The sequence below is a fragment of the Streptomyces sp. NPDC006261 genome (assembly GCF_040613515.1).
Taxonomy (GTDB): Bacteria; Actinomycetota; Actinomycetes; order Streptomycetales; family Streptomycetaceae; genus Streptomyces.
Genome location: NZ_JBEXSI010000023.1, coordinates 53,682 through 109,008 on the forward strand (window position 1 = coordinate 53,682; position 55,327 = coordinate 109,008).

The following is a 55,327-nucleotide window of genomic DNA, read 5'->3' on the forward strand; positions in this document are numbered from 1 at the left end:
CCGGCCGAGCAGATAGTCGTGGATCCGGGCCACCCCGGCGGCTCCCGCGACGCACCCGAGGCCGAAGACCGGCAGCCGTTTCACATCGGAGCGCAGGCCGAGGCGGGCGACCAGCCGGGCGTCGACGGAGGGGGCGGCGATGCCGGTGACGGAGGTGAACATCAGCAGGTCCACATCGGTGGGTCGCAGCCCCGCCGCGCGCAGGGCGCCGCGTACGGCCTGGCCGCCGAGGTCGACGGCCGAGCGGATGAACACGTCGTTGGCCGCGCCGAAGCCGTCCAGGTCCCGGTAGCCGTCGAGCGGCAGCGCGGTGTGCCGGGTGCGGACGCGGGCGTTCTCGTGGAGCCGGTCCAGGACGCGGCGGTCGGCGCCCGGCGGCAGACAGGTTTCGGCCACCATGTCGGTGACCTCTCGCTGGGTGTGGCGGTGGGGCGGCAGGGCGCCGTGGACCGCGGCGATGCGGGTCATTGCGGCTCCTGCGTCGGGGACGTCATCACCCCATCCTGCCCAGAAAGACGGGTGAATCCCGGTAAAGGAACCGCGCGGCCGCCGTGTTGACGCGCCCGGAGGTCTCTACGATCGCCGGATGGACGCCACGGACGGGGCACGCACGGCCACGGCGGCGGCCCGGTGGCCGGGCCGCGCGGCGGGGCTGGCGCTCGCCTGCCATCCGGGGCCGGTGGTCGCGGTGACCGCGCTCGCCTGCGCCCTGGCCGTCGGGGTCGGCCTCTCCCCGGCCCGGCTCGCCCTGGTCGGGGTCGCGGTGCTGACCGGGCAGCTCTCGGTGGGCTGGTGCAACGACGCCTACGACGCGGGGCGCGACGCCCGGGCCGGCCGGCGGGGGAAGCCGGCCGCCGACGGCGTGGCCTCCGTGCGCGTGGTGTGGCGTGCGGCGGCGGTCGCGCTCGCCCTGTGCGTACCGCTCTCCCTGGCCTGCGGCCTTCTCGCCGGAACGGTGCACCTGGCCGCGGTCGCCGCCGCCTGGCTCTACAACCTGAGGCTGAAGGCGACGGTGCTCTCCTGGGTGCCGTACGCGGCCGGGTTCGCCGCACTCCCCTCCCTCGTGACGCTCAGCCTGCCCGACACCCCCTGGCCCCGGTGGTGGACGGTCGCCGCGGGGGCGCTACTGGGGTGCGCGGCCCATCTGGGCGACACCCTCCCGGACATCGAGGCGGACCGGGCCGCCGGCATCCGGGGGCTGCCGCACCGGCTCGGCACCAGGGGGACCCGGCTGCTGCTGCCGGTGCCGCTCCTCGCGGCCACGGGTGTCCTGGTGCTCGGCCCGCCCGGTCCGGTGGACGCCGGGTCCATGGCCGTCCTCGTCCTCGCCGGCGCGGCGGCGCTGCTGGGGCCGGTACTCGGCCGGTGGTGGCACAAGGCCGCGCTGGCGGGGGCGGTGGCCGTGGCGGCGGCGGACCTGGCGCTGCTTCTGGCGCGCGGCACGGCGCTGTCCTGAAGCACACACCGCCCGAAGCCTCCTGGCTGAGCGTCTCTCCGCGCGCCTCATCGAGCACGCCAATGTGGGCGTCCGGGCGGGCCGCGACTCGACAGCATCCCCGCTCCGTGGGACCCGGGCGACGGCATCGAGTTCACCGGGGTGCGGATCCGCAACACGTACGCGGACGGCGTCAACTTCGCCAACGGCACCCGCAATTCGACGGTGTACAACTCCTAACGGCATCGCGGTCCACGGCGGTCACGGCAACAAGATCGAGAACAACATCATCGCCGACACCATGAACTACCCGGCCATCATGCTGGCGACCGACCACGACCCACTGCCCTTCTCCGGGCAGACGCTGATCGCCGACAACGGGCTGTAGGCGCGATCACCCTCTTCCCCCAGAACCTGCCCGTCCCCGGCGTCACGATCCGCGACACCGACATCATCGACTCCCCCTACGACGGCATCCAGTTCGAGACGGATGGCGGCCTGATGCCGGACGTGAAGAGCCGGAACGTCCGGACCGACACGTCCAGCAACGGCTCCGGCATCCTCGCTATGGGCGGCGCGCGCGGCAGCGCGACGCTGACCGATGTGACGATCACCGCCTCGAGCGACGGCCATGTGCTGGTCGAACCCGGCTCGCAGTTCACGATCACCGGCAGCCCGAACAGCACACGCACCAAGCAGTAGTCCTCCGTACGGTTCCCGGGCCGGCGGTCATCCGCCGGCCCGGGAACGTCCTTCCGTAAGGCCTGAATCCACCCCGTCACGGCTCTGGGAAGTACGCGGTCCGGCCGCTACCCTCCGCGCATGATTGCCACGGTTGTCTGGGGTACCGGCAACGTCGGCCGCGCGGCGATCCGCGCCGTCGAGGCCCATCCGCTACTGACACTCACCGCCGTCCTCGTGCACGATCCCGCGAAGGTCGGCCGCGACGCCGGCGAACTCGGCGGTCTCGAGCGCACGCTCGGGGTCGCGGCCACCGACGACATCGCCGCCGTCCTGGCCGGCCGCCCCCGGGCGGTGGTCTACGCGGCGTCCGGCGACATCCGCCCCGACGACGCGCTGACCGACATCGGCCGGGCGATCCGGGCCGGAGCGGTCGTCGTCACGCCCTCCCTCTATCCCCTCTACGATCAGCGCAACGCGCCGCCCGAGCTGCGGGATCCCGTCCTGGCCGCCGTCGCGGAGGGCGGCGGCTCCCTCTTCGTCTCCGGGGTCGACCCCGGCTGGGGCAACGACGTCCTGCCGCTGCTGGTCAGCGGTCTGGGCACCGAGGTGGACGTGATCCGCTGTCAGGAGATCTTCGACTACTCCACGTACGAGCAGGAGGAGTCGGTACGCCACCTGATCGGTATGGGCCACCCGCTGGACCACCAGCCGCTGATGCTGGCGGAGACCGTCCCGACGATGGTGTGGGGCGGTCAGATACGCCTGATGGCCCGTGCGCTGGGCGTCGGCCTGGAGGAGATCCGGGAGACGCTCGACCGCCGGGCGCTGGAGACGACCGTGCGCACCCGCACGATGGGCGAGTTCGCGGCGGGCACCCAGGGCGCGGTGCGGTTCGAGGTGCAGGGCATCGTGGGCGGGGAGCCTCGCATCGTGATCGAGCACATCACCCGTATCCATCCCTCGTGCGCCCCGGACTGGCCCTCCCCGCCCGACGGCGTGGGCGCGCACCGGGTGGTGATCGAGGGCCGCCCCCGTATCGAGGTGACCGTCGAGGCCTCCGACGAGGGCGAGAACCGGTCGGCGGGCGGGAACGCCACGGCGGTCGGCCGGCTCGTCTCGGCCATCGACTGGCTGGTGGACGCGAAACCGGGACTGTACGACGCGCTCGATGTCCCGCTGCGGCCTGCGGTCGGCAGGCTGGGAAGGAGAATGGCATGATCATCGACGTCCCGGAGGGCCAGGATCCCATCGGCTACGTGTGGGGGGAGATGGTCCCCGGCATCGGTATGGCCGCCGCCACGTTCTCGATGTCCGTGTACGAGCACACGACGCTGGGCCTGCGGGAGTTCGAGGCCGCGCGGCTGCGGATCGCGCAGATCAACGGGTGCCTGTTCTGCCTGGACTGGCGGACCGAGCGGGACGGGGTGAAGGTCGAGGAGGAGTTCGCCGGGGCGGTGGCCGAGTGGCGTACGACGGACGCCTTCGACGCGCGGACCCGGCTGGCGGCGGAGTACGCGGAGCGGTACGCGCTGGACCACCACGGTCTCGACGACGCCTTCTGGAAGCGGATGACCGCGTACTACAGCCAGGTGGAGATCGTGGAGCTGTCCATGGGCATCGGCTCATGGCTGGCGTTCGGGCGGCTCAACCATGTGCTGGGGATCGACGCGGTGTGTGTTCTGCCGGGTCACTGACGGAGTCCGGGGCCGCCGGGTTGGCACTCCCGGCCCCGGGCTCTCCGTACGCCCCTACAGATCGGTGGCGATGATGCGTTCGATGTTGCGCTCGGCGAGCGCGGTGATCGTCACGAACGGGTTGACGCTGGTGTTACCGGGGATCAGGGCCCCGTCGATGACGTACAGGCCCGGGTAGCCGTGCAGACGGCCGTAGTTGTCGGTGGCCTTGTTCAGGACCACGCCGCCCAGAGGGTGGTAGGTGAGGTGGTCGCCCCAGATCTTGTAGGTGCCGAAGAGGTCCGTGCGGTAGATCGTCCCCTCCTTCTGGTTGATCCTGTCGAAGATGGTCTTCGCGGCGTCGATGGACGGCTGCTTCCACGCCGTCTGCCAGTTCAGTTCGGCCCTGCCCGCCGCCGCGTTCCAGGTGAACCCGGCCCGGTTGGGGTTCTTGGTGATCGAGAGGTAGAACGAGGCCCAGGTCTCGATCCCGGTGGGCAGCGGAGCGACTTCGGCGAACGCTCCGCCGGCGTCCCAGTTGTCGATGCCGCCGGTGGGGATGGACGACTGGACCTTCCCCGTCGGGTCCCAGAGGTGGTTGGCCCGGCCGCACATGACGTTGCCGTTGTCGCCCCAGCCCTTGCCGATCTCGTCGTTGAGGCCGGGCAGCGCCCCGGTCGCCTTCAGGCCGACGAGCAGCTTGCTGGTGCCGATGCTGCCCGCGGCGAAGAAGACCTTGTCCGCCGTGACGGACTTGGTGGCGGTGGTCCGGCCGGTGGTGTCCAGCTGGTCGATGAGGACCGTGTAGCCGCCCCCGGCTGCCGGGGAGACACGGGTGACCTTGTGCAGGGGGGTGATGGCCACCCTGCCGGTGGCCTTGCTCCGGTCGATGTAGGTCTTCTGGAGCGACTTCTTGCCGTAGTTGTTGCCGTAGAGGATCTCGGCGTCCAGCGCGGACTTCGGGACGGTGCCGGCCGCCTCCTGCTTCATGTAGTCCCAGTCGTACACGGCGGGCACGAAGAGGAACGGAAAGCCCGAGCGCTGGGCGTGCTTCCGGCCGACCCGCGCGTACTGGTAGCAGTCGACGCTGTCGAACCACGCGGGGTCGATGGTGGTGACCCCGAGGTCCGCGTTGGCGCGCGGGTAGTAGGTGCTGTACATCTCCGCGGCGTTCACCGACGGGAGGATGGCGGCGAAGTTCTCCCGCTTGGGTGTGACGGCCATACCGCCGTTGACCAGCGAGCCGCCCCCGACGCCGCGCCCCTGGTAGACGGTGATGCCCGCGAACTCCTCGGCGTCCAGGATCCCGGTGTGGCGGTTGACGTGCCGGTCGATCGGGAAGCCGAGGAAGTTGCTGAGCGGCTGCTTCGTCCTGGTGCGCAGCCAGAAGGAGCGGTCGTCCGGCTTGGTGGTGTTGGCGAAGATCTTGCCGTCCGCGCCGGGGGTGTCCCAGGCCATGCCCATCTCGACCATGTGCACGTCCGTGCCGGCCTGGGCGAGCCGGAGAGCGGCCACCGAGCCGCCGTAGCCGGTCCCGACGATCAACACCGGCACATGGGCGCCGGATCCGATCGGGGCCGCTGCCGCCCGGGCCGTGGCCCAGACCGGTGTGGTGGATCCGGCGAGGGCCGCGACCCCGAGAAGAGAACCTGTTCCAGTGATGAATCTGCGGCGGGAGACGCCTCCGGGTGCGCCTTTGTGCGGGGTACTGCCGTTCATGTGACATCCCTCACTCTCGACAGAGTGCAACAGGTTCTACTGTCGATGGCGTGGTATGTCACTAGAAACTTGGGGGTAACTTCCCGGTACGCCGAGGGCCCCGGACCATGCGGTCCGGGGCCCTCGGGCGTGGGCGTGTACGGGATCAGTAGGCGCCGAAGACGTTGTCGATCGAGCCGTACCGGTCCGCGGCGTAGTTGCACGCCGCGGTGATGTTGGCGACCGGGTCGTAGCTGTCGGTCGAGGTGCCGGGCACGTGGTACGCCTGGAAGGTCGGGTCGATGACCTGGAGCAACCCCTTGGACGGGGTGCCCTTCACCGCGTTGGAGTCCCAGTTGTTGATGGCGTTCGGGTTGCCCGAGGACTCGCGGATGATGTTGCGGTGGATGCCCTCGTAGCTGCCGGGGATGCCGTTCTGGGCCATGACCGCCAGCGACTCCCTGATCCAGCCATCGAGGTCGTTCGTGTAGGTGGCGGGGGCGGCCGTGGTGCGCTCCGAGCGATCGGCGCGCTCCGCCGTCGCGGTGCGGTCGGCGGACGGGGCGGCGGCCTTGGAAGCCTTGGGCGCCTTGGCGTCTGACGGGGCGGCAGCCTTGGCGCCGATGGTCAGCGTGATACCCGGGTGAATAAGGTTCGGGTTCTCGCCGACGGCCTTGCGGTTTCCTTCGTACAGCTTCTTCCAGCCGCCGCTGACGGAATACTGACGGGCGATCTTGGAAAGCGTCTCGCCGGACACCACGGAATGCGTGGCGGGCGCAGCCTTCGTCACGGAATTCACCTGGGCGGTCACGGAGACGGGAACGACCGCCTTTTCCGCGGTGACGGAGGGCGCGGGGGCGGCGGATGCGGTGGTGGCACCGAGCACCGGGAGGGCCAGAACGGCTCCACCCGCGGTCACAGCGGCGATGCCGCGGCTCAGCGAGACGGACTTGGGACGGCGGTGCTTACCCTGTGAGGGCATGGGGGATTTCCTCTCCGGCGCCTACGAGGTGAGCTGTCGGGTTCAGACGGGAGATGTCTGGCCGCATGGACATGCGACTTCACCCCTAGCCGTTCCGGATACCGGATCGGCGGCTTACCTGGGTCCCCCGCTCCTGCCGTACGTGGGTGGGTTTCGGATTCCCGGACGGCGGCAGGATTCGGCGTTCCATCCGGATTGATCGTGACCGTAGGCGAAAAGCGCCGGACAGAACAAGCCCCGAATTCCGGATGACCTTTCTCCGCAAGATCGAATGCACGAATTGCCGGCCGCGCCCGTTCCGTCACGGTGTCAACTTTCCTGGCGCAGAAGGGAACCGAACCCTCCACTTCCGCGTCCGCACCTCCGGACGTGATGCTCACCACTTCGCACGGAGGCGGCCGAAACAGGCGCGTCCAAAACCATCTAAGAGCCCTAATAGGGCCTTTATGGAAGAGAGGGCTAAAAGGCCAAAATCACCCATACCGCCTCATAGGAACGGACTTATCGGGCGGTTCCGCAGGCCGGGTCGGAGGCTCCACGGGACCAGGGCTTACCGTGTGGGGTGGAGACTAGTAAGCCAACCCTTACCTTCGACGTACGCTGTACCTGCCCGCGTTCGCCCGCCTTAAGGATCACCACGCCATGACACGCCCCGTCCGCGTCGCCATTGTCGGAGCCGGCCCTGCCGGTATCTATGCTGCGGACGCGCTGCTCAAATCCGAGGTCTGCCAGGACCCGGGGGTCTCGATCGACCTGTTCGAGCGCATGCCCGCGCCCTTCGGCCTGATCCGTTACGGCGTGGCCCCCGACCACCCCCGGATCAAGGGCATCGTCAAGGCGCTGCACCAGGTGCTGGACAAGCCGCAGATCCGCCTCTTCGGCAACGTGAGCTACCCGAACGACATCGGCCTGGACGACCTGCGGTCCTTCTACGACGCGGTGATCTTCTCGACCGGCGCCGAGGCCGACCGGTCGCTCGACATCGCGGGCATCGAGCTGGACGGCTCCTACGGCGCGGCCGAGTTCGTCTCCTGGTACGACGGCCACCCCGAGGTCCCGCGCACCTGGCCGCTCACCGCGGAGAAGGTCGCCGTCCTCGGTGTCGGCAACGTGGCGCTGGACGTGGCCCGGGTGCTGGCCAAGACGGCGGACGAGCTGCTGCCGACCGAGATCCCGGACAACGTGTACCAGGGCCTCAAGGCGAACAAGGCGCTGGAGGTGCATGTATTCGGGCGGCGTGGCCCGGCGCAGGCCAAGTTCAGCCCCATGGAGCTGCGGGAGCTGGACCACTCCCCCAGCATCGAGGTCATCGTCAACCCCGAGGACATCGAGTACGACGAGGGCTCCATCGCCACCCGGCGGGAGAACAAGCAGGCCAACATGGTCGCGCAGACCCTGGAGAACTGGGCGATCCGCGATGTGGGCGACCGCCCGCACAAGCTCTTCCTGCACTTCTTCGAGTCCCCGGTCGAGATCCTCGGCGAGGACGGCAAGGTCGCCGCGCTGCGCACCGAGCGCACCGAGCTGGACGGTACCGGTAACGTCAGGGGCACCGGCAAGTTCACCGACTGGGACATGCAGAGCGTCTACCGAGCCGTCGGCTACTACTCGGAGGAGCTGCCCAAGCTTCCCTTCGACGTGGCCTCCGGCACGGTCCCGCACGAGGCGGGACGCGTCATCGCCGGTGACGAGCACATGGCCTCGGTCTACGTCACGGGCTGGATCAAGCGCGGCCCGATCGGCCTGATCGGGCACACCAAGGGCGACGCCAACGAGACGGTCGCCTGCCTGCTCGAGGACCGCGCCGCCGGTCGTCTGTCCGAGCCGGCGACGCCCGCCCCGGAGGCCGTCGAGGCCTTCCTGGAGAGCCGGAACGTCCGCTACACCACGTGGGAGGGCTGGCACAAGCTGGACGCCCACGAGCAGGCGCTCGGCGTCGCCCAGGGCCGTGAGCGGATCAAGGTCGTGGAGCGCGAGGGCATGCTGGACGCCTCCGGCGCCTGAGCGGCAGCGCCACCCCTCAGGCCGGGTCCGGGGCACTCTCCGGGCCACCCGGGCCCGGCCCGCGGAACGTCCGCCACAGGTCCGGCGGGGCGGCCTCCCGGGACAGCGTCGGCGCCTTCTCCGGGATGCGCGTCCAGCGGGCGGCCAGCAGGATCGCGATGTCGTCGGGCCGGTCCGTGGCCTGCCGCGCCTCCTCGATCACCCGGTCCGCCGTCCCGGACAGCGGGAGGGAGCCGATCCCGGCCATGGTGGCACGCAGCCGTTCGATACCCTCGTCGATGTCGGTCCCGGGCCGCTCGATGAGCCCGTCGGTGAACAGGACCAGCAAGGCACCCGGGTCGAGTCGCAGCTCCGTGACCGGGTAGGTCGCCTGCCCGTCCACGCCGAGCACGATGCCGCCGGCCAGGTCCAGCACCTCGGTCCGGCCGTCCGGATGCCGCAGCAAGGGTTGCGGGTGGCCCGCCCGTACGGCGCGGGCCCGCCCCGTGAGCGGGTCCAGCGCGATGTAGCAGCAGCTGGCGAACTGGCCCGGGTCGAGATCGATGAGCAGCCGGTTGGTCCCGCTCATCACCTCCTGCGGGTCGTGGTTGCTGAGGGCGAACGCCCGTACAGCGCTGCGCAGTTGCCCCATCGTCGCGGCGGCGGCGACGCCGTGCCCCTGGACGTCGCCGATGATCAGGGCGAGTTCGTCGCCGGTCTCGATGACGTCGTACCAGTCGCCGCCCACCTCCATGTCCTGGGTGCCGGAGAGATAGCGTCCGAGGGTGTCGACCCCCTCGACTTCCGGCAGCCGGTGCGGCAACAGGGCGTCCTGGAGCCCCCGGGCCAGCGCCGACTCGCTGTCGTACCGCTGGGCGCGTTGCAGGGCCTGGGCGATGAGCCCGGCCAGGGCGGTCAGCACGGTGCGCTCCTCCGGGCTGAACCCCCGGGGCCGGTCGAAGCCGAGGATGCAGGAGCCGACGGGCCGCCCCGACGCGATCAGCGGCAGGAACGCCCGCGCCCCGACGTCGGTCTCCATCGGGATGCCCGGGTATGCGTCGGCCAGGCGCTGCATGGACTCGAAGAAGATCGGCCGGCCGGTGGTCAGGGTCTCCACGCCGGGGATGGAGACATCCAGCCCGACCCCGTCGAAGCGTTCGAGGAACCCCTTGGGGAACCCCGTCTCCCAGGCGAGGTGGAGGTGACGATCGCTCAGCAGGTAGATGGCGAGCTGCCGGCCGCCGAACGCGGGCAGCAGCTCCTCGGTGACCACGGCGGAGACCTGACGGGCCGTGACCGCCTCGGTCAGGGCGATGGCCAGGGCCACCGGACGGTAGAGCGCGGAGGACCGGTCGGCGGTGGAGCCGATGCCCAGTCCGGGCGCGGTGACGGAACCGGGCGCGTACGCCGGCTGCTCCGTGGCCTGGAAGACCGCGCTCAGCCCGTCGTGGCCCGGGTACAGCGAGACCGACAGCCAGAACGACGGGGCCCGCCGGGCGAGGAAGTGGACGGGTTCGCCGGAGATCAGGGCGGCCCGGCAGTGGTCCTCGTACGCCGGATGTCCGAACCACGGGAGCACCTCCCACACGACGTGGCCGACCAGCTCCGACCGCGGGCGGTCCAGCAGCTCCTCCGCGAGCGCGTTGGCGTACGTGATGCGCCCGATCCGGTCCAGGGAGACGATCCCCCGGGGCAGCCGGTCCGCCGCTTCCGCGATGACGGGTCCCGCGCCGAAGTCGACCACGAAGCCGGTCAGATGGCTCTCGGCGCTCTCCCCGTCCGGGTGCGTCCAGCGGCCCGAGAGCTCCAGCAGGTGGTACCGGCCGTCAGGGCCGCGCAGCCGCATCCGCCGGACCACCGGATCGGCGGATTCGACCGTCTGCCGGGCCAGGGCCCACAGTCCGTACACGTCCTCCGGTACGAGCCGTCCGGCGAGGGCGTCGACGGTGCCGGGAAACTCCGCCGGTTCGGTGCCGAAGATCGCGCACAGGTCGTCGTCCGCGGTGAGGGCCCCGGAGTGCAGGTCCCAGTCGAAGCTGCCGACCCGCACCGGGGGCGCGGGGGCGGAGGGCAGCTGGACGGGGATCGGCTCCTTCTCCCAGACGACGGGGAGGGACCGCGATTCCAGATCGACGAGCGCGGCGCCGAGACGGCGGCCGAGGCGCAGCAGTCGCTCCCCGTCGGCGGGGGCGATCTGCTCGCCGGGGGTGGCGGAGCGCAGGACGGCCAGCACCCCCATGCTGCCCCGCCGGCCGGTGATCGGGACCCACAGTGAGCCGAACGGGAACGGCAGCCCGGCCATCAGCTGGGGAAACCGCCGCATGGCCTCCTCCGCGTCGGCGAGCAGCACGGGCCGCCCGGTGCGGTAGGCCTCGGAGACGGGGAACGGCCGGTTCACGTGCATCCGCCACCAGGGCCGGAACAGCGGCCCGGGCAGGCCGGCGAGGACGGCGAGGCGCAGCAGCCCGGGCGTCCCGGAGCGGAGGTAGATGCCGCCCGCGTATCCCCCGGCGGACTCGACCGCGCTGACCACCCCCTGCGCGAGTACGAGGGACAGGTCGTCCGGTACACGGCCGCCGCCGTCGTCTCGCCCGGCCGCGGCCCCGCTTCCGGGGGACGGAGTGGGCCGGGTCGCATCGTGCCGGGTCACACAGCCAGCATGCTCCCGGCAGCGGGGACTGCGCACGTCGGCGGACCGGCCGGATCCCCGTGCCGGCCGGTCCGCCGACGCGGTCTCCGTGCAGCTTGGCGACGGCGGTGCCGGTCGTCTTCCTGAATCTCTTCCGCGGGGCGCCGTCCAGGTCGCCCAGCTGTCCCCATTCCAGGACGGTCACCGTGCGGCCGTCCCGGCCGACGGAGTGGAGGCCGATGTCGGTGTAGCCGACCTCCGGGTAGGACGTGTCGATGCCGTACACGTGAGCGCCCTCCTCCACGTTCACCCGGCCGTGGTACCGGCTGACGCCCTCCAGGCCGGGCTCCTGTCCCTTCAGCCGGTCGCGGCAGGTCGCCAGCGCGGTCCGCAGCTCGGCGGCGAGCGCCTTGGCCTGGCGGTGGTGGGGGCGACGGTGATGGTCTGCCGGGCGCCGGTGTCCAGCTCGGTACGGAAGTCCCGGTGGGAGGACGAGCGGGTGTGCGGTGACGAGGGAACGGGCGACCGACGGGCGGGCGAGGAGCTCGCACGGGAGGTGCTGGCGGACCGGCTGAGGGGGCTGCGGGAGGGCTCTGGCCGGACGTACGCGGCCCTCGCCCAGCGGATCGGGGTCAGCGGCTCGACGCTCCACCGGTACTGCACCGGGCGGACCGTGCCGGCGGAGTTCGCCCCGGTGGAACGGCTGGCACGGCTGTGCGGCCGCACCGCCGAGGAACGGCAGACACTGCACCGGCTGTGGCTACGGGCGGACGCGGAACGGGAGGAGCGGCAGGAGGCGGCGGCGATGGCACCGGCCGCCGAAGCCGGGGCGGGCGGAGAGGGCGGAGAGGGAGAGGCGGCGGTGGGCCCGGCCGCCGGGCAGGGGCGTCGGAACCGGCGGAGGTCCTTGCCGCCGGAGCCGGGGGAACCGCGGAGGCGGCAGTCACCCCGCCCGTCGAAACCGGAGGAGCCGCGGAGAGGGCAGTCGCCCCGGCCGCCCAGGCCGGTGGGGACGCGGACGTGGGCGCGGGCTCGGACGCGTCGGATAGGGAGGCCCCCGGCGGTTCCGTTCCGCCCGCCGCCACTTACGTACACCGCGACGAGCACCAGCCCGCGCCCGCGCCCCCGGCGCCTCGCTCCCTCCCTGTACGCCGGTGGGTGCCGGCTCTCCAAGGTCTTCCTCGTCACCGGGCGTACCGTCCGCTGCGACTGCGACTGGGTCGCGGAGCTGCGGTGGAGCGGCGGGGGCCGCTCCGGCACGGTGCTGATCGACGACGGCGGGCGCCCGTTCCGGACGAGCGGGGCGCCGGGGCGGTCCGTCCACGACTACGACTTCGCGGCCCGGCGCTGGGTGGCGGGGCCGCAGGGAGCCGACGGGTCGCCCGGCCCCGGATGACTGCGGTGCGGTGGCCGTCCGGGCCCCGCTGCGGCCATCCTGGTGAAGGGCGGCCCCGCAGGGGTGACCTGCGGGACGGCCGACGCTCCCTGTGGAGGTGCCCATGGACCCCGTCACCGCTCTGCGGCGTATCGCGTTCCTGCTGGAGCGCTCGCAGGCCGCCACCTACCGGGTGAAGGCCTTCCGGACGGCGGCCGAGGCCGTGACCGCGATGGGCCCCGGGGAGGCGGCCGGGCGGGTGGCCGCGGGGACCCTGGAGCGGGTTGCCGGGATCGGGCCCCGTACCGCACAGGTGATCCGGGAAGCCCAGGCGGGTGGGGTTCCGGGCTATCTGGAGCGGTTGGAGGACGAAGCCTCCGCCGAGCCCGCGCCCGAGAAGGGCCTGGAGCTCCTGTCCCGGCTGCGGGGCGACTGTCATCTCCACTCCGACTGGTCGGACGGCGGCAGTCCGATCGAGGAGATGGGCCGCACGGCGGCGGAGCTGGGGCATGAGTGGGCGGTGCTCACCGACCACTCGCCCCGGCTGACGGTGGCCAAGGGCCTGTCACCCGAGCGACTGCGGGAGCAACTGGAGGTGGTGGCACGGCTCAACGAGGAGTGGGCGCCGTTCCGCCTGCTGACCGGGATCGAGTGCGACATCCTGCTGGACGGTTCGCTCGACCAGGAGCCGGAGTTGCTGGAGCAGCTGGACGTGGTGGTGGTCTCCGTCCACTCCAAGCTGCGGATGGATCCGGCCCCGATGACCCGGCGCCTGGAGGCGGCCGTACGCCATCCGCAGGCGAACGTGCTGGGCCACTGCACGGGCCGCCTGCTGTCGGGGCGCGGCAGGCCGCAGTCGCAGTTCGACGTGGACCGGGTCTTCGCCGCCTGTGCCGAGGCGGGGACGGCGGTGGAGATCAACTGCCGGCCGGAGCGGCTGGACCCACCCCGCCGGCTGCTGCGCAAGGCAGTGGAGGCGGGCACCCTTTTCGCCATCGACACCGACGCGCACGCCCCCGGCCAGCTGGACTGGCAGATCAACGGCTGCGCACGGGCCGAGGAGTGCGGCGTACCGGCGGATCGGGTGGTGACCACCTGGCCGGTGGAGCGGCTGCTGGAGTGGGCGGGGTGACGGCGCACATGGACCGCCCGCCCCGGGCACGGGCCGAGGGCGGGCGGGACGCCCCGCGTGGGGGCCGGTAACGCCCCGCGTGGGGGCCGGTACGTCGGGGCCGCCTACTTCTCGGGGTAGATGTCTCCGGCGGCCATACCGCTCTGCTGTTCGCTCCGGTCCCGGATCGTCCGGGACTTCTTCTCCAGCCGCTGACGTTCCTGCGGGTCTGTCTCGCGTTCCGCCGCCTCGGCGAGCTGCTGGGCCTTCTCACGCATCTGCCGCGCCAGGTCGGCGGGTTCGTCGGAACCGCTCATCACCACTCCTTGGACCAGGGGAACCACTGCCTCCAGCGAACCAGCGACCGGAGGCTTCCGCATCCCGCGTACCCCACAGGAGAGGTTTCACGTGGTGGCCCGGCTCAGCCGCCGGACCACCGCGCGCACCCGGGGGTGGCGTTCGTGGGCCTCGGACGCGCGCCGGTCCAGCTCCTCGCCCAGCCGCTTCGTCCGTTCGTCGATGTCGAGCTCGGCCAGCACCCGGTCGATCTCTGCGAGCAGGGCCCCGTGCAGCTGCCACTGGCGCGGGTGCTCCTGGACGTCCTCCAGCAGCAGGTCGGCCACCCGGTCGCGGGTGGCGCGGCTGCGGGTGAGCGCCTCGGCGAGCCGGTCCTCCGCCGCCTCGCCGTCGGCGGCGAGCGGGGTGGTGACGAGTTCGGCGAAGCTCTCGATGGCGTCGGCGAGCTGGCCGAAGAGCTCTTGGAGCAGGCCAGCCACATCGGCCGGGAACAGCGTCTCCTCGGTGCGGGCCTTCGCCAGGTCGGTGAGGGTGCGGGACAGGACCCGCAGCACGACCGCGCAGATCTCCAGGGTGTCGAGTCCGGTGCGCAGGACCACCCGGTAGAGCAGCCCTTGTCTCACCCTCGGGTTGAGGGTGAGACTTTCCTCCGCCTGGCGGAGCGAGGCGTCGACCTCGACGATGTCGTGGTCGAGCTTGCGGGCCTCGTGGAGCCGGGCCGCCGCCCTTGGCACGGGGTTGTTCCCCACCACCTCCTCGCCCATGCTGCGGAGCATGGTGCCCATCCGGCCGGCCAGGGAGCCGATGGAGGAGCCTGCCGACCCGACCCAGACGGGCGGTGCGAAGACCAGGTTGAACAACAGTCCGACCACCGCCCCGATGAGCGTCTCCCACACCCGGTCCCAGGCGGTGTCGGCGACCTGGGCGACGCCGAGCACGAGCATCGCGCTGATCGCCACCTCGGGGACGAACTCGTTGACCCGCACCAGCCGCCCGATCAGCAGCGAGGTGAAGATGGTCAGGCCGAGGCTCCACCAGCTCAGCCCCACCAGGGAGCTGAAGGCGATGGCGATGAGCACGCCGACGATGACGGAGTTCACGCGGCGGATGCCGGTGGTGAGGGTGGCGTAGAGGGTCACCTGCACGACCAGGAGCGCGGTGAGGGGCGCGGTCAGCGGAGCCGGTTCGGGCAGGGCCCAGACGGCCACGGAGTAGGCGATGACGGCGGCCGCGGTCGAGCGCAGCGTCTGTACCCCTGCGGGTTCGGTGGTGCGCTGCACGAGCTTGATGACGGGCGCGGAAACTGCGGGCATTCCTTGACGGTGCCCCGATTTCCCCGCTTGCAGCGCTCCGTGCCCGGGGTGCCTCCGTACGGCCCTGTCCCGGTGGCGGAAGGGCCCGGTCCGCACAGCGTGCGCCGGAGCGGGGACCGAGGGACCCTGGAGACATGGTTGTTCTTTTGAATCCCCCCACAGAGACGCCCCCCGCCGAGGGCTCCATCGGCGACGCCCACGAGGAGCGCGCGGACGGCGGCGTTTGGGAACACCCGGCCGTCTGGATCAGCCTCATCGTGCTCGGCGCGCTGGTGGTCGCCGGGTTCTTCGTCGCACGGGTCTTCGGTCTGGCATGAGCGGGGAGAAAGCGCCCCCGGCACGCCGGATCGCCGGCGCGCTGGTGGAGGAGTGCGGCCGGACGTATGCCGAGGAGGCGGGCATCCGGCTCAAGGACACCCCGCAGCCCCTCTACCAGCTCCTGGTGCTGAGCCTCCTGCTGTCCGCCCGTATCCGCGCCTCGGTCGCCGTCGCGGCCGCCCGGGCCCTCTTCGACCGCGGCATGCGGACCCCGCGCCGGATGGTGGACGCCACGTGGCAGCAGCGGGTGGACGCGCTGGGGGAAGGCCACTACCGGCGTTACGACGAGCGCACCGCCACCCAGCTCGGTGAGGGCGCCCGGTTGGTCCTGGACACCTGGCGGGGTGATCTGCGTCGGCTGCGCGAGGAGGCCGACGGTGACCGGGGCCGGCTGATGGAGGAGCTCCGGCGCGTGCCGGGCATCGGACCGGCCGGGGCCGACATCTTCGTACGCGAGGTGCAGTCGCTCTGGCCGGAGACCGGCCCCTGGGTGGGGGCGAAGGGGCTGCAGGGTGCCGAGCGGCTGGGCCTGCCCACCGACCCCGGCGAGCTGGCCCAGGCGGCGCGGGGACACGACGACGCGAGGTTCGCGGCCGCGCTCGTGCGGGCGGCCCTCGACAAGGAGACGGTGGACGCGGTCACGAAGGCGGCGCGGGCCGGCTGAAGCGGCTCACCGTCAGCACGTCGGGAGACACGCCCGTAAGCGGGAGGCAGGTGCGTACGCGGAGAGGCGCCCGTACCGTACGCGGCGAACGCGACGGCACGGGCGTCCCGCCCTCAGCGGTCGGAGGCCTCCCGCAGTGCGCGGACCCGCTCTTCCTCCTGGCGGGCCGCCTCCTGCTCCTGCCTTCCTTCGGCCTTCATCCGCTCGTCGCCGAGGGCGATGCCGTCCGACTCCTTCTTCATGCCTTTCAGCCGGTGCGCCTTGGCGCGGGCCATGCCGGTTCTCTTACCCACAGCTGCCTCCGTACCGCGAGGAGACGCACGCTTCTCCCCTCAACTATGCCCACGCACGCCGCTGGACGCGGGAGGCCGCCGCCGCCAGCTCTAGAGCACCGGGCCGTCGTCCTCATCCTCGGGGCCGCCGGCCTCGACCCGCAGCGCCAGGTCCTGGAGGACATCGGCCGACGACACGTCCGTCTGTCCGGAGTCGTGCACCTGTGCCAGCATCGTGAAGGCGAGCGTGAAGGCGCTCACGAGCTGCTCCACCGCGCCGCCGACCTCGCGCCCGACCACGGTCACCACCTCCTCGACGGAGAAATCGTCGGGGATGGCGATGTGGGGCATCGTCTCGTTCAGCAGGGCGGTGACGGCGCCCGCACCCGCGTCCAGATCTTCCCTTTCGAGGTCCGCCTCCAGCAGGCGCTGCATTTCGCGCGCCTCTGTGAGGATGCCGATCACGCGCTTCACGACTTCCCGTTGCTCCATGGCCGCGAGCATAGGGCGTGCGCACCGCTCACCACGGGCGGTGGAGTGCACTTCCGTGCGGCGTCAGCGTGCTTCCGCGATGGCTCAGCCGGTGCCGCGCCCCACCACGATGCCGTTGAAGAGTCCGCGTACGCCGTTGCGTCGGGGCCGATGCCGAGCCGCGCCCTGTCCGCCTGTGCGCGCCGCCTATCCGCGCGGCGGGAGCTTCTTGCGCGAGCGGTTCTCCAGCATCGCCCGGCGGATCCGGGCCGCAGCCGCGTGGGCGTGCTCCGGGGTCGCGGTGTGGTCGGCGACCGAGGTGACGAAGCGGTGCAGGGGCTGCCGGCAGCGGGGGCACGGGGTGTCGGTGGCGACGAGGTGGCCGTCCTCGCACTGCGGGTCGGAGCAGGAGCCGGGCATCAGCAGCTGCTCGGCGATGTCCTGGGCGCTCCAGCGGCGGTGGCCGTCCTCGGTCTTCTCGTTGAGGGCGTGGGCCCAGCGCAGGTTCCAGCGGCGTTCGATGCGCTCACGGAGGAGGCCGGCGGTTCGCTTACGGGCCAGTTCCTGGTGGATCAGGTCGTGGACGGTGCTCGGGACCCGGCCGCCGAGCGCCTGGAGGAGCTGCTGCGGCAGCGCCTGGAGGACATAGCCGCGCGGATTGCTCTTGGCGTTCTCCCGCCAGCGGTCGCAGGCGCAGGATCCGTCGGGCCGTTTCGGGGCGTGGCAGCGCCCGCACAGGCCGCGGCACTCGGCGCACACCCCGCCGTCGAGGCCGTCCAGATGGGGTGCGGGCGCCCGGCCGCAGACCTGGCAGCAGGCCGCGCACGGCCCGCAGAGCCGCTCGTTGCCTGCCTTCGTCGTCCAGGTACGCATCTGGCACCGGCAGCAGAGGCCGGTGTTGCAGTACTCGTGGTGGGCGGCGCCCGAGTGCCGTCCGGGGGGCGGGAAGGACATCTCCCCATTGTGGGGGATCGACGGGCGCCACGTGGACGGCCCGGGACGGACGGGCCGGTGGCCGGCGTCAGGGGTGCAGACTGCTGACCAGGTTGGCGGTGGCGCCGATGCCGTCGTGGATGGTCGGCGCCATGCTCGTACTGGCCATGAGGAAGCCCAGCAGGGCGCAGACCAGCGCGTGCGAGACCTTCAGCCCTCCGTTGCGCAGGAAGATCACCGCCAGGACCGTCAGTAGCAGCACCAGTGAGATCGAAATGGCCATGGCCAACCTCCTCCGCCGCGCCGGATTTGCGGCATTCGGCCGCCAGTGTGGCGCAGCGGGGCGGCCGTTCGGCGCACTGGCGTGTCCGCCGAACGGGTACTCCCCCGCTGTGCGGTGTTACGGGGTCGGGGCCGCGCCCGCCCGGGCGCGGAGGAAGCGTTCGAGCCCGGCCAGGTCGTCGGTGTTCAGGTGGTCGACCCCGGCAGCCAGGAGCTCGTTCCACACGGCCTCGCGCTCGGGCCCCGGCACGTCGGGGGTGGCCCAGAAGCGGATGCGGCGGCCCTCGCGGTGGGCGGCGGTGACGAGGGTACGGAGCCGGCCGCGCTCGGCACGGGGGAAGGGGCCCGCACCGAGCCAGCCGAAGGTCTGGGTCCAGTTCGCGCTGATCAGCGGGGTGAACGAGGCGGGCGCTGCGGTGCCGAGATCGTCGGGGCGTCCGTCGTAGAAGGCGAGGCGGGTGCGCTGGGCCTCCATCGGCGCCCGGGCGGCACGGTCGCCCGAGATGACGGCGGTGACGGCTCCGGGGCGGATCCGGCCGTGGTGGTAGCGGGTGGACAAGGGGCGGTAACGAGCGAGCTGCCGGTCGAGTTCGCGGTAGGCGGCGACGCCGTCGGCCTTGATGTCGATGAGCAGCTGCAGGGCGGGCGGTGGCGGGGGTGCACACTGCCGTGTCCTGCCCGGGCCAGGGCGCGTAGCGGTTCGATGGATCGCGTTCCACGTTCCCGCTGCGGGGAGGCGTTGACCACCCGCGGCAGGCCCCGTCACCCCACCGGCACGCTCTCCACGCTCCGCTCGCCCCAGAGGACCGTCCGGTCGCACCAGCGTTCCAGGAGGACCCGGTCGTGGCCGACGGCCAGCAAGGCGGCTCCGGACTCCGCGCGGTAGGCCTCCACCACGGCGACCAGGGCGGCCGTCGTCGAGGCGTCGAGCATCGCGGTCATCTCGTCGCAGATGAGCAGCCCCGGCCGCAGCACGAGCGCCCGCGCCAGGCAGGCCCGCTGCAACTGCCCGTCGCTCACCGCGTGCGGGCGGCGCTCCAGCAGCTCCTCGGAGAGGCCTACCAGCAGCGCCAGTTCCGCCACCCGTGCCGGGACCTCGCGGCGGCGCCCGGTGGACCGGAGCGGCTGGGCGATCAGTTCGCGCAGGCTGAGACGGGGGTCGGCGGAGAGCCGGGGCTGCTGGAAGACGACGCCCACGGCCGTGCGCTGCTCCTGCGGGGCGCGGTGCCGCCAGCCGCGCACGACCGTCCCGTCGAGGGTCATCGTTCCGGCGTCCGGGCGGTGCAGGAGAGCGGCGACCTTGGCCAGGGTGGACTTGCCGCAGCCGCTGGGACCGAGGAGCCCCACCGCCTCGCCGTGTCCGACGTGCAGGGAGCTATCGCGGACGACCGGGGCGCGGCGGTCGTACCCGGCGGTGATACGCGTCAGCTCAAGCATCGGCGGCCTCCTTCGTGAGGGAGTGCGCACGGCCGGTCCGCCCGTGGTGGCAGGCGAGTTCGTCGTCGAAGGCCGGGCGTTCGGCGGTGCAGCGAGCGTCCGCGCGGGCGCACCGGGCGGCGAAGGAGCAGCCCTCGGGGAGCGCGCCGAGCTCGGGCGGCATGCCGGGGACGGGGGCGAAATCCCGTTCGGGCAGGGCGTCGAGCAAGCCCTTGGCGTACGGGTGGCGGGGGCCGGGTGCGCCGAAGAAGGGGCCGGCGTCGGCGATCTCGACGATGCGGCCCGCGTACATCACGGCGACCCGGTCCGCGATCCGCTCGGCCGCCGCCAGGTCGTGGGTGATGATCAGCAGCGCCCGGCCCTCGTCGGTGTGGCGGCGCAGTTCGTCGACGGTCCGCTCGACCAGGTCCCGGTCGAGTCCGGTGGTCGGCTCGTCGGCGAGGAGCAGCGGGGCGTCGCCGACCAGGGCGAGGGCGGTGGCGGCCCGCTGGGCGAGGCCGCCGGAGAGTTCGTGCGGGTAGCGGTCGAGGTGGTCGGCCGGGAAGGAGGCCCGGGCGGCCGCCTCTCCCGCCGCCTCCCGGACGGCGGCGGACCCGCGCACCTGCGTCAGCTCGCGCAGGGTCTCCTCCAGCTGGGCGCGGACGGTGCGCACGGGGGTGAGGTGGGCGGCGGGGCTCTGCGGTACGAGGCCGATGCGCCGTCCCCGTACCGTACGGGCGAGGGTCCGCTCCCCCGCCGTCAGCAGGTCCGTGTCCCCGCCGAGCACCGCGCTGCCGGTGGTCTGCGCGTTGGCCGGGAGCAGGCCGAGCAGGGCGGAGGCGAGCACCGACTTGCCGCAGCCGCTCTCGCCGACGAGGGCGAGGCACTCCCCTGCCGCTACGGAGAACCGGGCGTCGCTGACCGCCGCGATGTCCCGCCCGCCACGCATCCGGAAGCGTACGGAGAGGTCCTGGACGTCAAGGACAGGAGCCTCCAGGCTCTCGCGGTCGGCGGTCACAGCATCAGCTCCGATTTCCGGCGCGGGTTGATCCGGTCCCGCCAGGCCCCGGCGATCCCCGCCAGGGCGAGCGTCGGGATGATCAGGAAGAGGCCGGGGAAGAGCGTCGGCCACCAGTCCCCCGCGAGCAGCGAACCGCGCGCGGACTGGACGAGGTTGCCGAGGCTGGCCTGGTGGGCGGGGAGTCCGAGCCCGAGGAAGGAGAGCGCGGACTCGTGCCACATGGCGTGCGGGACCATGAGGACCGCCGCGAGCCCGGCCTGCGGCAGCACTCCGGGAAGCAGGTGGCGCACGATGACCCGGCCCCGCGACGCACCGCCGGAGACCGCCGCGTCGATGAAGGGGCGCGAGCGCAGTGAGAGCACCTCGGAGCGGACGATCCGGGCGGTGGAGAGCCAGTGGGTGAGGGCCACCGAGATGATCACCGGCCAGACACCGGGCCGGAACATGGCCACGATGAAGATCCCGAGCAGCAGGTGCGGCACCGAGGAGAAGGTGTCCACCAGCCGCATCACGATCCGGTCGGTCCAGCCGCCGGAGGCCGCCGCGAGGGCACCGATCGCCGTGCCGAGCACGGTGGCGGTGAGGGCCGCGACCAGGCCGACGAGCAGCGAGACGCGGAGCCCGTAGACACAGCGCAGCAGCAGGTCGCGGCCGACGTCGTCAGTGCCGAAGGGGTGCGCCCAGGACGGCGGGTGGAGCTTGTTGGACAGGTCGACGGCCTGCTGGTCGAGCTGGGCCAGCGGCGGCACGATCAGGACGGCGAGCGCCACGGCCACGACGATGGTCACGGAGGTCGCGACCCGGATGCGGCGCGTGGTGCGGCCCGGGAGGGCGAGCGCGGTCTCAGCCATCGAAGGCCACCCGGGGGTCGGCGAGCCCGTAGAGCAGGTCGGAGAGGAGGTTGCCGAGCAGGACGGCGGCGGTGGCGAGCACCGTCAGCGCGGCGAGCAGGGAGAAGTCCACCGAGGTGGCGGCCTCCACGGTGGCGGCGGCGATACCGGGCCAGCTGAAGACCGTCTCGATGAGGAGGGCGCCGGTGATGAGTTCGGGGACGCGGGAACCGATCAGAGTGAGCATCGGCAGCATGCCGGAGCGCAGGGCGTGGCCGAGGAGCACCGTGCGCTCGCTCAGCCCGCGGGCGCGCGCGCCGCGCACCGGGTCCTCGGCGAGTGCGTCGGTGACCCCTTGGCGCACGTAGAGGAAGAACCACGGCAGCTGGGAGATGCCGAGCACCGCGGCCGGGAGCACCAGGTGGGAGGCGACCTGGCCGAAGGTGACGGTCTCGCTGGCGGTGTCGGTGAGCCCGCCGGCCGGGAGGAGGTCCAGCTTCAGGGCGAAGAGCCAGATCGCGAGGAGGCCGAGCCAGAAGGCGGGGGCGGCTTCCACGGTGTACGCGGCGGAGCTGACGCCCCGGTCGAGCCAGCCGCCGGGCCTGCGGGCGGCGAGGACGCCGAGTCCGGTGCCGAGCAGGATCGCGAGCAGGAAGGCGGAGGCGGCGAGCAGGACGGACCAGCCCATGCGTTCGACGATCACGTCGGCGACCGGCTGGCGCATCACGGTGGAGTCGCCGAGGTCGCCCCGGAGGGCCGAGGTCAGCCAGTTCCACCAGCGGGTGACGAGCGGCTGGTCGACGCCGAGGTTGGCCCGGAGCTGGTCCAGGTTCTCCTGGGAGGCGGTGAGACCCGCGGTGCCCGCGTACGCCTTGACGGGGTCGAAGGGGGACGCGGCGGCGACGGCGAAGACGCCGAAGGTGACGGTGAGGAGGACCGGGACGGCGAACAGGGCCCGCCGTCCCGTCATCCGTGCCATCGGCCCCCAGGGGAGGCGGGGGCTCACTTCTTCGAGCCTCCCGTGCCCTCGGTCTTCCAGTCCTCGACGTTCCACCAGGGGCCGGACGCCAGCCCGTGGTCATGCGGCTCGACCTGGGTGGTGAGGGGGCCGAAGCGGTCGTCGACGACGTAGAGGTGGTCGATGTGGGTGAGGAAGGTGTAGCCGGGGTTCTTCACCAGCTCGCGCTGGACCGTGTCGTAGGCCTTCTTCCGCTCGGCCTTGTCCCCGCTCCTGCGGCCGGCCTCGATCGCCGCGTCGACGGCCTTGTTGTCGTACCAGGCCATGTTGTTGAAGCCGTCGCCCGCGAGGGAGGACTTCAGCAGGGTGTACTGGTCGAAGTCGGGGTCGGCGGGCGAACCGCCGCCCGCGAGGACGGCGTCGTGCTTCATCCGGGGCTGGATGACCTCCCAGGTCCCGGCCTCGGTGCGGATGTCGATCCCCGCCTTCTTGGCGTCGGAGGCGTAGGCGAGGGCGTGCTCCTGGCGGAGCTTGTCGCCGCTGAGGTACCAGAGCGGGAACGTGGCGCGCACGCCGTCCTTGACCCGGACGCCGTCCTTGCCGGGCTTCCAGCCGGCCTCGTCGAGTATCTTCTTCGCGGCGGCGGGGTCGTGCTTGCGCTCGGTGCCCTTCGTGAACCACTCGCTGTCGGTGGGGACGGGCCCGTAGGCGGGCTTGCCGCTGCCGTTGAGGATGGCGTCGACCATCGTCCGGCGGTCGACGGCGACATCGAGGGCGCGGCGCACGGCTGTGTCGCCGGCGACCTTGTTGTCGGTGGGCAGGGTCACCGTGCGGTAGTCGTAGCTGTTCGCCGCGTACGTCTTCTTGCCCTTGTCCTCGGCGAAGCCCTTGGCCAGGTTGGGGGGCAGGATGGCGCCGTCCAGGTCGCCGGAGCGCAGGCGGGTGGCGCGTACGTCGTCGTCCTTGATGATCGCCATGGTGAACTTCTTCACCTCGGGTTCGCCGCCCCAGTAGTGGGGGTTGGCGGTGAAGCTGAGCTTCTCGCCCTTGGACCACTTGGTGAGGACGTACGGCCCGGTGCCGACGGGCCGGGTGGTGAAGGCGCCGGTGTTGACGTCCTGCCTGCCCGCGATGTGCTCGGGGGCGATGGGCAGGACGGTGCGCTGGGCAAAGGGTGCGTAGGGGTACTTGAGCGTGAAGACGACGGTGTCCTCGCCCTTGGCCGTGACGTCCTTGACGGCGTCCAGCTCGGTGCGGGAGGGGTTGTTGGTCTTCGCGTCGAGAATGGTGCGGTAGGTGAAGACGACGTCCTTGGCGCCGAACGCCTTGCCGTCGCTGAACTTCACGCCCTGGCGCAGCTTGTACGTGTACGTCAGCCCGTCGGCGCTGACCTCGGGGAGTGCGGTGGCGAGGGCCGGCTGGAGCTTCAGCTCCTCGTCCAGGGTGAGCAGCCCGTCGAAGATCTTGGAGTTGCCGTCCTTGCCGTAGCCGAGCAGCGGGCTGAGGCTGTCGGGCTCGTAGGCGATGCCGACGACGGCCGAGGTGGTCCCGGTTCCGGAGCCGCTCTGGGGGCTGTCCGGGTTGGAGCAGGCTGCCGCGGTCAGGGACAGTGCGGTCACCAGTGTGGCGGCGACCGCCCCCCGTATCGATCGGGCCGTCATACTCTGCACATCCCTGTTCAAGATCGACTGTTATTGCGAACAACATGCAATTAAACAGCACGTTTCCCGCTGGATCTCTTCGACCTGCACCAATACGCGTTGAGTCCGCTGTGACCTGCGGGAATGGGCTGCATACGCGATCGGAGACAGCCACAGGGGATCCCTCTGAACTGGCTTCGATCCGGCGAGGACCGGTCCAGGTCCCGGCCGGGGCAGCTCCTGTGCCGGGCTCGGGCCGCCGGGCCGGGCCGCACTGGCGACGCCTGTGTCCCCGGTGCCAGATGTCAGCCCCCCGGTCCGGGCGGGGACGGCCAGCACGGCGGCGAACGTTCCACGGTGCGCTGCTCCGCCACTTGGGGGCCCGAGCTCCGCACGCGTGTTCCGGTCGGTGCAGCCCCGCCCGGCTCCCCCGCGGTCAGCACCCCGCAGGCGAAGCGCATCCCCACCACGGCGGAGATCGACGCCGCCCGGAAGCCGGGGGATGCGGCGACATGGATCGTCGACGACGAGACCGACCTGCCCGGCGGGCGCCATAACGTCCATGACCTGTGAATCGTCGGCGACACCGTCGTCCAGGCCGTGTACAGGAAGGTCGCGGCCTACCGCCTCACGGACGGCGCCGAGGTCTGGAGCATACGGTTGCCCGCTCCCGTCTGCGAGACACCGGTCAACCCGACGCCCGACGGCAAGGTCGTGATCGTCCACAACCAGAGGGCCGACACCGAGAGGATGAATCGGTGCAACCAACTGCAGATGATCGGTCTGAAGTCCGGGAAGCCGGGATGGCACGAAGAACCGCCCGAGACCGGTGACGGCGACAGCACGCTCACCGTGTACAGCGCCATCAGCGCCGGCACCTTCGCGATCGCCCGGAGCATGAAGGCGACCGCCTACCGGGTCGACGACGGAGCCGCGCTGTTCGACATCCCCTGGGAGGACCCGTGCTTCCCCGACGACGTGGCGGGCGGCTCCCGGCTCCTGGTGAAGTCCACCTGCGCGATCGACACCGACCAGACCAGGAGCTACAGCCAGCTCCGCGAGATCGACCCGCTCACCGGCAAGGTCCTGTGGCGCCACCGGACCAAGACCGGATGGAAGCTCGGAAGCATGCTCTCCGTCGAACCGATCGTCTTCACCACGGTGAACGCCGTGGACCACATCAACGACTGGCGGGTCGTGGCCCTGGGCCCGGGAGGAAAGCCCGGCAGCACCATCGACCCAAGGGGCGAGAGTATCGAGCAATGCGCCGGAGACGGCAGCGGCAGCGGTATCCAGCCCTGCCGCGGCACCGCGGTCGGCAACGGCCTCATCGTTCTGGGCGGCAACGACAGGATCCGCTTGTACGACCTGGCCACCGGGAAGTTCCTCTGGGGGGTCAAGACCAACGAGGCGCGCACGATGCACCCCTTGCGTGCGGAGAAGAGCAAGGCAGTGCTCGTCTACGAGTCGGCCACACCCAGCCGCCCCGGCCGGACCTTCCTCATGGGCCCAGGCGGCGCGGGCACGGAGAAGGTGGTGCTGCGACACCCCGCATCGACCGCGGCTCATGAGTATCACATGCACGGACACGGCGGGCGCTTGGCCTATGCCGACGGACGGGTCGTCGTCACGTCGTCGCGCGTGCCCGGCGACGACGACCAGCACGAGGCCCGCATGCTGTCCTTCGCTCCCGGCCCGCCCTGACCGAACACCGGGCGGGTCGACCGCCCACGCACGCCGGACAGCGTCGTGTGGCCTGTCCGAGTGTCTCGGCCCCGAGGGTGTCTCAGGCGGTGCACCTCCGTGGACGAGACGCGTTCGCCTTTGACGGTTCGGGAAGCGGAGGAAGGCAGCCGGGCCGTGCGGCCGTCGCCACGCCCGGACGGCCTGCGCGAAGGAAGCCGATCCAGCGAGCGGCCGGCGCGGTCGTCGGCTCAGCGGTGGGCGACGCCCTGGGCGCCCTCTTCGAGTTCGGCCTCCCGGGAGCGTTATTCCGCGCGCTTTCCCGCGCCGGTGCCGGGGCCGGTGGCGAGATGTGCGGAGGCGGTGGCCGGGACCCCGGCGAGGCCACTGACGACACGCAGATGGGCCGCAGACACGGTGTTCGCGGCGAGCCGCCGACTCGCGAAGACGTGGACATCACCAGGCCTGGTTAGTGCCGGCCAGAAGGGACCCCTTCTGACCCGGGGCGGAACAGTGCGCTTGCACAGCACGCGGAAGACCCTGGTACACCCCGCCTCGACGGGCGAGGCACGGGACCAGGGCCGTTCAGCCGGGGTGTACGCCAGGGCTACGGCGCCGGGAGCTCCGCCAGTTCCGCGACGGCCTCGCGGTGACTGCCCGCAGAGCCGTACGCGATCGAGTCCGCCTTGGCGCGCTTGAGGTAGAGGTGCGCCGGGTGCTCCCACGTCATGCCGATCCCGCCGTGAAGCTGGACGCACTCCTCGGCGGCGTGGACCGCGACGCCGGAGCAGTACGCCTGGGCCACCGCGACCGCGAAGGGGGCGTCGGGGCTGCCGGTGGCCAGCGCGTCGGCGGCGTTGCGGGCGGCGGCGCGGGCCGAGACCACTTCCAGCCAGAGCTGCGCCATCCGGTGCTTGAGCGACTGGAACGAGCCCACGGGCCGGTTGAACTGGTGGCGTTCGCGGGTGTACCGGACGGTCTCGGTCAGGCACCACTCCGCGATCCCGAGCTGCTCGGAGGCGAGCAGCCCGGCCCCGGCCAGCAGACCGCGCCGTACGGCGGTGGCGCTCGCGTCCGCGCCGGCCAGCAGGGTGCCGGTCGCGCCGGACAGGGTGAGGGCGGCGAGCGGGCGGGTCAGGTCGAGCGGTACGAGGGGTGCCACCGCCACCTCGGGGGCCGCCGCCTCGACTGCGTACAGGCCCTCGGTGGTCGGCACCAGGAGCACGTCGGCCACGGCGGCGTCGGCGATTCCCCGTACCGTGCCGTCGAGCGAGGCGAGGGCCGCCGCCGCGCCTGCGGGCGGGGTGGCGAAGGGCACCGCGAGCGCAGCCGTACGGGTTCCGGAGGCCAGCTCGGCCAGGAGCGCGGCGGCCGGTCCGTCCTCCCCGGCCAGCGCGAGGAGGGTCTCGGTGGCCACGACGGAGCTGGTCAGGTACGGGGCGGGGGCCACGCTGCGGCCCAGCTCCTCCAGGACCACGGCGGCCTCCCGGTGGGACGCGCCCTGGCCGCCGAGCTTCTCCGGTACGAGGAGTCCGGCGGCGCCGATGCCGGCGGCGAGCGCCTCCCACAGGCGGGGGTCGTACGGCGCGTCGGACTCGGTCGCCGCGATCACCGTCGGCGCGTCGGCCCGGTCGGCGAGGAGGGCGCGTACGGCGGAGCGCAGGTCCTCCTCGTCCTGGGAGTAGAGCAGGTCGGGGGTGGCGGGGGGCTGGGTGGGCGCGGTCATCGGCTCAGGTCCTTCCAGGCGACGTCCTTGTCGTTGCGGGGTTCGGCGGGCAGCCCGAGGACGCGCTCCGCCACGATGTTCAGCAGAACCTCGCTGGTGCCGCCCTCGATGGAGTTGCCCTTGGAGCGGAGGTAGCGGTAGCCGGCGTCGCGTCCGGTGAAGTCGACCAGCTCCGGGCGACGCATGGTCCAGTCGCCGTACAACAGGCCCTCGTCGCCGAGCAGTTCGACTTCCAGGCCGCTGATCTCCTGATTGAGGCGGGCGAAGGCCAGCTTCATGCCCGAGCCCTCGGGCCCCGGCTGTCCTGCGACGAGCTGCTGGCGCAGCCGCTCCCCGGTGAGCCGGGCCACCTCCGCCTCCACCCAGAGGGTGAGCAGGCGCTGGTGGGTGTCGTGGGTGCGCAGGTCGGGGCGGTTCCGCCAGGTCTGCGAGACCGGGCCGATCATGCCGCCCTCGCGCGGGATGCGGGAGCCGCCGATGGAGACGCGCTCGTTCATCAGTGTGGTCTGGGCGACCTTCCAGCCCTCGCCTACGGGGCCGAGCCGGTGACTGTCGGGGATGCGTACACCGGAGAGGAAGACCTCGTTGAACTCGGCCTCCCCGGTGATCTGGCGCAGCGGCCGGACGTCCACGCCCGGATCGGTCATGTCGCAGATGAAGTAGCTGATGCCCCGGTGCTTGGGGAGGTCCGGGTCGGTGCGGGCGATGAGGATCGCCCAGCGGGCCGCATGGGCGCTGGACGTCCAGACCTTCTGCCCGTCTACCACCCAGTCGTCGCCGTCGCGGACGGCCCGGGTGGCGAGCGCCGCGAGGTCCGAGCCCGCGCCCGGCTCGCTGAACAGCTGGCACCAGACCTCCTCCCCCACCCACAGCGGGCGCAGGAAGCGCCGCTTCTGCTCGTCCGTGCCGAAGCCGAGGATGGTGGGCGCGGCCATGCCGAGGCCGATGCCGATACGGCGCGGGTCGTTGTCCGGCGCGTCGGCGGCGGCGAGTCCGGCGTCGACGACCTGCTGGAGGGAGCGGGGCGCGTCGAGCCCGCCGAGCCCCACCGGGTAGTGGACCCAGGCGAGGCCCGCGTCGAACCGGGCCTTCAGGAAGTCGGTGCGACCGGTGGTGGCGGGCGGGTGCGCGGCGAGCAGCTCGCGGGTCCGGCGGCGGACCTCGGTGGCGTCGACGGCCGTGCTCATCGGGCACCTCCGGGCAGGACGACGATGCGGCCGGTGCTGGTGCCGTCGGCGACGCGCTGGACGGCCTCGGCGGCTCCGGCCATCGCGACACGCTCGCTGATCAGGGGTTTGACGATGCCTTGGGCGGCCAGCTCGGTCAGCTCGTCGTGGCAGGCACGCACGGCGGCGGGGTCCTTGGTGTTGTAGAGGCCCCAGTGCAGCCCGACGATGGAGTAGTTCTTCACCAGGGCGTGGTTGAGTGCCGGGGCGGGGATGCTGCCGCTGGCGAAGCCGACGACAAGGACGCGGCCCTCGAAGGCGATGCACTTGACGGACTTGGCGTACGCCTCGCCGCCGACCGGGTCGTAGACGACGTCCGCGCCGCGCCCGCCGGTGGCTTCCTTCACGGCGGCGACGATGTCGTCGCTGCGCCGGTCGATGACCAGGTCGCAGCCGGCTTCGCGGGCGACGGCCGCCTTGTCCGGTCCGCCGACGACGCCGATCACGGTGGCGCCCGAGGCCTTGCCGAGCTGCACGGCCGCGCTGCCGACCCCGCCCGCCGCCGCGTGGACGAGGAGGGTCTCGCCGGGCTGGAGGCGGGCGCGGCGGTGCAGGCCGAACCAGCCGGTCTGGTAGCCGATGTGCAGGGCGGCCGCCTCGGCGTCGTCCAGTGCGTCGGGGGCGGGCAGCAGGGCCGCCTCGTCCGCGACGACGTACTCGGCGAAGCCGCCGTTCGGCAGTGCGGGGGTGGCGAGGACGCGCCGGCCGTCCTCCGTCGTGCCGCACACCTCGACGCCCGGGGTGAACGGCAGCGGCGGCCGCACCTGGTACTGGCCCCGGCAGAGCAGAGCGTCGGGGAAGTTGACGTTCGCCGCGGCGACCCGGACGAGCGCCTGCCCGTCGCCGGGGGTGGGCCGGTCCGTCTCCTCCAGGCTCATCACCTCGCCCGGCTCGCCGTTCCGGTGCACTCGCCATGCCTGCATGAGGGGCCTCCACAACACTGTCGGCATCAACCGCTTGCCACTGTCGGCATTACCACTGCTCCGGCGCATACTAAGCGGTCGCTTGCCCATCTGGGAACACCTCCGCGAGCCGGCGCGAAGGCCCTCTCAGCCCCGCTTCGGCTTCGCCCTCACATGCATCCGCTCACCCTGCGGGCCGAAGAGGCTCAGGAACTCCACCGGCTTGTCCTCCGCAGGCCCGAACCAGTGCGGCAGCCGGGTGTCGAACTCGGCGGCCTCCCCCGCCTCCAGCACCAGATCGTGCTCGGCCAGCAGCAGCCGCAGCTTCCCGGAGAGCACGAACAGCCACTCGTACCCCTCGTGCGTGCGCTGCTCCGGTACCTCGCCACTGCCCGCCTCCTGCACCATCTTGTACGCCTGCAGCCCGCCGGGCCGGGCGGTCAGCGGCAGCATCGTCCGGCCGTGCTGCACGATCGGCTTGGCCCTCACCCGGGGGTCCCCGACCGGCGGGGCGCCCACCAGGTCGTCGAGCGGGACCTCGTGGGCGCGGGCGATGGGGAGCAGCAGTTCCAGGCTGGGGCGGCGGCCGCCGGACTCCAGCCGGGAGAGGGTGGAGACGGAGATTCCGGTGGCGGTGGAGAGCGCGGAGAGGGTGACCCCGCGGTCCTTGCGCAGGCGGCGCAGCCGGGGGCCGACCCCGGTGAGTACGGCGTCGAGTTGGGGGTCGTCCCGGTCGTGTTCCTTCATGCGCCCATTGCAGAATCGGCAAGCGGGATTGTCAATACCGCTTCGCGCCCCGGCGGTGTCAGTGGGCGAAGACCTCGAAGGTGACCGCCGGGCGTCCGCCGAAGCGGTCGGCCTCGGCGCGCACCATGCCCTCCAGGAAGGTCCGGCAGTACGTCTCCGGTTCGTCCTCGCTCAGGGCCTCGATGTAGGTGCGGTGCGCTAGCAGGGACTCCACGGAACGTTCGAACCCCGCCGTGGCGTCCACCGCGTGCGTGGGCCGGTCGCTGCCCGCCACGGCGGTCCACCGCACCCCGTTCCACGGCTCCAGGCCCTGTTCCGTCAGCTCCGGGAAGATCCACCGGTTGCCCGCGTCGGCGACGGCGTCCAGGGTGGCCCGGCCGACCGCCCGGTGGTCGGGGGTGTTCCAGGCGACGCCGCCCCAGGTGTCCCGGTGGTTGAGGGTGACGACCAGTTCCGGGCGGTGGCGGCGGATGGCGGCGGCGATGTCGCGGCGCAGTCCGGTGCCGTACTCGATCACCCCGTCACGGTGGTCCAGGAACTCCACGTTACGGACTCCGACGACGGCGGCGCTCGCCCGCTGCTCCCGCTCGCGCAGAGGCGCGCACTCCTCGGGCGGCAGGGTGTCGATCCCGGCCTCGCCCCGGCTGGCGAGGAGGTAGACGACCTCCCGGCCGCCGTCGGTCCAGTCGGCCACGGCGGCCGCGGCGCCGTACTCCAGGTCATCGGGGTGGGCGACCACCGCCAGGGCGCGGCTCCAGTCGGAGGGCAGGGGTTCGAGTGGCTGCTGCTTCATACCCGCAGGCTACCGACGATCACCGGAGCGGGCCCATGGCCGGGGTTCTTTGGTTACGGGGACGGAAATGCGGCCCGTGGCCGGGACGTCTCGGGGCAGAGGGACGGAATGCGGGCCCGTGATCGGGAAGTTTCCGGGTACGGGACGGAATGCGGGCCCACTCTCCGGTGCTGGGGACACGTGTAGAGTCCCAGCCCTCCCGCGCCCCCGGCCGACGAAAGGACCCCGCTCGTGACCAGCCCCGCATCCCTCTCCCCCGCCCAGGCCGCAGCCCGTCTGGAGGAGTTCACCGTGATCGATGTGCGGGCTCCCGGCGAGTACGCCGCGGGCCACGTACCCGGCGCGCTGAACATCCCGCTCGACAAGCTGCCCGACGCCCTGCCCGCCCTCAAGTCCGCATCCGCCCGCGGCTCGCTGCTGGTGGTGTGCGCCTCCGGGGTCCGCTCCACCCGGGCCTGCGAGATCCTCGCGGGCGCCGACATCGAGGCTGCCACGCTCACCGGGGGCACGTCCGCCTGGGAAGGCGACGGCCGCGGCCTGGACCGGCCCGAGGGCGCCCGTGGCGTCTGGCCCCTGGAGCGCCAGGTGCGGCTGGCGGCCGGTTCGCTGGTGGTGGCCGGGCTGGTGGCGGGCGTCCGTTTCCCGGCCGCCCGCTGGTTGTCCGCCGGCATCGGCTCGGGCCTCGTCTTCTCGGCCGTCACCAACACCTGCGGCATGGCCTCGGCTCTGTCGAAGCTGCCGTACAACCGGGCCCCGCGCTCCGCCGCGGACCTGGACGCCACGCTGGAGGCGCTCCAGCGCTGACGTCCACCGCTGTCAGACCTCGTCCCTGACCATCGCCAGCAGCCGGTCCAGGACGCGCGGTCCGCCGGCGCGCACCCCGTCGTGCTCGTACTCGTTCGTCACCCAGGTGCGCAGCCCCCGGATCGCGGCGGCTGTGCGCAGCGCGTGCTCGGTGTCCACGTACATGTCGTCGTGGTAGACGGCGGCGGCGACGGGCACCTCGTTGGCCGCGAGCCGCGCGGGGTCGTACAGGACGGGCCAGCCGGTGCGCCGCGCGAGCAGTCCGGCGGTCTCGCGCAGCGGGCGCAGCGCCGGGTCGACGTCGAAGTGCCAGGGGTGGATGGTCTCGCCGGTGAAGAGGAGCGGCCCGTCGCCCGCCAGCGCCGTCGCCGCGTCGAACTGCGGGAACTCGGCGCGGACCCGCTCGGCGGACCAGTTGGTGGCGCGCTCGCCGTACCCGTAGATCGCCTCGTGGATCAGGGCGTAGAGCGGGTGCCCGGCGAACGAGACGGCGGAGCGCATGGCCTCCTGGAAGGTGTCGGAGAGTTCGGTGCCGTGCGGGGTGCGGACGAAGGCGTTCTCCAGCAGGTGATGGAGCTGGTGGCTGCCGCTGCCGCCGCCCAGCATCTGTCCCAGCGACTGGAAGAGTTCGGGGGTCAGCCGGTGGCCGGCGCTCTCGGGGCGGTGCTCGGCCAGGTACGCGGCGACGGCCCGGGCCCGGTCCACGTCCTGCGGGTAGCGGGCGTAGTGCGCGGCGACCTTCCGTTCGATACGGGGGTACGCGGCCCGGTAGACGTCGTCCGCGTGGGCGTCCAGTGAGGGCAGCCCGCCGGTGATGAGGACCGCCGCGAGCCCCTCGGGCGCCGAGGAGAGGTAGCGGACCGCGCAGAACCCGCCGAAGGACTGGCCGAGCACCGTCCAGGGCGCGCCCCCGGTGAGCCGCTGCCGGATGAGCTCGCAGTCCCGGACGATCGCGTCGGAGCGGAAGTGGGCCAGGTAGTCGGCCTGTTCCCGGGGGCCGCCGCGCAGGGGCAGGGTCTGGCGGTTGGCCGGGGTGGACAGGCCCGTGCCGCGCTGGTCGAGCAGGAGCACCCGGAACTCGCGCAGGGCCCGGCCGAGCCAGGCCTCCGTACCGACGAACCGGCGGGCGCCGAAGCCGGGGCCGCCCTCCAGGTAGACCAGCCAGGGCAGCTCCTCCCCCACCCGTCCGGCGGCCACGGCCTCGCGCCCGTACACCTCGATCTGCTCACCGCCGGGGTCGCTGTGGTCGAGGGGAACGGTGAAACGCCGGTCGGTGAGGACGACGCCGGGCTGGCGGTAGCTGTTCACGAGAGGCTCCTGTGTCGAGGGTCCGGGCCGGTCCTGATGAGAGGCCCACTTCAGCACATGGCCCGCCGCCGTCGGCCGAGAGGCGGGTGACCAGGACCGTCCCGGACCATGTGCCCGGTGCCCGGCGCGCTCCCACTGTGCGGACATGATCCGGTTCGAGCAGGTCGGCAAGGCCTACCCGCCGGATGGAGGCGTGGGTGCCGGTCGGGGCCCCGTTGAAGCAGGCGTCCAGCGAGATGCTCCACCACGACGCGTGGTGGGTCGCGGTGCTGGACGGGGCCCCGTTCCTGGGGGTCCTGACCCCCAGGAAGCTCCATGAGGCGCTGCACCGGTCGGTGGACGCGGACGCGCGGGGCGTGGGGCGCGAGGAGGTGGACTCCGACTCGGTGGCGGACGCGTGAGCGGGTGCGGCGGGCTAGGGCGACCGGCCTGCGCGAGCAGGAGCCCCCCGCAGGCCGTCGGTATCTCCCCTGTGCGGGCGGTCAGTTGAACAGCGCGCGGGCGATCGCGCCGAACACGCGACCCACGGCCCCCAGTGCACCGGCCTCCACCACGACCTCCGCCACGTCGGTACCGGTGTCGGCCGCGTCGGCCCCGTGTTCCTTCAATCGGCATCGGCGGCACACTCCGCGCCGCAGCCGTCCCCGTTTCGTGCAGCGCGTGCACGCTTTACGCAAGATCCCCATGCGGTCAGGATCTCATCCCGGGCGGCAGGGGCGGGAGGTCACCTGCCGCGTCGGTAGCTGCTGCCGTCCCGGGGACGGACCAGCAGCCCGGCGACGACCAGATGGCGGCGGAGCGCGGAGCAGTCCTCGTGGACGGTGAGCAGCGCCTCGTTGACCTCCCGCTCGGTGTACGAGCGCTCGCGCTCGAACAGCGTCTCGGCGAGGTGCACCAGCAGCTGCTCCAACCGGGCCCGCTTGCGCGGGATCGTGACCAGCCGGCCGTGCGTGAAGAGGGCGGAGACCTGGTGCGTACGGCGGTCGGACGGCTGCGACGGAAGGGTCTGTTGTTCAGGCATGGACCCGAGCGTCGCAGGCGCCGAACGGGCGGGCAACGCGTTTTCCGCGCGCTGGGAACAGGCCGGGAAGGCTGAGGGCCGTGTTGACAGCGCTGGGCGTCAGGACCACCTGGTTCTGACCGTTCTGGACGGCCTGCTTCGCCTGGGCGGTGCCGAGGAAGCGGCCCGGGCGACGCCGCGCGGGCGGGACCGGCGCCGTACGGTGGGAGTGAGCGAGCATGTCCCCGCACGGCGTGTGCGGCCCCGTCACAGATGGCAGATGTCCGCGATGGCCGGTGAGATCTCCTTCTTCGAGCTCGGGGTGGACGAGTCCGAGAAGGTGCGGGCGTTCCACGGTGCCTTGTCCGGGCGGAACTTCGAGCCGGGCCCCTCGGGCGAGGGCGGCTACGCGATCGGCGCCTCCAGCGGACAGGGGGCGTCCTCGGCGGCGGCCCGTACCTCTTCTTCCGGGTCGACGACATGGCGGCCGCGGTGGTGCGGGTGCGCGAACTGGGCGGCAGCGCGGAGGGCACCGACCTGGGTGAGGACGACGAGTCGGCTCCCCGGTTCGGCCGGTTCCGGCTCTGCCGCGACGACCAGGGTTCCCCCTTCGGCCTGCACGAGCCGCCCCGCGCCCACCGAGAGGCGAGGGTTCGGTCACGCCGGAGAACGTCCTGCGCGGTTCGAGCAACCCTGGACGCCCCGCTGCCGTCTTGATCACTGACAGAACGGTTCGCCGCCCGGGAACGAGCGGCGTCCGCCCCCACCTGCACCCGGCTCCGAGAACCGACCAACTATGCACACCGTGTATACATGTGGTGCATAGCGGACACCGGTCCGGCCCGGGCACCGCGCGGAAGGCATCCATGCAGACCAAGGCACTGGCGCCCGAGTACCAGGGCGCTCTCACCAAGATGTCGGTGAACGCCTCCCTCACCGACGTACTCGCCGAGGGCATACGGCATCTCGAACAGGCCGAGCTCTCCGGCTCCCAGGAGGAGGTCGCGCGGAGCGGGCTCGCCGTGGCCGAGGCGCACCGCCGACTGGGGCAGGTCGAGGAGGCGGACCGGGCGTGGAAGGCCAGCTACCGGGCCGCACGCTCGGCCGGGGCCACCGGGGCGATGGCCTGGGCGTTGTGGAGCGGGGGGACTCTGGCGCGCCAACGGGGTTCGCTGCGCCTCGCCTTCCGGCTGCTGGGCCTCGCCGCCGAGCTGGGCAAGCGCGGTGGGGACGTGGTCGCTCGCGGCTACTCGCTCGCCGGACTGGCCGAGACCGGGCGCATCCAGGGGGACTACGGGACGGTCGCCACTCTGCACGAGCAGCTGCTCGCCGAGGCCCGCGCACGGGGCGAGGCACGCCACACGGTGTGGGCGCTGGAGGGCATCGCGCAGATCCACCGCAACACCGGACAGCTCGACTCGGCGCTGGAGATGTTCCAGGAGGCGGCCGTCCTCGCGGGCGACGCCGACGACCGGCGGGGCCGGGCCTGGGCCCTGCGCGGCATCGCCGACATCGTTTCCCTCCGGGACGGGGCCACGGAGCACGCTCTGGCCCTGCTCGCCGAGGCCGAGGTCTCCTGCCGGGAGATGAAGCTCGCCAGCGCGCTCGCCTACAACCACAAGATGCGCGCCAACGTGCTCTTCCGCGCCGGACGGTACGAGGAGGCGCGCGAGGTCTACGAGCAGGCCCTCGCGGAGTTCCGCGCGATGACCGAACCCCGGGGCGAGGCGCTGGCGGCCCTGGGCCTGGTCAAGGCGCGCGCCCGGCTCGGGCGGGACCGCGCGGCCACGGCCTGCGAGCTGGACGAACTGCGGGGCAGGCTGAGCCGGATCGGGCTGCTCAACGCCCGGGAGATGGTGGAGAAGGCGTACGCCGAGCTGGGCGTGGAACCGGTCGCGGAGCGCGGACACGAGGAGGTCCGGGCCCGATGACGCTGTCCACGACCCGTCAGGCGGCCGCGCCGCAGATACTCGACCGGTGCCGAGAGCTCGTCCGGCCCGCACTGGTGGAGTCGGTACGCCGGCTCCACCCCTGGCACGCCGAGACGGCCGCCTTCTCGCTGGGCTGGAGCGGGGTGGACGGCGACCCGGTCCCCGACTCACAGGGCAAGGGGGTCCGCCAGGCGCTCGCGGTGCTCGGCGCGGAGGCCGCGGGGGGCAGCGGCCGGGACGGGGTCACCGGTGCGGTCGCCGTCGAGCTCGTCCACACCTTCTCCCTCATCCACGACGACATCATGGACGGCGACGAGCTTCGGCGCCGCCGCCCCACCGTATGGAAGGCGTACGGCACCGGACCCGCCGTCCTGGCGGGGGACGCCCTGTTCGCGCTGGCCGTCCGGACCCTGGCGGACGTCCCCGGATCCACGGGTACGGCAGCGGTGCGCCGCCTGTCGGACGCATTGGGCGACCTGGTGCACGGTCAGGCGCAGGACCTGCTCTTCGAGTCGCGTCCGTGGACGGGGCCGGAGGCGGTCCTGCCGCACGAGTACCGGGCGATGGCCACGCACAAGACGGGGTCGCTGCTCGGCTGCGCCGCCGCGCTGGGAGCGGCGCTGGCCGGGGCTCCGGCGCCCACGTCCGACGCGCTGGACCGGGCGGGGCGGCATCTGGGCGTGGCCTTCCAGGCGGTGGACGACCTGCTGGGGATCTGGGGTGATCCGCAGATCACGGGGAAGCCGGTCCACAGCGACCTGCGGCGGCTCAAGAAGACCTTTCCGGTCCTCGCCGCTCTGGCGTCCGTCCACCCGGCGGCCCGGCGGCTGGAGGCCCTCCTCACCGGGGCCGGACCGCTCGACGAGGCGGGGCTGCGCCGGGCGGCCGAGCTCGTCGACGAGGCAGGCGGGCGCCGGGCCACGGTCACCGAGGCGCGGGAGCACCTGCGGGCCGCCCGCGCCTGCCTGGACGGGGTGGAGCTGCACGAGGGCGCGCGCGGGGACCTGCTCACCCTGATCCCCTTCCTCGTCGACCGCTCCGGGTGACCTGCGGCCGGCGGCCTCTCCGGGGCCGCCGGCCGGAAGGACGGCGCCACTGAGGGCGTCACCATGACGGGCGCCCGAGCGGAGCCCTTTGCCGACAATAGAACTGCGCGACCGTCAGATTGATGGAGCTGCCATCCATCGCGGCAACCGGCCTCCCCCGAGATGCGGCGAACAGAGTGACGTCCGACCGGAGCAATTCCTTCGGACCACCCCCACAATGGCGCTGCCGCCTCTTCCCGGACACCATTCCGCCACCGCATTCCGGCGCCTTCACAAAGTCACGGAACAGCCCCACGGACCACCTGATCGGCGGCATCGTGCGGGTAATACTCACGTGGTCGTATGAGCGAGTCACGCGCACGATTTCGCCACATGTCTGCCAAAGTGCACTTCGGCTTTACTCACCGGATTGAGCGAAGAGAGCCGTACGTGCTGCACATGCGTCGTGCCGAAGAAAGACATTTGACAGTCCTTCATTTGGTTCAGCCCGTGGACGGCGGAGTGGCCCGGGTCGTCACCGATCTCGTCAGGGCCCAGGCCGTCGCCGGGCTGCGGCCGGTGGTGGCCTGCCCACCCGGAAGCCCGCTGGCCGCCGGGGCGGCCGCCGCGGGAGCTCAGGTCCGGGGCTGGTCCGCCACCCGGGCCCCGGGCCCGCGACTGGCCGGCGAGGTCGCCGCCGCGCGGCGGATCGTCCGCGACTGCCGCCCGCACGTGGTGCACGCGCACAGCGCCAAGGCCGGTCTCGCGGGCCGGATCGCCGTACGGGGCCGGGTGCCCACGGTGTTCCAGCCGCATGCCTGGTCCTTCGAGGCCGTGGATGGACGTACCGCCGAACTCGCCCTGGGCTGGGAGCGGTTCGGGGCACGCTGGGCCGATCACATCCTGTGCGTCAGCGACTCCGAGCGGCGCACCGGGCAGGAGGCGGGCATCACCGCCCGCTGGTCGGTGATCCACAACGGCATCGATCTCGACCGCTTCCGCCCCGGCGGGCAGGCCGACCGCACCGCGGCCCGGGCCTCGCTGCCCCTGCCGGAGGGGATGGATCCGCAGGCTCCCCTCGTCGTCTGCGTCGGCCGCCTGACCCGGCAGAAGGGCCAGGACGTCCTGCTCGACGCCTGGCGGCGGCTGCGGGTGCCGGGCGCGCGTCTGGCCCTGGTCGGTGACGGCCCCGACCGGGCCGGCCTGGAGGCCACTGCCCCGGCCGGCGTCCTGTTCACCGGGCCGAGCGCCGACGTACGGCCGTGGATCCACGCGGCGGACGTCGTCGTCCTGCCGTCCCGCTGGGAGGGCATGGCGCTGGCTCCGCTGGAGGCCATGGCCTGCGGCCGGGCCGTGGTGATGAGCGACGTCAGCGGAGCGCGGGAGAGTCTGCCGCCGGGCGACGAGGACCACCTCCTCGTACCCCCCGAGGACCCTGCGGCGCTGGCTGCCTCGCTCACCGCCCTGCTCACCGATCCGAAGCTGCGCCAGGCGGTGTCCCACCGGGCCCTGCGCCATGCCCGGGCGGCGTTCGACGTCCGACGGACCGCGGGGGCGGTTGCCGGTCTCTACCAGGAAATTGTCTCCCTGTCCGGCCCCACGATGAGGAAGCGCACCGAGCGATGACGATGGAGAGTGCACCGGTCCCCGGCGCCGGCCAGGCAACAGCCGTACAGGCCCACACGGTTCATCCGCCGCGGAGAGGAGACGGCGGTACGCGGGAGCTCGGCGGTGGACGCGGCGCCGCGCGCTTCGCGCCCGCCGCGCAGCTGCTCGGCGCCGACGCCGCGGCGCTGGGCGGCACGTTCGCCCTGTGCGCCCCGGCCGGCTGGCCCTGGCCCGTGGTCGCCGTCCAGGCGGTGGCGCAGGTGCTGCTGCACGCGTACCGGGGGCTCTACCGCCTCGGTCTCTCCCCTTCGGTGCTCTCCGAAGCACCCGCGCTCCTCGGCCTCGCCCTGCTCCAGTGGTACGTGACCATGGAGGTCGTCGCGGCCTGGGCCCCGCACCACGAGATCGGCTGGGCGGTGCTGGCGTACGCGGCGGCCGCCCAGACCGTGCTGTGCGCCTCCGGGCGTGCGGTGGTGCACCGGATCCGGCACCGGGCGGCCATCCGCAACCCGCTGTCGACGCTGGTCGTAGGCCACGGCCCGGTCGCCCGTCAGGTGACGGCGGCGTTGTACGACCACCCCGGGTACGGGCTGCGCCCGGTCGGCCGGGTCGCCGCGTCCGCCGCCCCGGACGAGGAGCCCGCGGCGCGGCCAGACGGTGTGAAGCTACCGGTCCTGGTCACCCCGCAGGAGGTGGGGCGGGCCGTCGTGCAGAACAGCGTGCGGCACGCGGTGTTCACCGCGCCGCCCGAGTCCACGCCCGGCGGTGCCGACCTGTTCGCCCTGCTGACCGGCCACGGCTGCCGGGTATGGCTGGTCACCGGCGAGACCGCCGTCGCCACCCGCCCCGCCGGGAGCCGCCCCGACCACCTGTGGGGGTTCGCCGCCCACCCGCTCCAGGACGGCACACACCGGCCCGTGCGCCACGCGGCGAAGCGGGCGATGGACGCCCTGCTGGCGGGGGTCGGCCTGGTGCTGGTGTCCCCGCTGATGGCGGTGTGCGCGCTGGCGGTGCGGCTCTCGGACGGTCCCGGCGTCATCTTCCGGCAGGAGCGGGTGGGCCGGCACGGCCGCCCGTTCGTCCTGCTCAAGTTCCGTACGCTGCGGCCCGCCGACGCCCAGGAGTCGGCGACCCGGTGGAACGTGGCCTCCGACGGGCGGATGAGCCGCGCCGGGCGGCTGCTGCGCCGCACCTCGCTGGACGAGCTGCCGCAGCTGTGGAACGTCCTGCGCGGTGACATGAGCCTGGTCGGACCCCGGCCCGAACGCCCCTTCTTCGTGGACCGGTTCAGCCGCACCCACCCCGGCTACCAGGCCCGTCACCGGATGCCGGTGGGCATCACGGGGCTGGCGCAGGTGCACGGGTTGCGCGGTGACACCTCCATCGAGGAGCGGGTCCGGTTCGACAACCGGTACATCGAGACCTGGTCCCTGTGGCAGGACGCGTGCGTGCTGGCGCGGACCGTGGGCTCCTTCTTCCGGCTCGGGGGCAGCTGATCGTGGCCGCCACCCTGACCGCACCGGCGCCCGGGACCCCGGCCCGTACCGTTCCGCGTCCGGACCGGGGCGGGTGGCGGAGCCGGTGGCCGCTGTTCCCCCTGATCGCGACCGTCCTGCTGCCCGCCCTGCCGTACGGGTTCACGGGCGGCGACGGACCCGCGGTGGGTCCGGCCGATGTCGCCTCCGGCATCGCGGTGCTGGTCTGCGTGGGGCGGCTGCTGTACCTGCGCCGACGCCCGCTCAGCGGGGCCGCGGCCCTCGTGCTGGGGCTGCCCGCCGTGGGCTTCGCGGTGGCGACGGTGACGGCGGCCGACCCCGGCGCCGCGCTGCCGGGTCTGGTCCGTTACCTCCAGGTCTTCGTGCTGGTCCCGGCCGCCGTCTGCCTCCTGCTCAAGGACGCCCACGGCTTCCGGATCGTCGCCGGTGCGCTGGTGGTCCTGGCCCTCGTCCAGGGCGTCGTGGGCGTCGACCAGTACGTCACCGGCACCGGCGCCTCGTACATGGGTGAGGATGTCCGGGCGGTCGGCACGTTCGGGCCCAGCGACATCATGGGGATGGCCACGGTCGTCGCCTACGGGCTGCTCGCCGCCGCCGCGTGCGCGCTGCGCACCCCTCGTGACGCTCCCGCCTGGCTGCGGCCGTGCGCGGCGGTCGTCGCCGTCGGGCTGATCGTGCCGCTCACGCTCTCCTTCAGCCGGGGTGTGTGGATCGCCACGGCGGCCGCCCTCCTGGTGGTCCTGTCCCTGACGGGACGTCGGCAGGCGCTGACCTCGCTGGCGGTGCTGGGCGCCACCGGAGTGGTCCTGGTCGGCGGGTTCGGCATCGGCTCGGAGATGATCGCGGAGCGGGCCACCAGCGTCGCCCAGGTGACCCGGGCCCCCGACCGGTCGGTCAACGACCGGTACGCCATGTGGAGCGCGGCGGGCTCCATGTGGCGCGAGCGGCCCGCGGCCGGTGTCGGCCTCAAGGGCTTCCCCGCCCACCGCGACGCCCACGCCTCGGTCGGCCTCTCCTCCGGCAGCGACACGGCGGGGGCGGGCCAGGCGTTCCGCAAGCAGGCCCTGCTCTCCCCCCACAACATGTATCTGCTCATCCTCAGCGAGCAGGGCCTCATCGGTCTGACGGCGGTCGCCGGCAGCTGGGCGGCGATCCTGACCGGCGCCGTACGCCGACTGGTCCGGGCCCGCTCGCGCGGCCACGCGGCCGTGGACTGCGGTCTGGTGGCGGTCGCCCTGATGACCTGGCAGAGCGTCAACTTCCTGTACTCCGACATCGGCGGGCCCACGACCGTGCTGGGCGGCGTCGTGCTGGGGCTCGCCGCCTGGTGGGCGCTGGCCGAGCCGGAGAAGGCGGGCCCCGCGTGAGCGACACCGGTACGGGTACGGAGGCGGAGGCGCTCTCCCGCGAGGCCCCTTCCCTTGGGGACCGCCCCCGCGACGCCCTCCCCCAGGAGGCTCTCCCCCGCGAGGAGGCCGCCCCTCCCCTGCTCCCGGGGCCCGGGCAGCCTCCCGGTCCCGGCCCCGGCGGGACCACGGGCGTCGGCCCCGCGCCGGAACCCGCCGGCAGCGGCGAGGCTCCCGGGCTCGGGTCCTTCCTCGCCCGTGCGGCGGCGGGCACGGCGGTGCTGACCGTGCTCGGGGCCGTACTCGGCCTGGTGCGGGACCAGGCGATCGCCCGGTACTTCGGCGCGAGCGACGTCAGCGACGCCTTCCTGATCGCCTGGACCGTGCCCGAGATGGCGGCCACGCTGCTGATCGAGGACGGGATGGCGTTGCTCCTCGTCCCGGCCTTCAGCCTCGCCCTCACCCGGCGCGCGGACGCCGAGGCCGCGAAGGGCGGCGAGGACGGCGGAGAACGTGACTCCGGCAAGGAGCCGGGCGCCGACCCCGTACGGGAGCTGGTGGCGGCCACCCTCCCCCGGCTCTGCGTGCTGCTCATGGCCGGTGCGGTGCTGCTCATGGCGGGCGCCCCCTGGGTCGTCGGCGTCCTCGCACCCGGGCTGGCCGATCCGGGCCTCTCGGTGGACTGCACCCGGCTCACCGCCGTCACCGTGCTCACCTTCGGCATCACCGGCTACTTCAGCGCCGCCCTGCGCGCCCACCGCAGCTTCCTGCCGCCCGCCGGGGTCTACGTCGCGTACAACATCGGCATCATCGGCATGACGCTGGCGCTGCACTCGGTGTGGGGGGTGCGGGCGGCCGCTGCGGGCGTCGCCGTCGGCAGCCTGCTCATGATCCTCACCCAGCTCCCCGTCCTGCTGAAGCTGCTGCCTCCGGCTCGCCTCCGCCTCCCCCGCTTCGGACGGCTGAAGCCGCGGGCCGTCCGCACCGCCCCGCTGCTCGGCCTGACGGTCCTCGCCCCGGTGGTGCTGTTCGTGGTGAGCCGTCAGTCGCAGGTGCTGGTGGAGCGGTTCCTCGCCTCCACGCTCCCGGCGGGCGCCATCTCGCACCTGAACTACGCGCAGAAGGTCGCGCAGATGCCGATGGTGCTCTCGCTGATGATCTGCACGGTGACCTTCCCCGTCGTCGCGCGGGCGATGGCCGACGGGAACCGGGAGAAGGCCCGGCAGCGGGTCGAGCGGGATCTCGCGCTGGCGGGCATGGTCGTGCTGCTCGGCACGGCGGTCGTCCTCGGATATGCGCCCCAGATCATCGAGGTCCTCTTCCAGCGAGGCGCGTTCGACACCGCCGACACCGAGGCCACCGCGCAGGTGATGCGGGTCTACGCGGCCGGGCTGCTCGGCCACTGTCTCGTCGGCGCGCTGAGCCGGCCGTTCTTCTCGTCCGGCCGGCCCACCTGGTTCCCGGCGTTCGCGATGGGCACCGGGCTCCTCGTCACGATGGGCGCCGGGTATGCGCTCACGTACCGCTTCGGCGTCGCCGGCATCGCCACCGCCAACGCCATCGGGATCAGCACGGCCGCACTGCTCCTGCTGATGGGGCTGGGCACCCGGGTGGTCCCGATCCGGGCCCGGGCGGTCGCCCTGTCGCTCGGCCGCCTCGCGGGCGCGGCGCTGGTGGCCGGGGCGGCGGGATGGGCGGCGGCGCAGCTGCTCCCCGACGCGGTGCTGAGCCTGGCCGCCGGGTGTGTCCTCGTCCCCGCCGTGTTCTTCCTGACCGGGCTGGCCCTGCGCTCGCCCGAGGTCGTCTCCCTGCTGGCACTCATCCGACGGAGGTTTACAGATGGCCGCTGACCCCTCGGCACCTCGCGCCGACGCTCCCTCGTCCCGGCTCCGCCCGCACACCCGCCGTCAGCCGTGGATCCTCACCTACCACTCGGTGACGGACACCGGCGACGACCCCTACGGCATCACCGTCTCCCCCCGGCGGCTCGGCGAGCAGCTGGCGTGGCTGCGCAGCAGGGGGCTGCGGGGGGTGGGGGTCGCGGAGCTGATGCGGGCCCACGCGGCGGGGAGGCGGGGCCTGGTCGGGCTGACCTTCGACGACGGGTACGCCGACTTCCTCCGGGAGGCGCTGCCGGTGCTGCGCGTGCACGGCTGCACCGCGACCGTCTTCGTCCTGCCGGGGCGTCCGGGCGGGGTGAACGCGTGGGACCCGCTGGGCCCGCGCAAACCGCTGCTCACCCATGACGAGATCCGGCGCGTCGCCGAAGCGGGGATGGAGGTCGGCTCGCACGGTCTGCTGCACCGGGACCTCACCACGCTGGGGGACGAGGAGCTGCGCCACGAGACGGCCCGCAGCCGGGAGTTGACCGGCGAGCTCACCGGCACACTCCCGGAGGGCTTCTGCTATCCGTACGGGACACTGGACCGGCGGGTGGTGGAAGCCGTCCGTTCCGCCGGGTACGGCTACGGCTGCGCGCTGGCTCCGGGGCCGCTGCTCAGCCGGTTCGCGCTCCCCCGCACCCACATCAGCCAGGCGGACCGGGGCGTACGGCTCTGGGCGAAGGACCTGCGTCACGGGCTGGTCCACGGGGCGGTCCCCGGCGCGGGTTCCCGTGCCGCGTCGCCGGTGCGGGCCGGTGGCCCCCGGTGAGGGCGCTGCACGTCATCACCGGGCTCGGGGTCGGCGGGGCCGAGCAGCAGCTGCGGCTGCTGCTGCGCCATCTGCCGGTGGAGTGCGACGTGGTCACGCTCACCAACCCGGGCCCGGTGGCGGACGGGCTGCGGGCCGACGGCATCCGGGTGGTCCACCTGGGGATGCGCGGCAACCGGGACCTGTCGGCCGTCGGGCGGCTGACCCGGCTGATCCGCGACGGCCGCTACGACGTGGTCCACACGCACCTCTACCGGGCCTGCGTGTACGGGAGGATCGCCGCCCGCCTCGCGGGCGTCCGGGCGGCCGTCGCGACCGAACACTCCCTGGGGCGCGCCGAGATCGAGGGCCGCCCGCTGACCCGGGGCATCCGTGCCCTCTACCTCTCCACCGAGCGGCTCGGCGCGGCCACCGTCGCCGTCTCGTCCACCGTCGCCGGGCGGCTGCGGGACTGGGGGGTGCCGGCCGAGCGGATCCGGCTGGTGCCCAACGGCATCGACGCGGACCGCTACCGCTTCGACCCGGACCGGCGGCTCGCCGTCCGTGCGGCGCTGGGGATCCCCGACGACGCGTTCGTGGTCGGCGGGGTGGGGCGGCTGGTGCCCGGCAAGCGCTTCGACGTGGCGGTACGGGCGGTCGCCGCGCTGCCGGGGGCCCGGCTGCTGCTGGCCGGTGACGGGCCGGAGGCCGGAGCGCTCAGGAACCTGGCGGCCCGGCTCGGGGCGGCGGACCGGATCCGCCTCCTCGGGGAGTGCGGCACCGGCGGAAGCGGGCCGGTGCCCGGGATCCCGGCCCTCCTCAGCGCCGTGGACACGTTCGTATCGACGTCCCGCGAGGAGTCCTTCGGGCTGGCCGCCGTGGAGGCACTCGCCGCCGGGCTGCCCGTCCTGCACGACGCCTGCCCGGCCATCGACGACCTGTCCGCCGCGCATGCACCGGGCGCCACCCGGATCGCGGGGAGCCCCGACGAGCTGACCGCCGTGCTGCGGCAGCGGATACAGGTCCGCCCCGACCGCCGGCCCCCGCCGCGGGCCGTCGGCCACTACGACATCCGGCGCAGCAGCGAGCGCCTGATGGACGTGTACGCGTACGCCCTCGACACCGCCCCACCGAACCGGAGAGCCCTTTCATGACCGAGTCTCCCGAGCAGCCGCGACACGTCGTCCTGCGGCGTCGGCTGCGTACCGCCCCCGCCCAGCTGCGCACCGCCCTGACCCCGCTGCCCCGGTGGTGGCCCCTGCCCGTCTGTGTGCTGCTCGGCACCGTGTCCGGACTCTCGTACGGGCTGCTGGCCGCCCCGCAGTACGAGGCCACCAGCTACGCCATGGCGGTCGCCGAGGAGGACAGCGGCCCCTCGGCCGCGCTCGGCTACGCGCAGTCCTACGGGCGCCTCGTCACCAGCGACGCGACCCTCTCCTACGCCCAGGGCGCGGCCGGTGAGCCGGTGCGCGCACTGCGCTCCCAGGTGCGCTCGGAGACGTCCCCCGACTCGCCGATGATCGCGGTGACGGGCACGTCCGACGACGCGGACAGGGCCGCCGACATCGCCAACGCGGTCATCGAGGCCGTCATCGTGAGCAGCGGCCATGTCTCCAAGGACACCGGGGTGAAACTGATCAAGTTCACCCATGCGATGAAGCCTGACCAGCCGGTCTCGCCGTCGGTGCCGCTGGGCACCGCCGTGGGGGCGGCCGCAGGCGGTCTGCTGGGCGGTCTGGTCCTGCTCGTACGTCCCCGCCGCGCGGGCTGGAGCGTCTCGGCCCAGGTGCCGGGGCCGGCCTCTGCCGAGGAACACGCCACCACCGACGAACGGGAGCTCGTGCGATGACGGCCCAACGGGCGGGCAGCCTCACCGTGACGCTCTGCCGGGATTTCAGCGAGTTCGGCGCGCTCGCCGGCGAGTGGGACGCGCTGCACCGCCGCTGTGCCACCGCCACTCCGTTCCAGAGCCACGCGTGGCTCCATTCCTGGTGGATCTCCTACGGTCAGGAGGGGAGGCTGCGGGTCCTGCTGGTCCGCCGCTCGGGACGGCTGATCGGAGCGGCGCCGTTGATGCTGGTGCACCGTCCGATGCCTCTGCTGGTGCCGATGGGCGGGGCGATCTCCGACTTCTTCGACATCCTGCTGGACGAGGAGGAGGCCGGGTACGCGGTAGGGGCGCTCCAGCGCGGTCTGGACCGCGCCGCCCGGCACACCGTGGTCGACCTGCGGGAGGTCCGGCCGGACGCGTCGGCGCAGTTGCTGTTCGGCCGGTGGCCTGGCGCGCGGAGCCGGCTCACGGACTCGACGTGCATGGAACTGCCCGCGGAGCCGCTCGACGGCCTGGTGGCGCGGCTCACCGGCTCGCGGGGCCAGCGGCTGCGGGCCAAGCTGCGCCGGATCGAGGCCCTGGGTGTGGAGGCCCGCAAGATCCCGCAGGACGGGGTGCCGGCGGCCATCGGCACCCTGCTGCGGCTCCACGAACTGCAGTGGCGGGACCGTGGAGTCAACCCGGAGCACCTGCGGGCCCGGTTCTCGGACCACCTGGTCCGCTCGGTGGGCCGGATGGTCGGGGACGGCACGGCCGCCGTCACCGAGTTCCGGATGGGCGGCGAGGTCGTTGCGGCCAACCTCACCCTGCAGTCCGGGCATCTGGCGGGCGGCTACATGTTCGGGGCAGACCCGGGACTGCGGGAGCGGAAGGTCGATGTGTCGACCATGCTGCTGCGCGAGGTCTCCCAGCAGGCCTCGGACACCGGCCGTGAGGTGCTGAGCCTGCTGCGCGGCGCGGAGCAGTACAAAAGCCACTGGCAGCCGGCCACGGTGGTCAATCAGCGGCTCCTGCTGGCCCGCCCGGGTCTCGAGCCGCTGCTGCGGCTGCGGGAGTCGCAGGTGGCGGTACGGGAGCGGGCCGTGGAGACCGTGAAGGCCCGGTTCCCCGCCGCGCGGGACTGGCACGGGCGGCTTACCACGCTTTCCGTCATCGGGCGGTGAGGCGGGCCGCGACAGGCCGTGGGACGACACCGGAAACATCGTCTCCGCGTCGATCCGTTACCGTCCGGCTCCTCTCGCGTTGTCAGGGCATGCGGGCCTCGTGCTCCGCAGCAACCCCCCTTCCTTACAAGGAGTTCTGATGTCGCGTATTACGAAGGTTGCCGCTGTCATGGCGGGCACCGGTGCCCTCATCGCCGGCGGCGCCAGCATGGCCTCCGCGGACGCCGGTGCGCAGGGTGCGGCCATCGGGTCCCCCGGTGTCGCCTCGGGCAACGTCCTCCAGGTCCCGATCCACGTGCCGGTCAACGTCTGCGGCAACACCATCAACGTGATCGGCCTGCTCAACCCGGCCTTCGGCAACACCTGCGTCAACGTCTCCGAGGGCCACGACGACAAGGGCGACTACGGCTACGGCCGCTGATCACCCCGCTCCACCGAAGCGGCCGGCTCCCTCCTTCCCGGAGGGGGCCGGCCGTTTCGCTGTTCGCGCTCAGGCGTAGCGGTAGACCTTGCTGTGGTCGAGGAGCTTCCTGGGGGTGACGTTCCACGGGGGCATCGGGTCGTCGAGCCCGAAGACGTGGTCGCGGTCCCGGCCGGGTGAGGCGGGTTTGCGGCCCGGCAGGTAGGCGGCCTCGGGGTGCGCCTTCCGCCAGCGGTCCCAGAGCAGGTCGATGAACGAGTGGTGCAGCCAGAAGACCGGGTCCTCGGGGGAGGCGGCCCCGGCCATCGGGCCGCCGACCCACTGGTGGACCCGGTTGTGGTTGCCGACCGTACGCACCCGGTGGATGCCCCAGCCCTCGATGCGGTTGCGGAACCCCTCGGTGCTGATGCTGTTCCACGGCTCGGTGTCGTAGACCGGATCCTTCAGCGCCAGCGCCACGTCGTCGGCGGTGGGGAGGGAGACCGGGTTGTTGCCGGGCCTGCCGAAGTTGCGGGTGAGCCAGTTCTGGTCGGTGACCCCGGCGCCGACGCGCCAGTTGCCCGCCTCGAAGGCGAACGGGCCGGTGGTGACGCGCCGGTCGCCGACCCTGCCGTTGCCGCCGAGGAAGTCCTCGGCCCACAGCGACGACGTGGGCGAGCGGTCCTGGGTCCAGTCCCAGTAGGGGACGCTCACCCCCGGGTCGACGGCCTGGAGGGCCTGCTCGAACTCCAGGAGGTAGCGACGGTGCCAGGGGAAGAACGAGGACGTCATATGGGCGGGGCGCGGCCGGTTCTCCGTGTCCATGACGTAGAACTCGCGGTGCATGACGACGAAGTCGTCGTAGCGGCCCGAGCGCTTGAGCTTCAGGATCGCGTCGACGAGGCGCCGCTTCTCGGTGCGCGTGAGGTCGCGCTGGTTCTTGCGGGTGTACACCGGTTCTGGACCTCCTGGTTCGCATGCGGTGCGACGGTCACCTGCGGTGCCGCGGTCACTTGTGGTGCGAGGCGGGGAGTGCGAGCCGCGCGGTGCCGAGCTCGTCCACGGCGGCACGGGCCGTCTCGCGAAGTGTGGGGAACGACTCGTAGTGCGTGACATCGCTCAGATACGTGCCGTCCGCACGCCGCATGACGTGCAGCGGGCGCCCGTCGATACGGATCTCGGTGACCGGCTCTCCCTGGCCGGCCCCACCCGCCTGGCCCGCCGGGACCAGGACGGTCACCGATCCGCGGATCTCCCGGCCCCGGTACATCTCGGCGAACTTCTCCGCCCCGGCGGCGAGGTGTTCCGGCCCCTTCGCCGGTGCGGGCGCGGTGCCCGGTTCGTCGTCGTACAGCGGCAGGAGGACCGCGGCGGTGCCTGTGGCCACGGCCGCGGTGAAGGCGGTGCGCAGGACGATCCGGCGCGACGGACCGCGTGCTCCACGCGGTGCGCCGCCCGGATCCGTGGTTCTGCTCATGGATGACTGCCTCTCGTTCGGCCCGTTCGAGGTGCTGTTGCTGGCGATGGTGGCAACGAGGCGGTGGCGAAACGGTTCTTGGGGGCGCGGCGTGCCTCGCGTTCCGTCAAACGCGTGACCTTGCGCGGCCATCCGCGCCGGAGGCACGCGTCGCGCGGGCCGGGGCGCGCACCGCGCCGGACGATGACCTCGCGAACTCGTGGAGGTGGATGGACATGACCGTTCCGAATCAGGTGTCCGGTGATCGTGCGGCACGTATCGGTCCCGGAGACCCGGCCTTCTGGCAGCTGCCCCGCCCGGAGCGGCTCGGCGCCTTCGCCCGGCTGCGGCAGCTCGACGCACCCGTACTGTGCACGCCCCGGCCGGGCACCGCCCGTACCTCCGGCAAGCCGTTCTACGCCCTGGTCCGGCACGCGGACGTGCTCACCGCGAGCCGTACCGCGAAGGTCTTCGCGAGCGCGCCGGGGGTCACCACCCCGGAGCCTGCCGGGTGGGCGAAGGCGCTGTTCGGGAACTCGATGGTCAACATGGACGGGCCCGAGCACGCGGCGCTGCGCCGGATCATCTCCCGGCGCTTCACCCCCCGGCTGCTCGCCGCCACCGAGGAGAACACCGGCCGGCTGGCCGCACGCCTGGTGGACGAGATGATCGCCGACCGCCCGGGTGACTTCATGCCGTCGGCGGCCTCAAGACTGCCGCTGGAGGTCATCTGCGACCTGATGGGCGTCCCGGCGGCGGACCGGCCCCGGATCGCCGAGCAGATCGACCACGCCTCCGAGCACGTCGGTGTCGAGCGCCGGGGCCGGGCCAGGCTGCGGATCCCCGGCCGCGGCCTCGCGTCCCTGGCGATGATGCAGCTCGTCATGGCACGCCTGGCGCACGAGCGCCGCCGCCACCCGCAGGACGACCTCGTCTCGGCCCTGGTGCGCGCGGACATCGACGGCGGGGCGCTCTCTTCGCGGGATCTCGGCGCCTTCTTCTCGCTGCTGCTGGTGGCCGGGGTGGAGACCACGCGTAACGCGATCGCACACGGGCTGTCCCTGCTGGACCGGCATCGGGAGCAGCGGGAGCTGCTCCGATCGGATTTCGACCGGTACATCGGTGGTGCCGTCGAGGAGATCGTCCGCCATTCGACGCCCATCATCCAGTTCCGCAGGACGGTCGTGTCGGAATACGAGCTGGGCGGCCGGACCTTTCTGCCCGGGGAGAAAGTCGCACTGTTCTACGCGTCCGCCAATCGCGACGAATCAGTTTTCACCCGTCCGGATCTCTTCGACATCACCCGGTCGCCGAATCCGCACCTCGGTTACGGGGGAGGCGGCCCGCACCACTGCCTCGGCGCCCATCTGGCCCGCCTCGAAATGACGGCCCTCTTCCGGGAGCTGCTCACCCGACGGCCCGTCATCCGGCAGACGGGCGATCCGATGCTGGTCGATTCGAATTTCGACAACCGCGTCGGTTCCCTGCCCTTCGCCCTCGACTCCACCGTCACCTGAACGGCCCGTTCACAAAGCCGAATAGGATAAATGGACCGCTCTGTTCGCGTGCGGTGCCGGATGATGGAACTCTCTTCCCATCGGGCCGAACCGGCCGGAATTTCCTTGCAGCCAGGAGGAGTCATGCCGGCCAAGCGCCGACTCATCACCACAAGTATCGCCGCGGCTGTTCTCAGTCTCCTGGCAGGCGGCGGTATCGCGGGACAGCTGCCGCCGGGCACCGATTCCGTGGACAGCGCCGCCCCGGGGCCGCAGGGCAGCAGGGGCGGCTCCACCACCGCGCACGGCGCCTACCTGGACTACGGTCCTGCCGGGGTACGCAGGATGGCGGACCTGTCCCGGTGGCTCGGCGGCGCGGAGCTGCGGGTGGGACACACCTACCTGCCGGGCGACCTGTGGGTGAACATCGAGGGCACCCCTTCCTTCCTCGACTCCTGGGCCACCTGGCGCAAGGCGGACCAGGACCGGATGTTCGTCCTTAACGTGCCCATGCTGGAGCGTAACGAGGAGCGCGTCCCGGACGCCCAGGTCCGCCGTCTGCTGCGGTCCGGGGCGGCGGGCGACTACGACCGGCACTTCACCAGGCTGGCGGAGCGCCTGGTCTCCCTGGGCGTACCGGACACGGTGATCGTGCTGGGCTGGGAGATGAACGGCACCACCTACACCCACCGCTGCGGTCCCGATCCGGCGTCCTGGAAGGCGTACTGGCAGCGGATCGTGACGGCGATGCGTGCGGTGCCGGGCCAGGAGTTCCGATTCGACTTCACGCCCAGCCGGGGACGGGACGCGGTGCCCTGGACCGAGTGCTACCCGGGTGACGACGTCGTCGACATCATCGGGATGGACTCCTACGACCAGCCGCCGGGCGAGTCATTCGACGACCAGATCAACGATCCGTACGGGCTCCAGAAGCACGTCGACTTCGCGGCGGAGCGCGGCAAGCCGATCTCGTTCCCTGAGTGGGGGCTCTTCCGCAACGGCGACAATCCGGAGTACATGCGCCGGATGCTCGACTGGATCGACCGGCACCAGCCGCTGTACCAGACGATCACCGACTACTGCCCGCACGGGGTGTGGCAGTGCAAGAGCAATCCGCGCGCCTCGAAGGTGTACCGGACGAAGCTCGCCGAGATGGCCGCGCCGGTGAAACCGGCCCCGGGCGTGCCGCCCAGCACGGCCCCGACGCCCTCCCCGACTCCGACTCCGACCGTCCCGCCGGCCGTGCAGCCTTCGCCCACGCCGTCGGTGCGGCCAACGCCTGCGGCTCCTGAGCCTCCGGCCACCCGCCGGTGGTGCGCCACCGTGCCGTTCGGGGACTGGCTGGGGCAGTGGCTGAAGGAGCGCAAGGTCTGCTTCCGGTACTGACCGCGCACATGGAAACGGCTCCGGCTCTCCTCTGGGGAGCCGGAGCCGTCCACCCACACGGGTCCAGCGCGGGGGCACGTGGGCAAGCAACCGCTTGTCACTCCCCCAACGGGGACACGGCCCGCCGCGTCACGCCGCCGAACGGGCGAAAGCCCGTGCGGAGAGCTCGGCCGGGAAGCGGGCCGGTGCGTACTCGGGGGTGACGCGCGACCATGGAAACCTAGAGATGGTGGTGAGGTGCATGGCATCCGCCGACGAGGGCCCCCCGGCGGGGCCCGGCCCGCTGCCCTCCGCGGATCCGCGGGGCCCCGTGCGGCTGAGCGACGACGCGGTGGCGGTGATCGCCGGGGACGGCACGGTCATCGGCTGGACCCGCGGGGCGGAGTCCCTGCTCGGATACGCGGCCGCCGAGGTGGTGGGCCGGTCCGCCGGCCTGCTGCTGGCCGGGGCACCGGATCCCCGGCGTACGGCGGCGGTCGCCGCCCGTGGCCGCGGCGGGTCGGGGTGGAGCGGGCTGGTCACCCTGCGCGGCCGGGACGACCGGCGGATCGATGTCGACGTACGGGTCTCCGCCTCGTTCCTGATCGCCGGGCGCGAGGGCTTCCTGGTCTCCGGACGGGAGCGCACCCCCCAGTGGACGGTGGACGGGTCGGTACTGGAGGGGTTCCTGACCCGGTCGCCGGTCGGCATGGCGGTGATGGATCCGGAGCTGCGCTACATCTGGCTCAACGACACCCTGGAGCGGTTCGGCGGGGTTCCCCGGGAGCAGCGCCTGGGGCGCCGGCCCGCGGATGTGCTGCCGGGGCTGCTCGCGGCGCCCATCGAACGGCTCATGCGGCAGGTCCTGGCGACCGGTGTACCGGTCACCGACTACGAGTACCTGGGCTGGAGCTGGTCCGACCCGAACCGCCGGCGGGCCTATTCGAGCTCGTTCTTCCCGCTGGCGGACGCCCAGGAGAACCGGATCGGCATCGGCTACATGGTCCAGGACGTGACCGACCGGTGGAACGCGCGCCGGCTGCTGGCGCTCGTGAACGAGGCGGGGGCCAGTATCGGCTCCACCCTGGACGTGCAGCGCACGGCTCAGGAACTGGCCGATTTCGCGGTGCCCCGGTTCGCCGACTTCGTCTTCGTCGACCTGTTGGAGACACCGCTGGGCGGGGGCCGGCGGGGGGTGCCGCTGCTCGGCGCGGAGGTGCGGGGCGCCAGGCCGCCGATGCGCAGGATGGGGATGCGTTCGGTGCGCGAGGGGTGTCCGGAGGCGGTGGTGCGGGTCGGGGAGAGTGTCGACTTCGTACCGCCGCCGCACGACGTCCACTTCCTTCTCGACGGTGAGCCGGTGCTCCTGCCGATGCTCGACCCGGACAGTCACGCGTGGGCCGTGGAGCAGCCGGCGCGGGCCGCCCGGATCCGTGAGTTCGGGCTGCACTCGCTGATCTCCGTACCGATGCGGGCGCGGGACACCGTCCTCGGGCTCACCACGTTCATGCGGTCCCGGAACCCGGTCCCGTTCGACGAGGACGATGTGGCGCCCGCCCGGGAGCTGGTCGCCCGCGCCGCGGTCTGCGTGGACAACGCCCGCCGCTACACCCGGGAACACACCGCGGCGCTGGTGCTCCAGGAGAGCCTGCTGCCGCACATCCTGCGCGGCGGGACGGCGCTGGACGTGGCCTCCTCCTACCTCCCGGCCGACGCGAAGGACGGCGTCGGGGGCGACTGGTTCGACGTGATCCCGCTGTCCGGGGCCCGGGTCGGCCTGGTCATCGGCGACGTGGTGGGGCACGGGATCAGCGCCGCCGCGACCATGGGGCGGCTGCGGACCGCCGTGCAGACGCTGGCCGACATGGACCTCGCGCCGGACGAACTGCTGGCCCGCCTGGACGACCTCGTCATGCGGCTCAGCGAGGAGGAGCCGGCGGGCGGGAAGGCCGACCGCGGCGGCACGACGGTGCTGGGCGCCACCTGCCTCTACGCCGTCTACGATCCGGCGACCCGCTGCTGCACGATGGCCCGGGCCGGGCATCCGCCGCCGGTGATCGTCACCCCGCAGGGCGCGGTCAGCTTTCCCGACCTTCCCCTCGGCCCGCCGCTGGGCCTGGGCGGGCTCCCCTTCGAGTCCCTCGACGTCGAGCTGCCCGAGGGGAGCCTGCTCGGCCTCTACACCGACGGCCTCATCGAGGGCCCCGAGAAGGACGTCGAGCAGGGCAAGATCCGGCTGGGCCGGGCGATCTCGCGGGACGGGCTGCCGCTGGACGAGCTGTGCGCGGCGGTGGTCAAGGAGCTCCTGCCCGTTCCGCAGCCGGACGACATCGCCCTCCTGCTCGCCCGCACCCACGCGCTGAGCCCCGACCGGCTGGTCTCGTGGGAGGTGCCGCTCGACCCGGCGGCCGTCGGGGCGACCCGGAACAAGGTGGCCCGCCAGCTGGAGGCGTGGGGGCTGGACGAGCTGACGATGACGACCGAGCTGATCGTCAGCGAGCTGGTGACCAACGCGATCCGGTACGCCTCCGGCCCCGTACGTCTGCGGCTGCTGCTCCAGTCCGTGCTGACCTGCGAGGTCTCCGACGCCAGCAGCACCACCCCGCGCCTGCGGCACGCCCGTACGACGGACGAGGGAGGACGCGGCCTGTTCCTCGTCGCCCAGCTCTCCCGGCGCTGGGGCACCCGGTACACGCACCGGGGCAAGATCATCTGGGCGGAGCAGGGTCTGCCGTCATCTCCGCCTCCGCCCGTTCCTCCGGTCGGGTCCCCTCCTGCGCCTCCCCCTTCCGGCTGAGCAGCCGGGCCAGCGCGCCGCCCGCCCCCATCAGCTCGTCCCAGGTGCCCTCCTCGACGATGCGTCCGCCGTCCAGGACCGCGATGCGGTCGGCCCTGCGGACGGTGGCGGGGCGGTGGGCGATGATCAGCGTCGTACGGGTACGCGCCCGGGAGTCCGCCGTGAGCGCCCGCGCCAGTTCCGCGTCGCCCTGGTGGTCCAGGTGGGCCGTCGTCTCGTCCAGGACGAGGACCTGGGGACGGCCGAGCAGGCCCCGGGCCAGGGCGACCCGGGCGCGCTGGCCGCCGGAGAGGGTCGCGCCGCGTTCGCCGACCGGGGTGTCCAGGCCCTGGGGCAGCGCATCGGTGACGGGGGTGAGACCGCAGGTGCGGACGACGGCGGTCAGATCCTGGTCGGTGGCGTCAGGCGCGCCGAGGCGGAGGTTCTCGGCCAGGGTCCCGTGGAAGAGCGGGGCCTCCTGACCGACCACGCACACGGCGGCCCGCAGGTCGTCCTCGGCGAGATCCCGCAGGTCGACGGGGTGGGCGGGGGACTGGGGAACCAGCTCCACCGTGCCCTCCTGCGGGTCCCAGTAGCGGGCCAGAAGGTGGGTGACGCTGGTCTTGCCG

The 55,327-nt window shown here is 72.8% G+C and carries 52 protein-coding genes, 5 pseudogenes and 1 riboswitch (2 of these 58 only partly in view); of the genes and pseudogenes, 28 read left to right on the top strand and 29 right to left on the bottom strand.

Features of this window, described 5'->3' with window-relative positions:
* Positions 1-468: the 5' end (the start) of a 3-oxoacyl-[acyl-carrier-protein] synthase III C-terminal domain-containing protein gene (locus ABZ154_RS17290; RefSeq protein WP_356833403.1), read on the bottom strand. The gene continues 585 nt to the left of window position 1, outside the view; 468 of the gene's 1,053 nt are visible here — the first part of the coding sequence; its start codon is at positions 466-468; the stop codon falls past the left edge of the window.
* 118 nt (positions 469-586) lie between these two features.
* Between ABZ154_RS17290 and ABZ154_RS17295 the strand changes: the two genes are divergently transcribed.
* The 4 genes and pseudogenes from ABZ154_RS17295 (at position 587) to ABZ154_RS17310 (ending at position 3,813) form a co-directional block, all read left to right on the top strand.
* Entirely contained in the window at positions 587-1,456 is an 870-nt protein-coding gene (locus tag ABZ154_RS17295; RefSeq protein WP_356833405.1) for a UbiA family prenyltransferase, read from the top strand.
* A 49-nt stretch (positions 1,457-1,505) separates the two neighbouring features.
* Positions 1,506-2,137: pseudogene (locus tag ABZ154_RS17300) on the top strand (APHP domain-containing protein); the annotation flags it as partial.
* Between the two features lie 120 nt (positions 2,138-2,257).
* Entirely contained in the window at positions 2,258-3,337 is a 1,080-nt protein-coding gene (locus ABZ154_RS17305) for a dihydrodipicolinate reductase (RefSeq protein ID WP_356833407.1), read from the top strand.
* Positions 3,334-3,813, top strand: coding sequence for a carboxymuconolactone decarboxylase family protein (locus tag ABZ154_RS17310; protein ID WP_356833409.1), 480 nt, complete (start codon positions 3,334-3,336; stop codon positions 3,811-3,813). The genes ABZ154_RS17305 and ABZ154_RS17310 overlap by 4 nt, the downstream gene beginning before the upstream one ends.
* 54 nt (positions 3,814-3,867) lie before the next feature.
* Here ABZ154_RS17310 and ABZ154_RS17315 read toward each other — a convergent pair whose 3' ends face one another.
* Positions 3,868-5,511 carry a GMC oxidoreductase gene (locus ABZ154_RS17315; protein WP_356833411.1) on the bottom strand — a complete coding sequence of 548 codons (1,644 nt, stop codon included), beginning with the start codon at positions 5,509-5,511 and terminating at the stop codon, positions 3,868-3,870.
* A gap of 145 nt (positions 5,512-5,656) precedes the next feature.
* Positions 5,657-6,472 carry a transglycosylase SLT domain-containing protein gene (locus ABZ154_RS17320; RefSeq protein ID WP_356833413.1) on the bottom strand — a complete coding sequence of 272 codons (816 nt, stop codon included), beginning with the start codon at positions 6,470-6,472 and terminating at the stop codon, positions 5,657-5,659.
* A 5-nt stretch (positions 6,473-6,477) separates the two neighbouring features.
* A riboswitch (cyclic di-AMP (ydaO/yuaA leader) is annotated at positions 6,478-6,666 on the bottom strand.
* A 448-nt stretch (positions 6,667-7,114) separates the two neighbouring features.
* Between ABZ154_RS17320 and ABZ154_RS17325 the strand changes: the two genes are divergently transcribed.
* Positions 7,115-8,476 carry an FAD-dependent oxidoreductase gene (locus ABZ154_RS17325; protein ID WP_356833415.1) on the top strand — a complete coding sequence of 454 codons (1,362 nt, stop codon included), beginning with the start codon at positions 7,115-7,117 and terminating at the stop codon, positions 8,474-8,476.
* A 16-nt stretch (positions 8,477-8,492) separates the two neighbouring features.
* Here the strand turns inward: ABZ154_RS17325 and ABZ154_RS17330 are convergent, their stop codons facing one another.
* The gene (locus tag ABZ154_RS17330; RefSeq protein WP_356833417.1) at positions 8,493-11,105 is read right to left on the bottom strand and encodes a SpoIIE family protein phosphatase; all 2,613 of its coding nucleotides are present in this window, start codon (positions 11,103-11,105) and stop codon (positions 8,493-8,495) included.
* An 88-nt stretch (positions 11,106-11,193) separates the two neighbouring features.
* A pseudogene (locus ABZ154_RS17335) lies at positions 11,194-11,570 on the bottom strand (hypothetical protein); the annotation flags it as partial.
* Here ABZ154_RS17335 and ABZ154_RS17340 point away from each other — a divergent pair.
* Together ABZ154_RS17340 and ABZ154_RS17345 are read left to right on the top strand one after the other, a co-directional pair.
* Positions 11,524-12,480 (top strand): helix-turn-helix transcriptional regulator, encoded by a 957-nt coding sequence (locus tag ABZ154_RS17340; RefSeq protein ID WP_356833505.1) that lies wholly within the window; start codon positions 11,524-11,526, stop codon positions 12,478-12,480. The pseudogene ABZ154_RS17335 and the gene ABZ154_RS17340 sit on opposite strands and share 47 nt — an antisense overlap.
* 103 nt (positions 12,481-12,583) lie before the next feature.
* On the top strand, positions 12,584-13,591 hold the full coding sequence (locus ABZ154_RS17345) for a PHP domain-containing protein (RefSeq protein ID WP_356833419.1): 1,008 nt from the start codon (positions 12,584-12,586) through the stop codon (positions 13,589-13,591).
* 104 nt (positions 13,592-13,695) lie between these two features.
* On the opposite strand, the gene ABZ154_RS17350 is transcribed toward ABZ154_RS17345, so the two are convergent.
* Both ABZ154_RS17350 and ABZ154_RS17355 read right to left on the bottom strand, forming a co-directional pair.
* On the bottom strand, positions 13,696-13,887 hold the full coding sequence (locus ABZ154_RS17350) for a DUF6381 family protein (protein WP_356833421.1): 192 nt from the start codon (positions 13,885-13,887) through the stop codon (positions 13,696-13,698).
* An 87-nt stretch (positions 13,888-13,974) separates the two neighbouring features.
* On the bottom strand, positions 13,975-15,180 hold the full coding sequence (locus ABZ154_RS17355) for an aromatic acid exporter family protein (protein WP_356833423.1): 1,206 nt from the start codon (positions 15,178-15,180) through the stop codon (positions 13,975-13,977).
* A 134-nt stretch (positions 15,181-15,314) separates the two neighbouring features.
* On the opposite strand from ABZ154_RS17355, the gene ABZ154_RS17360 reads away from it, so the two are divergent.
* Together ABZ154_RS17360 and ABZ154_RS17365 are read left to right on the top strand one after the other, a co-directional pair.
* Positions 15,315-15,497 carry a DUF6480 family protein gene (locus ABZ154_RS17360; protein ID WP_356833425.1) on the top strand — a complete coding sequence of 61 codons (183 nt, stop codon included), beginning with the start codon at positions 15,315-15,317 and terminating at the stop codon, positions 15,495-15,497.
* Positions 15,494-16,162: an endonuclease gene (locus ABZ154_RS17365; RefSeq protein ID WP_356833426.1), complete on the top strand. Its 669-nt coding sequence runs from the start codon at positions 15,494-15,496 to the stop codon at positions 16,160-16,162. The genes ABZ154_RS17360 and ABZ154_RS17365 overlap by 4 nt, the downstream gene beginning before the upstream one ends.
* Positions 16,163-16,275: 113 nt before the next feature.
* Here ABZ154_RS17365 and ABZ154_RS17370 read toward each other — a convergent pair whose 3' ends face one another.
* From ABZ154_RS17370 to ABZ154_RS17415, 10 genes and pseudogenes are all read right to left on the bottom strand, one after another.
* Positions 16,276-16,455: a hypothetical protein gene (locus ABZ154_RS17370; protein ID WP_356833427.1), complete on the bottom strand. Its 180-nt coding sequence runs from the start codon at positions 16,453-16,455 to the stop codon at positions 16,276-16,278.
* Positions 16,456-16,545: 90 nt separating this feature from the next.
* Positions 16,546-16,938, bottom strand: coding sequence for a hypothetical protein (locus ABZ154_RS17375; protein ID WP_018512922.1), 393 nt, complete (start codon positions 16,936-16,938; stop codon positions 16,546-16,548).
* Positions 16,939-17,112: 174 nt separating this feature from the next.
* Positions 17,113-17,859 carry a hypothetical protein gene (locus ABZ154_RS17380; RefSeq protein WP_356833429.1) on the bottom strand — a complete coding sequence of 249 codons (747 nt, stop codon included), beginning with the start codon at positions 17,857-17,859 and terminating at the stop codon, positions 17,113-17,115.
* Between the two features lie 67 nt (positions 17,860-17,926).
* The gene (locus ABZ154_RS17385) at positions 17,927-18,121 is read right to left on the bottom strand and encodes a hypothetical protein (RefSeq protein WP_356833431.1); all 195 of its coding nucleotides are present in this window, start codon (positions 18,119-18,121) and stop codon (positions 17,927-17,929) included.
* A gap of 117 nt (positions 18,122-18,238) precedes the next feature.
* Positions 18,239-18,825, bottom strand: a pseudogene (locus tag ABZ154_RS17390) (hypothetical protein); the annotation flags it as partial.
* A gap of 57 nt (positions 18,826-18,882) precedes the next feature.
* On the bottom strand, positions 18,883-19,557 hold the full coding sequence (locus ABZ154_RS17395; protein ID WP_356833433.1) for an ATP-binding cassette domain-containing protein: 675 nt from the start codon (positions 19,555-19,557) through the stop codon (positions 18,883-18,885).
* Complete coding sequence (locus tag ABZ154_RS17400; RefSeq protein ID WP_356833435.1) at positions 19,550-20,554, bottom strand: ABC transporter ATP-binding protein; 1,005 nt, start codon at positions 20,552-20,554, stop codon at positions 19,550-19,552. The genes ABZ154_RS17395 and ABZ154_RS17400 overlap by 8 nt, the downstream gene beginning before the upstream one ends.
* Complete coding sequence (locus tag ABZ154_RS17405) at positions 20,551-21,408, bottom strand: ABC transporter permease (RefSeq protein WP_356833437.1); 858 nt, start codon at positions 21,406-21,408, stop codon at positions 20,551-20,553. The genes ABZ154_RS17400 and ABZ154_RS17405 overlap by 4 nt, the downstream gene beginning before the upstream one ends.
* A complete protein-coding gene (locus ABZ154_RS17410; RefSeq protein WP_356833507.1) occupies positions 21,401-22,366 on the bottom strand; it encodes an ABC transporter permease in 966 nt (321 codons plus the stop codon). Before ABZ154_RS17410 ends, ABZ154_RS17405 begins: the two co-directional genes overlap by 8 nt.
* Before the next feature lie 23 nt (positions 22,367-22,389).
* Positions 22,390-24,006 carry an ABC transporter substrate-binding protein gene (locus ABZ154_RS17415; protein ID WP_356833438.1) on the bottom strand — a complete coding sequence of 539 codons (1,617 nt, stop codon included), beginning with the start codon at positions 24,004-24,006 and terminating at the stop codon, positions 22,390-22,392.
* Between the two features lie 336 nt (positions 24,007-24,342).
* Here ABZ154_RS17415 and ABZ154_RS17420 point away from each other — a divergent pair, with 336 nt between their 5' ends.
* The 3 genes and pseudogenes from ABZ154_RS17420 to ABZ154_RS17430 form a co-directional block, all read left to right on the top strand.
* Positions 24,343-24,558 (top strand): hypothetical protein, encoded by a 216-nt coding sequence (locus ABZ154_RS17420; RefSeq protein WP_356833440.1) that lies wholly within the window; start codon positions 24,343-24,345, stop codon positions 24,556-24,558.
* Complete coding sequence (locus ABZ154_RS17425; RefSeq protein ID WP_356833509.1) at positions 24,559-25,689, top strand: PQQ-binding-like beta-propeller repeat protein; 1,131 nt, start codon at positions 24,559-24,561, stop codon at positions 25,687-25,689. It begins immediately after the preceding gene.
* 200 nt (positions 25,690-25,889) lie between these two features.
* Positions 25,890-26,072 (top strand): annotated as a pseudogene (locus ABZ154_RS17430) (ADP-ribosylglycohydrolase family protein); the annotation flags it as partial.
* A 203-nt stretch (positions 26,073-26,275) separates the two neighbouring features.
* Here the strand turns inward: ABZ154_RS17430 and ABZ154_RS17435 are convergent.
* The 5 genes from ABZ154_RS17435 to ABZ154_RS17455 form a co-directional block, all read right to left on the bottom strand.
* Positions 26,276-27,394: an acyl-CoA dehydrogenase family protein gene (locus ABZ154_RS17435; protein ID WP_356833442.1), complete on the bottom strand. Its 1,119-nt coding sequence runs from the start codon at positions 27,392-27,394 to the stop codon at positions 26,276-26,278.
* Positions 27,391-28,581 (bottom strand): acyl-CoA dehydrogenase family protein, encoded by a 1,191-nt coding sequence (locus ABZ154_RS17440; protein WP_356833443.1) that lies wholly within the window; start codon positions 28,579-28,581, stop codon positions 27,391-27,393. Before ABZ154_RS17440 ends, ABZ154_RS17435 begins: the two co-directional genes overlap by 4 nt.
* Positions 28,578-29,543 (bottom strand): NADPH:quinone oxidoreductase family protein, encoded by a 966-nt coding sequence (locus tag ABZ154_RS17445; RefSeq protein WP_356833445.1) that lies wholly within the window; start codon positions 29,541-29,543, stop codon positions 28,578-28,580. The genes ABZ154_RS17440 and ABZ154_RS17445 overlap by 4 nt, the downstream gene beginning before the upstream one ends.
* 126 nt (positions 29,544-29,669) lie before the next feature.
* Positions 29,670-30,269 carry an XRE family transcriptional regulator gene (locus ABZ154_RS17450; protein ID WP_356833447.1) on the bottom strand — a complete coding sequence of 200 codons (600 nt, stop codon included), beginning with the start codon at positions 30,267-30,269 and terminating at the stop codon, positions 29,670-29,672.
* Positions 30,270-30,327: 58 nt separating this feature from the next.
* Positions 30,328-31,062: a PIG-L deacetylase family protein gene (locus ABZ154_RS17455; protein WP_356833450.1), complete on the bottom strand. Its 735-nt coding sequence runs from the start codon at positions 31,060-31,062 to the stop codon at positions 30,328-30,330.
* 231 nt (positions 31,063-31,293) lie between these two features.
* Between ABZ154_RS17455 and ABZ154_RS17460 the strand changes: the two genes are divergently transcribed.
* Positions 31,294-31,866 (top strand): rhodanese-like domain-containing protein, encoded by a 573-nt coding sequence (locus ABZ154_RS17460; protein ID WP_356833452.1) that lies wholly within the window; start codon positions 31,294-31,296, stop codon positions 31,864-31,866.
* A gap of 12 nt (positions 31,867-31,878) precedes the next feature.
* Here the strand turns inward: ABZ154_RS17460 and ABZ154_RS17465 are convergent, their stop codons facing one another.
* Positions 31,879-33,174 carry an alpha/beta fold hydrolase gene (locus ABZ154_RS17465; protein WP_356833454.1) on the bottom strand — a complete coding sequence of 432 codons (1,296 nt, stop codon included), beginning with the start codon at positions 33,172-33,174 and terminating at the stop codon, positions 31,879-31,881.
* Between the two features lie 179 nt (positions 33,175-33,353).
* Here ABZ154_RS17465 and ABZ154_RS17470 point away from each other — a divergent pair.
* Positions 33,354-33,575: pseudogene (locus tag ABZ154_RS17470) on the top strand (ABC transporter ATP-binding protein); the annotation flags it as partial.
* A gap of 81 nt (positions 33,576-33,656) precedes the next feature.
* On the opposite strand, the gene ABZ154_RS17475 reads toward ABZ154_RS17470, so the two are convergent.
* The 3 genes from ABZ154_RS17475 to ABZ154_RS17485 all read right to left on the bottom strand — a co-directional run bounded on the left by ABZ154_RS17475 (position 33,657) and on the right by ABZ154_RS17485 (position 34,795).
* Positions 33,657-33,860 (bottom strand): hypothetical protein, encoded by a 204-nt coding sequence (locus ABZ154_RS17475; RefSeq protein ID WP_356833456.1) that lies wholly within the window; start codon positions 33,858-33,860, stop codon positions 33,657-33,659.
* Between the two features lie 38 nt (positions 33,861-33,898).
* The gene (locus ABZ154_RS17480) at positions 33,899-34,195 is read right to left on the bottom strand and encodes a DUF2087 domain-containing protein (RefSeq protein WP_356833458.1); all 297 of its coding nucleotides are present in this window, start codon (positions 34,193-34,195) and stop codon (positions 33,899-33,901) included.
* Between the two features lie 384 nt (positions 34,196-34,579).
* Positions 34,580-34,795 carry a hypothetical protein gene (locus ABZ154_RS17485; RefSeq protein WP_356833460.1) on the bottom strand — a complete coding sequence of 72 codons (216 nt, stop codon included), beginning with the start codon at positions 34,793-34,795 and terminating at the stop codon, positions 34,580-34,582.
* Positions 34,796-35,040: 245 nt separating this feature from the next.
* On the opposite strand from ABZ154_RS17485, the gene ABZ154_RS17490 reads away from it, so the two are divergent.
* From ABZ154_RS17490 to ABZ154_RS17540, 11 genes are all read left to right on the top strand, one after another.
* Positions 35,041-36,105 (top strand): tetratricopeptide repeat protein, encoded by a 1,065-nt coding sequence (locus ABZ154_RS17490; protein WP_356833462.1) that lies wholly within the window; start codon positions 35,041-35,043, stop codon positions 36,103-36,105.
* Positions 36,102-37,151 carry a polyprenyl synthetase family protein gene (locus tag ABZ154_RS17495; protein WP_356833464.1) on the top strand — a complete coding sequence of 350 codons (1,050 nt, stop codon included), beginning with the start codon at positions 36,102-36,104 and terminating at the stop codon, positions 37,149-37,151. The genes ABZ154_RS17490 and ABZ154_RS17495 overlap by 4 nt, the downstream gene beginning before the upstream one ends.
* A 438-nt stretch (positions 37,152-37,589) precedes the next feature.
* A complete protein-coding gene (locus ABZ154_RS17500) occupies positions 37,590-38,756 on the top strand; it encodes a glycosyltransferase (protein WP_356833511.1) in 1,167 nt (388 codons plus the stop codon).
* Positions 38,753-40,234, top strand: coding sequence for a sugar transferase (locus ABZ154_RS17505; RefSeq protein ID WP_356833466.1), 1,482 nt, complete (start codon positions 38,753-38,755; stop codon positions 40,232-40,234). The genes ABZ154_RS17500 and ABZ154_RS17505 overlap by 4 nt, the downstream gene beginning before the upstream one ends.
* Positions 40,235-40,236: 2 nt before the next feature.
* The gene (locus ABZ154_RS17510) at positions 40,237-41,601 is read left to right on the top strand and encodes an O-antigen ligase family protein (RefSeq protein ID WP_356833468.1); all 1,365 of its coding nucleotides are present in this window, start codon (positions 40,237-40,239) and stop codon (positions 41,599-41,601) included.
* Entirely contained in the window at positions 41,598-43,430 is a 1,833-nt protein-coding gene (locus tag ABZ154_RS17515) for a lipid II flippase MurJ (RefSeq protein ID WP_356833471.1), read from the top strand. Before ABZ154_RS17510 ends, ABZ154_RS17515 begins: the two co-directional genes overlap by 4 nt.
* Positions 43,420-44,232, top strand: a complete 813-nt coding sequence (locus ABZ154_RS17520) for a polysaccharide deacetylase family protein (protein ID WP_356833473.1) — start codon at positions 43,420-43,422, stop codon at positions 44,230-44,232. Before ABZ154_RS17515 ends, ABZ154_RS17520 begins: the two co-directional genes overlap by 11 nt.
* Positions 44,229-45,365, top strand: a complete 1,137-nt coding sequence (locus ABZ154_RS17525) for a glycosyltransferase (RefSeq protein WP_356833475.1) — start codon at positions 44,229-44,231, stop codon at positions 45,363-45,365. The genes ABZ154_RS17520 and ABZ154_RS17525 overlap by 4 nt, the downstream gene beginning before the upstream one ends.
* The gene (locus ABZ154_RS17530) at positions 45,362-46,060 is read left to right on the top strand and encodes a lipopolysaccharide biosynthesis protein (RefSeq protein ID WP_356833476.1); all 699 of its coding nucleotides are present in this window, start codon (positions 45,362-45,364) and stop codon (positions 46,058-46,060) included. Before ABZ154_RS17525 ends, ABZ154_RS17530 begins: the two co-directional genes overlap by 4 nt.
* Positions 46,057-47,205 carry a GNAT family N-acetyltransferase gene (locus tag ABZ154_RS17535; RefSeq protein WP_356833478.1) on the top strand — a complete coding sequence of 383 codons (1,149 nt, stop codon included), beginning with the start codon at positions 46,057-46,059 and terminating at the stop codon, positions 47,203-47,205. The genes ABZ154_RS17530 and ABZ154_RS17535 overlap by 4 nt, the downstream gene beginning before the upstream one ends.
* 139 nt (positions 47,206-47,344) lie before the next feature.
* A complete protein-coding gene (locus ABZ154_RS17540) occupies positions 47,345-47,626 on the top strand; it encodes a chaplin (RefSeq protein WP_356833480.1) in 282 nt (93 codons plus the stop codon).
* 69 nt (positions 47,627-47,695) lie between these two features.
* Here ABZ154_RS17540 and ABZ154_RS17545 read toward each other — a convergent pair whose 3' ends face one another.
* Complete coding sequence (locus ABZ154_RS17545; protein ID WP_356833483.1) at positions 47,696-48,559, bottom strand: tyrosinase family protein; 864 nt, start codon at positions 48,557-48,559, stop codon at positions 47,696-47,698.
* Positions 48,560-48,614: 55 nt separating this feature from the next.
* Entirely contained in the window at positions 48,615-49,082 is a 468-nt protein-coding gene (locus tag ABZ154_RS17550) for a tyrosinase family oxidase copper chaperone (protein ID WP_356833485.1), read from the bottom strand.
* 215 nt (positions 49,083-49,297) lie between these two features.
* Here ABZ154_RS17550 and ABZ154_RS17555 point away from each other — a divergent pair, with 215 nt between their 5' ends.
* The 3 genes from ABZ154_RS17555 (at position 49,298) to ABZ154_RS17565 (ending at position 54,719) form a co-directional block, all read left to right on the top strand.
* Positions 49,298-50,578, top strand: coding sequence for a cytochrome P450 (locus ABZ154_RS17555; protein ID WP_356833488.1), 1,281 nt, complete (start codon positions 49,298-49,300; stop codon positions 50,576-50,578).
* Between the two features lie 123 nt (positions 50,579-50,701).
* Positions 50,702-51,943, top strand: coding sequence for a glycosyl hydrolase (locus ABZ154_RS17560; RefSeq protein WP_356833490.1), 1,242 nt, complete (start codon positions 50,702-50,704; stop codon positions 51,941-51,943).
* 241 nt (positions 51,944-52,184) lie between these two features.
* Positions 52,185-54,719: a SpoIIE family protein phosphatase gene (locus ABZ154_RS17565; protein ID WP_356833492.1), complete on the top strand. Its 2,535-nt coding sequence runs from the start codon at positions 52,185-52,187 to the stop codon at positions 54,717-54,719.
* Here the strand turns inward: ABZ154_RS17565 and ABZ154_RS17570 are convergent.
* Positions 54,631-55,327 carry part of the coding region annotated (locus tag ABZ154_RS17570) for an ATP-binding cassette domain-containing protein (protein ID WP_356833494.1) on the bottom strand (this coding region is incomplete at its 5' end). The annotated region continues 305 nt past the right edge of the window, so 697 of the 1,002 annotated nt are shown. The genes ABZ154_RS17565 and ABZ154_RS17570 overlap by 89 nt on opposite strands.

Coding starts and splice junctions, on each gene's coding strand:
- ABZ154_RS17295 (WP_356833405.1), top strand. CDS start 587: ATGGACGCCACGGACGGGGCACGCACGGCCACGGCGGCGGCCCGGTGG.
- ABZ154_RS17305 (WP_356833407.1), top strand. CDS start 2,258: ATGATTGCCACGGTTGTCTGGGGTACCGGCAACGTCGGCCGCGCGGCG.
- ABZ154_RS17310 (WP_356833409.1), top strand. CDS start 3,334: ATGATCATCGACGTCCCGGAGGGCCAGGATCCCATCGGCTACGTGTGG.
- ABZ154_RS17315 (WP_356833411.1), bottom strand. CDS start 5,511: ATGAACGGCAGTACCCCGCACAAAGGCGCACCCGGAGGCGTCTCCCGC.
- ABZ154_RS17320 (WP_356833413.1), bottom strand. CDS start 6,472: ATGCCCTCACAGGGTAAGCACCGCCGTCCCAAGTCCGTCTCGCTGAGC.
- ABZ154_RS17325 (WP_356833415.1), top strand. CDS start 7,115: ATGACACGCCCCGTCCGCGTCGCCATTGTCGGAGCCGGCCCTGCCGGT.
- ABZ154_RS17340 (WP_356833505.1), top strand. CDS start 11,524: ATGGTCTGCCGGGCGCCGGTGTCCAGCTCGGTACGGAAGTCCCGGTGG.
- ABZ154_RS17345 (WP_356833419.1), top strand. CDS start 12,584: ATGGACCCCGTCACCGCTCTGCGGCGTATCGCGTTCCTGCTGGAGCGC.
- ABZ154_RS17350 (WP_356833421.1), bottom strand. CDS start 13,887: ATGAGCGGTTCCGACGAACCCGCCGACCTGGCGCGGCAGATGCGTGAG.
- ABZ154_RS17355 (WP_356833423.1), bottom strand. CDS start 15,180: ATGCCCGCAGTTTCCGCGCCCGTCATCAAGCTCGTGCAGCGCACCACC.
- ABZ154_RS17360 (WP_356833425.1), top strand. CDS start 15,315: ATGGTTGTTCTTTTGAATCCCCCCACAGAGACGCCCCCCGCCGAGGGC.
- ABZ154_RS17365 (WP_356833426.1), top strand. CDS start 15,494: ATGAGCGGGGAGAAAGCGCCCCCGGCACGCCGGATCGCCGGCGCGCTG.
- ABZ154_RS17375 (WP_018512922.1), bottom strand. CDS start 16,938: ATGCTCGCGGCCATGGAGCAACGGGAAGTCGTGAAGCGCGTGATCGGC.
- ABZ154_RS17380 (WP_356833429.1), bottom strand. CDS start 17,859: ATGTCCTTCCCGCCCCCCGGACGGCACTCGGGCGCCGCCCACCACGAG.
- ABZ154_RS17385 (WP_356833431.1), bottom strand. CDS start 18,121: ATGGCCATTTCGATCTCACTGGTGCTGCTACTGACGGTCCTGGCGGTG.
- ABZ154_RS17395 (WP_356833433.1), bottom strand. CDS start 19,557: ATGCTTGAGCTGACGCGTATCACCGCCGGGTACGACCGCCGCGCCCCG.
- ABZ154_RS17405 (WP_356833437.1), bottom strand. CDS start 21,408: ATGGCTGAGACCGCGCTCGCCCTCCCGGGCCGCACCACGCGCCGCATC.
- ABZ154_RS17410 (WP_356833507.1), bottom strand. CDS start 22,366: ATGGCACGGATGACGGGACGGCGGGCCCTGTTCGCCGTCCCGGTCCTC.
- ABZ154_RS17415 (WP_356833438.1), bottom strand. CDS start 24,006: ATGACGGCCCGATCGATACGGGGGGCGGTCGCCGCCACACTGGTGACC.
- ABZ154_RS17435 (WP_356833442.1), bottom strand. CDS start 27,394: ATGACCGCGCCCACCCAGCCCCCCGCCACCCCCGACCTGCTCTACTCC.
- ABZ154_RS17440 (WP_356833443.1), bottom strand. CDS start 28,581: ATGAGCACGGCCGTCGACGCCACCGAGGTCCGCCGCCGGACCCGCGAG.
- ABZ154_RS17445 (WP_356833445.1), bottom strand. CDS start 29,543: ATGCAGGCATGGCGAGTGCACCGGAACGGCGAGCCGGGCGAGGTGATG.
- ABZ154_RS17450 (WP_356833447.1), bottom strand. CDS start 30,269: ATGAAGGAACACGACCGGGACGACCCCCAACTCGACGCCGTACTCACC.
- ABZ154_RS17455 (WP_356833450.1), bottom strand. CDS start 31,062: ATGAAGCAGCAGCCACTCGAACCCCTGCCCTCCGACTGGAGCCGCGCC.
- ABZ154_RS17475 (WP_356833456.1), bottom strand. CDS start 33,860: ATGGGGATCTTGCGTAAAGCGTGCACGCGCTGCACGAAACGGGGACGG.
- ABZ154_RS17480 (WP_356833458.1), bottom strand. CDS start 34,195: ATGCCTGAACAACAGACCCTTCCGTCGCAGCCGTCCGACCGCCGTACG.
- ABZ154_RS17490 (WP_356833462.1), top strand. CDS start 35,041: ATGCAGACCAAGGCACTGGCGCCCGAGTACCAGGGCGCTCTCACCAAG.
- ABZ154_RS17495 (WP_356833464.1), top strand. CDS start 36,102: ATGACGCTGTCCACGACCCGTCAGGCGGCCGCGCCGCAGATACTCGAC.
- ABZ154_RS17500 (WP_356833511.1), top strand. CDS start 37,590: ATGCGTCGTGCCGAAGAAAGACATTTGACAGTCCTTCATTTGGTTCAG.
- ABZ154_RS17505 (WP_356833466.1), top strand. CDS start 38,753: ATGACGATGGAGAGTGCACCGGTCCCCGGCGCCGGCCAGGCAACAGCC.
- ABZ154_RS17520 (WP_356833473.1), top strand. CDS start 43,420: ATGGCCGCTGACCCCTCGGCACCTCGCGCCGACGCTCCCTCGTCCCGG.
- ABZ154_RS17530 (WP_356833476.1), top strand. CDS start 45,362: ATGACCGAGTCTCCCGAGCAGCCGCGACACGTCGTCCTGCGGCGTCGG.
- ABZ154_RS17535 (WP_356833478.1), top strand. CDS start 46,057: ATGACGGCCCAACGGGCGGGCAGCCTCACCGTGACGCTCTGCCGGGAT.
- ABZ154_RS17540 (WP_356833480.1), top strand. CDS start 47,345: ATGTCGCGTATTACGAAGGTTGCCGCTGTCATGGCGGGCACCGGTGCC.
- ABZ154_RS17550 (WP_356833485.1), bottom strand. CDS start 49,082: ATGAGCAGAACCACGGATCCGGGCGGCGCACCGCGTGGAGCACGCGGT.
- ABZ154_RS17555 (WP_356833488.1), top strand. CDS start 49,298: ATGACCGTTCCGAATCAGGTGTCCGGTGATCGTGCGGCACGTATCGGT.
- ABZ154_RS17560 (WP_356833490.1), top strand. CDS start 50,702: ATGCCGGCCAAGCGCCGACTCATCACCACAAGTATCGCCGCGGCTGTT.
- ABZ154_RS17565 (WP_356833492.1), top strand. CDS start 52,185: ATGGCATCCGCCGACGAGGGCCCCCCGGCGGGGCCCGGCCCGCTGCCC.